Genomic DNA, 47,756 nt, shown 5'->3' with positions numbered 1-47,756 from the left:
CATGATCGACGCGACGGACTTCCTTCTCGCCCGTGGGCGGCAGGGCTACTTCGGTCATGGCTCAGGCCTTGATCTCGCAGATGGTGGCGCCCGAGGTGAGGGAGGCACCGACCTCCGCCTTGAGCCCGGTGATCGTGCCGGAGCGGTGCGCGTTGAGCGGCTGCTCCATCTTCATGGCCTCCAGGACGACGATCAGGTCGCCCTCGTTGACCTGCTGGCCCTCCTCGACCGCGATCTTGACGATCGTGCCCTGCATCGGGGACGCGAGGGTGTCGCCGGAGACGAGCTTGACGTTCTTCTTGTTCCGGCGCTTCGCCTTGGGGCCCGAGCCGCCACCGGCCGGCGCGCCCTTGGCCAGCGCGCCCAGCGACGACGGGAGCGTCACCTCCAGGCGACGGCCGCCGACCTCCACCACCAGCGATTCGCGGCCCGCCTCGTCCTCGGCGTCCTCCGCGGCGCCGGGCGCGTTGAAGGCCTTGATGTCGTTGACGAACTCGGTCTCGATCCAGCGGGTGAAGACGGTGAAGGGGGTGCCGTCGGTGGGGGCGAAGGCGGGGTCGGTGACGACGGCGCGGTGGAAGGGGATGGCGGTGGCCATGCCTTCGATCTCGAACTCGTCCAGGGCGCGGGCGGCGCGCTGGAGGGCCTGTTCGCGGGTGGCGCCGGTGACGATGAGCTTGGCGAGGAGGGAGTCCCAGGCGGGTCCGATGACGGAGCCGGACTCGACGCCGGCGTCGAGGCGGACGCCCGGGCCGGTGGGCGGGCTGAACCTGGTGACGGTGCCGGGGGCGGGGAGGAAGCCGCGGCCGGGGTCTTCGCCGTTGATGCGGAACTCGATGGAGTGGCCGCGCAGGACGGGGTCGCCGTAGCCGAGTTCCTCGCCGTCGGCGATGCGGAACATCTCGCGGACGAGGTCGATTCCGGCGACCTCCTCGGTGACGGGGTGTTCGACCTGGAGGCGGGTGTTGACCTCGAGGAAGGAGATGAGGCCGTCGGCGGAGACGAGGAACTCGACGGTGCCGGCGCCTACGTATCCGGCTTCCTTGAGGATGGCCTTGGAGGCGGCGTAGAGCTCCTCGTTCTGGGCCTGGGTCAGGAAGGGCGCGGGGGCTTCCTCCACCAGTTTCTGGTGGCGGCGCTGGAGGGAGCAGTCGCGGGTGGAGACGACGACGACGTTGCCGTGGCTGTCGGCGAGGCACTGGGTCTCGACGTGGCGGGGCTTGTCGAGGTAGCGCTCGACGAAGCATTCGCCGCGGCCGAAGGCGGCGACGGCTTCGCGGACGGCGGAGTCGTAGAGCTCGGGGACTTCTTCGAGGGTGCGGGCGACCTTGAGGCCGCGGCCGCCGCCGCCGAAGGCTGCCTTGATGGCGATGGGCAGGCCGTGTTCCTTGGCGAAGGCGACGACCTCGTCGGCCCCGGAGACGGGGTCGGGGGTGCCCGCGACGAGGGGTGCGCCGGCCCGCTGGGCGATGTGGCGGGCGGCGACCTTGTCGCCGAGGTCGCGGATGGCCTGCGGGGGCGGGCCGATCCAGGTGAGGCCGGCGTCGAGGACGGCCTGGGCGAAGTCGGCGTTCTCGGACAGGAATCCGTATCCGGGGTGGATGGCGTCGGCTCCGGAGTCGGCCGCTGCCTGGAGGACCTTGCCGATGTCGAGGTAGCTGGCTGCCGGGGTGTCACCGCCCAACGCGAAAGCTTCGTCTGCCGCGCGGACGTGCAGGGCGTCCCGGTCCGGATCGGCGTAGACGGCTACGCTCGCGATCCCGGCATCCCGGCAGGCCCGAGCAACGCGGACAGCGATCTCGCCGCGGTTCGCAATGAGCACCTTACGCACGAACGCTCTCCTCAACTCGGTTGACAGAACCGTTTCTCCGGACCCGGTCCGACCGACGGGATCCAGCCGGATCCTCCGTCGCCACATTCGAACCATCGACGGACAGAACGTAACGCCGGATCCCCGCGAGCGGTCCACCGGCAGGTAATCAGCGGACGAGGACCGCCAGAGAACGCCTGGTGACCGGGCCGTGATCGGGTGGCCCGGCCCTGGGTTTCTCTACGGCTCTTCGTTCGCGTCTCATGGAGGTAAGCGGTCATGACCGATGTGTCCCGTCGGGGTCTCATGAAAGGCGCCGCGCTGACCGGCGGGGCCCTCGCCCTGCCCGCGCTCGGCGTCGCTTCGGCTGCCGGCACCGCCCAGGCGGCCGTCGTCGAAGGCACCGAGGAGGTCGCGGCGGACGCCGCGGCCCGCGCGGTCGCCGCCCCGATCACCGTCACCCCCGCCGACCCCCGCTACAAGGGGCTCATATCGGGCTCCAACCAGCGCTGGGTCGGCACCCCCGACTACGTGCGCATCGTCAGCTCCACCGACCAGGTCGTGCGCGCCGTGCAGGAGGCCGTCGACAAGGGCCTCAAGGTCGTCGTCCGCAGCGGCGGCCACTGCGACGAGGACTTCACCACGAACTCCGAGGTGAAGGTCGTCATCGAGATGTCCGGCCTCAACAACATCGCCTACGACGCCGAGCGCCGCGCCATCTCCGTCGAGCCCGGCGCCCTCCTCGGCACCGTCTACCGCACCCTCTACAAGCGCTGGGGCGTCGTCCTGCCCGGCGGCACCTGCCCCACCGTCGGCGCCGGCGGCCACATCCAGGGCGGCGGCTACGGCGCCCTGTCCCGCTCCCGCGGCCTGACCGTCGACCACCTGTACGCCGTCGAGGTCGTGCACGTCGACCGCGCCGGCCGGGCCCGCAAGGTGGTCGCCACCCGCGAGGCCAACGACCCCAACCGCGACCTGTGGTGGGCCCACACCGGCGCGGGCGGCGGCAACTTCGGCGTCGTCACCCGCTACTGGCTCCGCTCGCCGGGCGCCACCGGCGACGACCCCTCGAAGCTGCTGCCGAAGGCCCCCTCCGAGGTGCTCCTCTCGGACGTCAGCTGGTCCTGGGCCGACCTGAACGAGGCCTCCTTCACCCGCCTCGCCCGCAACTTCACCGCCTGGCACGAGGCCAACTCGGCCCCCGACTCCCCGGGCCGCTTCCTCTACAGCCAGTTCAAGGCCATGCACAAGGCCGCCGGCTACTTCCGGATGAGCACCCAGGTCGACGCCGGCGCCCCGGACCCCGAGGGCCTGCTCGACGGCTTCCTCGCCGCCGTCTCCGAGGGCACCGGCGTCCGCTACACCGTCGGCGACCGCTACCGCGCGCCGTGGATGTACGCCGTCACCGAGTGGTCCGGCTTCGTCGAGGCCGCCGTCCCGCGCTGGAAGTCCAAGGCGGCGTACGTCCGCAGGACCATGCCGCAGGACCAGCTCAGCGCCCTGTACCGGCAGCTGACCCGCGACGACTACGCCGGCCCGTACGGGATGGCCGCCATCGTCAGCTTCGGCGGCAAGATCAACGAGGTGGGCACCTCGGACACCGCCACCGCCCAGCGCGACTCCGTCGCCAAGATGCTCTACTGCGCGCTGTGGACCGACCCGACGCAGGACGAGGCCAACAAGCGCTGGGTCCGCGAGGCCTACGCCGACGTCTACGCCTCCACCGGCGGCGTCCCGCGCACCGGCGGCGTCAACGACGGCTGCTACATCAACTACGCCGACGCCGACATCGCCGACCCGTCCTTCAACACCTCCGGCATCCCCTGGCACCAGCTGTACTTCAAGGGCAACTACCCGCGCCTGCAGCAGGTCAAGTCCCGCTGGGACCCCAGGAACGTCTTCTCGCACCGCCTGAGCATCCAGCTCCCGTAACGGGCGCGCCGCACGGCGCTCAGGACAAGGGGAAAGCCCCGCCGGCCCTTCCGGGCCGGCGGGGCTTTCTCATGGCCGCCCCCGTCACGGGGCCGCCGGGAAGTGGCCTTCCTGGACGAAGAAGCCGACGTACAGCTCGAACAGTTCCTTCGTCAGCACCGGGATCTCGATGCCCGTGCCCTGGAGCGCCGCCGCCGTCTCCGTGGTGTCGATCGGCGGGTAGAAGCCGTCGGTGTCCGACGTCATCATCTCGAAGGCGTCCAGCAGCGGCAGCAGGGCGTTGTCGCCCGCCTTGACCGTGGCGTCCCACGTGTCCCGGTCCACCTCGTCCAGCTCGTAGCCGACGCCGCGCAGGAACTCCGCGCACTGGCTGAGCGAGAGCGAGCTCTGGTTGAAGAGGTGGAAGGTACGTCCGACCGTGTTCGGCCGGCGCGAGATGCCGGTGATGGCCGCGCTGACGTAGTCGACCGGCAGCAGGTGGAAACGGCCCTCGGTGCCCTTGGGCACGCTGCGGGACTGCACCAGCCCCTTGAGGGTCAGCCAGACGAAGTCGCGGGTCTGGCAGGCGCCGTTCACCTGGTCGCCGGAGATCACGTCGACGCGGTACACCGACACCGGCAGACCGCGGTCCCGGGCCAGTCCGATGATCTGCTCCGCGACCCACTTCGAGCGCAGGTAGCCGCTCGGCAGGTTCTCCGCCGGACCCGTCGGGTCCGTCACCTTCAGCGGGACGCCGGGCTCGCGCACCCCGTCGAAGACACCGACGGTCGAGACGTAGTGCACCGGGACCGTACGGTGGCGCGCGGCGAGCCGCAGCACCTCCTCGGTGCCCGTGACGTTCGAGGCCTTGAGGGTCTCGTACGGGTGCAGCCAGTGCACGCGGGCGCCGTTGTGGTAGACCACGTCGACGGTCCGGGCGAGCTGGTCGAAGGCCTCCTCGGTCAGGCCCAGGCGGGGCTCCGCCAGGTCGCCGAGGACGATCGTGAGCCGGTCCTCGTCGATCTCGTCCCACACCCGGTACCACTGGGCGTTGGCCTTCAGCCGCTCCAGCGCGCTCGCCTCGTCCTCACCGCGGACCAGGGTGTGCACCCGGCCCGTGGTCGTGCGCATCAGGTCGCGCAGGAGGAACGCGCCGAGGAAGCCGCTGGCCCCCGTCAGCAGGATCTCCTTCGGGTCGGAGGCCGTCAGGACCACCTCCGCCGCCGGCTGGATGTCGTCCGCGAGGTGGACCTCCGCCGCGAAGTCGGTGCCCTTGCGGCCGGTGGAGGAGCTGGCCACCTCCCCGTGCAGGAACGCGGCGAGCGCGACCGGCGTCGGGTGGTCGAAGACCAGCGTCGGCGGCAGCTTCAGCCCGGTGGCCGTGCCCAGCTGGTTGCGGAGCTCCACCGAGGTCAGCGAGTCGAAGCCGAGGGCCGAGAAGGCCTGGTCGACGACGATCCCCGAGGTGTCCGCGTGTCCGAGGACCGCCGCGACCTGCGCGAGGACGACCTCCAGGACCGCCCGCTCCTGCTCCTCGGGCTCCAGCCCGGCGAGCCGGTCGGCCAGGCTCTCCGTGCTCGCCTCGGTGTTCTGCGCGGCCCTGCGGACCGGCGTACGCACCAGCTTGCTCAGCAGCACCGGCACCTGCACCTGCTCGCGCAGGGTCGACAGGTCCATCGGGGTGGCGACCAGGGCCGCGTGACCGATGGTCAGCGCGATGTCCAGCAGGGCCGGGCCCTGCTCCGACTCGACCGGGCGGAAACCGCTCCGGGCGATGCGCTGCAGGTCCGCCTGGTCGAGGTGGCCGGTCATGCCGCTGGTCTGCGACCACAGGCCCCAGGCGAGCGAGGTCGCCGCCAGGCCGTGGGCCCGGCGGTGCTGGGCCAGACCGTCGAGGTAGTGGTTGGCCGCCGAGTACGTCGACTGGCCGGGGCCGCCGACGACCGCCGCGATCGAGGAGAACAGCACGAAGGCGGACAGGTCCAGGTCCTTCGTCAGCTCGTGCAGGTTCCACGAGGCGTCGACCTTGGGCCGCAGCACCGCCGAGAGCCGCTCCGGGGTCTGCGAGCCGATCAGGCCGTCGTCGAGCACACCGGCGGTGTGCAGGACGCCGGTCAGCGGGTGCTGCTCCGGGATCTCCGCCAGGACGGCGGCGAGCGCCTCCCGGTCGGAGACGTCGCAGGCCGCTATCGTCACCCGCGCACCGAGGGCCGTCAGTTCGGCGGCCAGCTCGCCCGCGCCGTCCGCGGCGAGCCCGCGCCGGCTGGTGAGCAGCAGGTTCCGCACGCCGTGCTCGGCGACCAGGTGCCGGGCGAACAGGCCGCCCAGGCTGCCGGTGCCGCCCGTGATCAGGACGGTGCCCTCCGGGTTCCAGGTCCCGGTCGGCTCCGCGTCCGTGTCGGAGATCCGGCCCAGGCGCGGGATCAGCACCCGCCCCGCCCGTACCGCCGACTGCGGCTCGCCCGAGGCGACGACCTGGGCCAGCACCGCGAACGGGTCGGCGGCCGGGTCGTCCAGGTCGAGGTCGTGGTCGACGAGCATGATCCGGCCCGGGTTCTCCGACTGCGCGGAGCGCAGCAGACCCCAGACGGTGGCCGCGCCCAGGTCGGTGACGTCCTCGTCGGAGACGGCGACGCCGCCCCGGGTGAGGAACACCAGCCGGGTGTCGGTCAGCCGCTCCTCGGCCAGCCAGTTCTGGACGAGCGCCAGGGCGGTGTGCGCCGCCGTGTGCACGTCGGCGGCCGCGTCCCCGGTGTCCGGGGTCTCCTGCCGGGCCAGCACCACGTCCACGCGCTCGCCCGAGCCGACCACCCGCGCGGCCCGCGCCACGTCGGTGAAGCGGCGGTCGCCGAAGCCGTCCTTGCCCAGGGTCGCCCAGTGCGTGGTGTCCCCGGCGGCCACGACCGGGTACGGGGCCCAGTCCACGTGGAAGAGGGAGTCACGGTTGCGGGCCAGGGCGTTGGAGACCTCGCCGACCGCGATCGCGCGGCAGGCCACCGCGCCGACCGTGGCGACGGGCTGCCCCGTCCGGTCGGCCAGCTGCACCTTCAGCGCGCCGTCGGCGTCGACGGACAGCCGCACCCGCAGCTTGGAGGCGCCGGTCGCGTGGAGCCGTACGCCCTTCCAGTCGGTGGAGATCCAGACCGCGCCCTCCGGCACGGTCCCGTAGCTGGCCAGGCAGGACGCCGCGAGGGCGACCTCCAGCAGGGCCGGGTGCAGTCCGAAGCCCGCCGGGCCCGTACGGGAGCCCTCGGGCAGGCTGACCTCCGCGTACACCTCGGAGTCGCCGACGGACCAGACGGCGTCCAGGCCCTTGTAGACCGGGCCGTACACGTAGCCCTGCGTCGCGAGCTTCTCGTACGCGTCCCCGAGCGGGACCTCCTGCGCGCCGGCCGGCGGCCACTCGGTCAGCTCGAACGGCTCCTCGGCGCCCTGGAAGCTGAGGTGGCCGCGGGCGTTGAGGGTCCACGGCACGTCGGCGTTGTCGGGCCGCGAGTAGACGGCGACCTCACGGCGGCCGGAGCCGTCCGGGGAGCCCACGCTGACCTGGACGTGCACGCCGCCCTTCGCGGGCAGCGCGAGCGGGCCCAGGATCGACAGGTCGTCCAGGACGTTCAGGCCCAGCTCGTCGCCGGCCCGGATGGCCATCTCCACCAGGGCGGTGGCCGGCACCAGGGTCTGGTCGAGGACGACGTGGTCGGCGAGCCACGGGTGCGTGCGCACCGACAGCCGGCTGGTGAACAGCACCTGGTCGGCGCCCGCGATGGTGACCGAGGCACCGAGCAGCGGGTGGTCCGCCGACTCCAGGCCCAGGTCGGAGGCGTCCGCGAAGATCCCGGTCTGCTCGACCCAGTAGCGCTCGTGCTGGAAGGCGTACGTGGGCAGGTCGGTGCGGGCGGCGCCCGTACCGGCGTAGAAGGCGTCCCAGCGGACCGCGACGCCCGAGGCGTGCAGCAGGCTGAGCGCGCTCACCAGGGTCTCGGCGTCCGGCCGGCCCCGGCGCAGCAGCGGGACGGCCGCCACATCGGAGAGGGTGTCGCGGACCAGCGTCGACAGGACCGCGTCCGGGCCGATCTCGGTGAAGGTGGTGGCGCCGAAGCCCTCCATGGTGCGCACCGCGTCCGTGAAGCGGACGGCGCCGCGGACCTGGTCGGTCCAGTAGGCCGGGGTGCGCAGGTCGTCGCCGGTGGCGAGCTTGCCGGTGAGGGTGGAGATGACCGGCAGCTGCGGCTTGTTGTAGGTGAGCGTGGCCGCGACCTGCCGGAACTCCTCCAGCATCGGGTTCATGTGGGGGGAGTGGAAGGCGTGCGAGACGGTCAGGCGCTTCGTCTTGCGGCCCAGGTCGGTGATCTTCGCGGCGACGGACAGGGCCGCCTCCTCGTCCCCGGACACGACCACCGAGGTCGGGCCGTTGACCGCGGCGATCGCGAGCCGGTCCTCCAGACCCGCGATGAGGGGGAGGACCTCCTCCTCGGTGGCCTGGAGGGAGATCATCGCGCCGCCCTTGGGCAGCGCCTGCATCAGCTTCGCGCGGGCCGCGACCAGCTTCGCCGTGTCCGCGAGGTCCAGGACGCCCGCGATGTGGGCGGCCGTCAGCTCGCCGATGGAGTGGCCCGCCAGGTGGTCGGGCTTGATGCCCCAGGACTCCACGAGCCGGTACAGCGCCACCTCGACCGCGAACAGCGCGGGCTGGGTGTACGCCGTCTCGTCCAGGCCCTCGCCGGAGGCGATGACCTCACGGATCGGGCGCTCCAGGTGCTTGTCCAGCTCGGCCGCGACCGCGTCGAAGGCCTCCGCGTACACGGGGAAGGCGGCGTACAGCTCCTCGCCCATCCCGGTGCGCTGCGCGCCCTGCCCGGTGAAGACGAAGGCGTTGTGGCCGCCCGCCTTCGTCCCGCGCACGATCCCGGCGGCGGGCTCGCCGGCGGCCAGCGAACGCAGGCCCTCCAGCAGCGCGTCACGGTCCGCGCCGACGACCACCGCGCGCTGCTCCAGCGCCGCGCGGCCGGTGGCCAGCGAGAACGCCACGTCCAGCGGGGAGGTGGACGGCTCGGCCTCGACGCGCTCCAGCAGCCGCGCCGCCTGCCCGGCGAGGGCGTCGGGGGTCTTCGCCGACAGCGCCCAGGGCAGTACGGGCAGCACGTGCGCGGGACCGTCCTCGGCGCCCTCCGGCGCCTCGGCACCCTCCGGGGCCTCCAGGGCCGGCGGCTCCTCGAGGATCACGTGCGCGTTGGTGCCGCTGACGCCGAAGGCGGAGATGCCCGCCCGGCGCGGGTGCCCGTACGAGGGCCACTCGCGGGCCTCGGTGAGCAGCGAGACCGCGCCCGACTCCCAGTCGACCATGGGGGTGGGCTCGTCGATGTTCAGGGTCTTGGGCAGCACCCCGTGCCGCATCGACATGATCATCTTGATCACGCCGCCCGCACCGGCCGCCGCGACGCTGTGCCCGATGTTCGACTTCAGCGAGCCGAGGTACAGCGGCTGGTCGGCCGGACGGTTCTGCCCGTACGTCGCCAGCAGCGCCTGCGCCTCGATCGGGTCGCCGAGCCGGGTGCCGGTGCCGTGCGCCTCGACCACGTCCACGTCGGAGGCGAACAGCTTGGCGCTGGCCAGCGCCTGGTGGATGACCCGCTCCTGGGAGGGGCCGTTGGGGGCGGTCAGGCCGTTGGAGGCGCCGTCCTGGTTGACGGCGCTGCCGCGGATCACCGCGAGCACCTCGTGGCCGTTGCGCCGGGCGTCCGACAGCTTCTCGACGAGGAGCAGGCCCACGCCCTCCGACCAGGCGGTGCCGTCGGCGGCCGCCGCGAAGGACTTGATCCGGCCGTCCTCGGCCAGGCCGTTCTGCCGGGAGAAGTCGACGAAGCCGCTCGGGTGGCCGGAGACCGTCGACCCGCCGGCCAGCGCCATCGAGGACTCGCCCTTGCGGACCGACTGCACGGCCAGGTGCAGCGCCACCAGCGACGAGGAGCACGCCGTGTCCACGGACACGGCCGGGCCCTCGAAACCGAAGGTGTACGAGATGCGGCCGGAGGCCACCGCGCTGAGCTTGCTGGTCATCAGGTAACCCTCGAGCTCCTCCGGGCCCTCCAGGCCCAGGTAGCTCTGCTCCACGACACCCGCGAACACACCGACCGGCGTGCCGCGCAGCGTGGTCGGGTCGATCCCGGCCTGCTCGAAGGTCTCCCAGGCCGTCTCCAGCAGCACTCGCTGCTGCGGGTCCATGGCGAGGGCCTCGCGCGGGGAGATGCCGAAGAAACCGGGGTCGAAGAGGGCCGCGCCCTCCAGGAACCCGCCCTTCTTCGTGTACGACTTGCCGGGCTTGCCGCGCTCGGGGTCGTAGATGGCGTCGATGTCCCAGCCGCGGTCGCCGGGCCACTCGGTGATCCCGTCGGCCTCGTCCGTGACGAGCTTCCACAGGGTCTCGGGCGAGGTCACCCCGCCCGGGAAGCGGCAGGCCATACCGACGATGGCGACCGGCTCGTCGTTGCCGGCCTCCAGCTCCGCCAGCCGCTTGCGCGCCTTCTGCAGGTCGGTGGTGACCCACTTCAGGTACTCGACCATCTTCTGTTCTTTGGACGCGGCCGGATCCGAAGACGCTGCCGGTCCGTTGTGCTGGGTCTCATTGGACATGAGAGATCAACTTCTCCTCAGAGCTGCGTACGTCGGGACCGTCAGTTCGCGGAACGGCCGAGCTGGTTGTCGATGAAGTCGAAGAGGTCGTCCGCAGAGGCGGATTCGATCGTTTCGGCCAGGTCCGGTCCTCCGGCCGGTCCCGCAGCCTCGTTCAGCCGGGACAGGATCGTCTGCAGGCGTACAGAGACGGTGGAGCGCGTCTGACTGTCCTCGGCGAGGGCGGCGAGCGCCGCCTCCAGCCGGTCCAGCTCCGCGAGCGCCGGCTCCTCGGCCGCCGCACCGTCCGGCGCGACCTCGCCGAGCACGTGCTCGGCCAGCGCCGTCGGGTTCGGGTGGTCGAAGACCACGGTCGCGGACAGCCGCACCCCCGTCGCGGCGTTGAGCCGGTTGCGCAGCTCCACCGCCGTCATCGAGTCGAAGCCCATCTCCTGGAAGGCGCGGTCGGCCTGCACCGCGTCCTGCCCGGTGTGGCCCAGGACCGTGGCCACCTCGGCCCGTACGAGGTCCAGCACCGCCTGCTGCTGCTCCAGCGGGGACAGCCCCGCCAGCCGCGTCGCGAGCAGTTCGACGGAACCCCCGCCGGACTGCGCCGCGCGCCGGTTCACCGCCCGCACCAGCGAGCGGAACACCGGCGGCACCAGACCGTGCGCCCGCATCGCGGACAGGTCGACCGGGAGCGCCACGACCGCCGAGGTGCTCATCGCCAGCGCCGAGTCGAAGAGCGCGGTGCCCTCCTGCGGCGAGACCGGCTTGAAGCCCTCGCGGCCGAACCGCTTGAGGTCGTTCTCGTCCAGACCGGCGTTGATCCCGTAGCTCAGGCCCCACAGGCCCCAGGCCAGGGAGGTCGCCGCGAGACCCAGGCCCGCCCGGTGGGCGGCGAGCCCGTCCAGGAAGGCGTTGGCCGCCGCGTAGTTGGACTGCCCGGGGCCGCCGATGACACCGACGCTGGAGGAGAACAGCACGAACGCCGTCAGCTCCAGGTCCTTCGTCAGCTCGTGCAGGTGCCAGGCCGCGTCCGCCTTCGGCCGCAGTACGGCGTCCAGGCTGTCCGGGCTCAGCGCCGCCACCAGACCGTTGTCGAGGACGCCCGCCGTGTGCACCACACCCTTCAGGGGGTGCTCCGCCGGGATCGCCGCCAGGACGGCCGCCAGGGCCTCCCGGTCGGACACGTCCACGGCCGCGAGGGTGACCTCCGCGCCCAGCGCGGTGAGTTCGGCGCGCAGCTCCCCGGCCCCGGGGGCCGCGTCGCCGCGACGCCCGGCCAGCACCAGGTGGCGTACGCCGTGCTCGGCGACCAGGTGCCGGGCGAACAGGCTGCCCAGCGCGCCGGTACCGCCGGTGACCAGCACCGTGCCCTCGGGGTCCCAGACCACGGTCCGCTCGCCCGAGTCGGCCTCGGTGAGCCGGCGCAGCCTCGGCAGCAGCACCTCACCGCCGCGCACCGCCGCCTGCGGCTCACCGGAGGCGAGCACCGCCGACAGGGCCGCGGCCGGGACGGGGCCGTCGCCCGGGTGGTCCAGGTCGACGAGTACGATCCGGTCCGGGGCCTCGGCCTGCGCCGAACGCAGCAGCCCCCACACGGTCGCCGAGGCGGGCTCGGGAACACCGGCCGGACCGGCGTCCACCGCGCCCCGGGTGACGACCACCAGACGGGTGGCCTCCAGCCGGTCGTCGGCCAGCCAGTCCTGGAGCAGGGCCAGCGCTCCGCGCGCGGCGGAGTGGGAGGCGCCCACCACGTCGGCGGCGCCGTCCGTGACGGCCCACACCAGGACGGCGTCCACGGCCGCCCCGGCCTCGGCCGCCTTCCCGACGGCCGCCACGTCCTCGAAGGCCGGGCCGTCGAAGCCGGCGGCGGCGTCACCGAGGACGCCCCAGCGGACCCGCTCGGCGGGCTCGGGCAGCGCGGTGGCCACCCAGTCCACCTGGAACAGCGGCCGGCTGCCGCCCTGCGACACGGTGAACTCGGTGTCCGGCACGTCCCGGAAGACGAGCCGGCCGACCGTGGCGACGGCCTGGTCCTGCGCGTCGGACAGCCGTACGGTCACGGCGCCCTCCGGGTCCCCGTCAAGCGGGGCGATCCGCACCCGCACCGCCGTGGCCCCGCTCGCGTGCAGCCGTACGTCCTGCCACCGCGCCGGGATCCGCGTCGTCCCCGCGGCCCCGGTGCCCCCGGCGGCGGCCACGGCCGCCTCCAGCAGCGCCGGGTGCAGCTCGTACGCGGCGGCGTCGGGCAGCAGTTCCTCCGGCAGCGCGAGCTCGGCGGCCTCACCGCCCAGGACGGCGGGCGCGGTCTGCGCGGTCTGCGCTGTCTGCGTATCGAAGACACCGGCGGCGTGCACCGTCCAGCGGGCCTCCGCCTCGTCGGCGCGGGTGTGCACCGTGAACGGCCGCCGGCCCGCCTCGTCCGCCGGGCCCACGCCCAGCTGGAGCTGGACGGCGCCCTGCTCGGGCAGCACCACGGGCTTGTCGAGGTCCAGCTCGGCGAGCCCGGCCAGACCCAGCTCGTCGGCCGCCCGTACGGCCAGCTCCACCAGGGCGGAGCCGGGCAGTACGGCCGAGTCGAAGACGGCGTGCTCGGCGAGCCACGGGTGGGTGCGCACCGACAGCCGGCTGGTGAAGAGCACCTGGTCGGCGCCCGCGATGGTGACCGCGGCGCCGAGCAGCGGGTGCCCGGTCGGGTTCAGTCCGTACCCGGCGTCCGCGGCGGCGCCCGAGCCCTTCAGCCAGAAGGCCTCGTGCTGGAAGGCGTACGTCGGCAGGGCCACCGGACGGGCGCCCGAACCGGCGAAGTACGCCGCCCAGTCGACGCGCACCCCCCGGCTGTGCAGCCGGCCGACGCCCGCGACGAGCGTCTCGCCCTCGGGCCGGCCCCGGCGCACCAGCGGCACGGCGGCCGCGGCGGACAGGGTGTCCTGGGCGAGGGCCGTCAGGACGGCGTCCGGGCCGACCTCCGCCACGGTGGTGACGCCCAGGGCCTCGAGAGCGGCGACCGCGTCGGCGAACCGGACCGCGCCGCGGACCTGGTCGGCCCAGTACTCCGCGGTGACCAGGTCGTCCCCGGCGGCCGGCCGGCCGGTGAGGGTGGAGACGACCGGGATCTTCGGCTGGTGGTAGGTGAGACCGGCCGCGACCGCCGTGAACTCCTTCAGCATCCCGTCCATGTGGGGAGAGTGGAAGGCGTGCGAGACGGTCAGCCGCTTCGTCTTGCGGCCCTGCGCCTGGAACCGCTCCGCCACGTGCAGCGCGGTGTCCTCGTCGCCGGAGACGACCACCGAGTTGGGGCCGTTGATCGCGGCGATGGCCAGCTCGCCCTCACGCCCGGCCAGCAGCGGGAGGACCTCCTCCTCGGTGGCCTGTACGGCGATCATGGCGCCGCCGGCCGGGAGGGCCTGCATGAGCTTCGCGCGGGCGGCCACGAGCTTGGCGGCGTCGGCGAGGTCGAGGACCCCGGCCACGTGGGCGGCGGCGAGTTCGCCGATGGAGTGTCCGGCGAGCTGGTCGGGCTTGATGCCCCAGGACTCGACGAGCCGGTAGAGGGCGACCTCGACGGCGAACAGCGCGGGCTGGGTGTTGCCCGTGTCGTCGAGGCCCTCACCGGAGGCGATGACCTCGCGGATGGGCCGGTCGAGGTGCTTGTCCAGTTCGGCGGCGACGGCGTCGAAGGCGGTGGCGTAGGCGGGGAAGGCGGCGTACAGCTCCTCGCCCATCCCGGCGCGCTGCGCGCCCTGGCCGGTGAACAGGAACGCCGTCTTCCCGGACGTACGGCTGTCACGGACCGCGTTCGGCGCCGAAGCACCCGAGGCCAGTACCTGCAGACCCGCCAGCAGCGCGTCCCGGTCGCCGCCCGCCACCACCGCACGGTGCTCGAACAGCGAACGGCCCGTGGCCAGCGTCAGACCCAGGTCCCGCGGGTCGGCCTCCGCACCCGACTCCAGCAGCCGCGCGGCCTGCGCCGTCACGGCCTGCGGGGTCTTCCCGGACAGCACCCACGGCACCACCGGCAGCGGCGCAGCCGGCTCCCGCGCCGGCTCGGGCCGGACCGCGGGCGCCTCGATGACCACGTGCGCGTTGGTCCCGCTGATGCCGAAGGAGGACACGCCCGCACGACGCGGACGCCCGTACTCCTCCCAGCCGCGCGCCTCGGTCAGCAGCGAGACGGCGCCCGCCTCCCAGTCGACGTGCCCGGACGGCGCGTCCACGTGCAGGGTCTGCGGCAGCACCTCGTGGCGCATGGCCTCGATCATCTTGATGACGCTGCCCACGCCGGCGGCGGCCTGCGTGTGCCCGATGTTCGACTTCAGCGAGCCCAGCCACAGCGGCCGGTCCGCCGGACGGTTCTGCCCGTACGTCGCCAGCAGCGCCTGCGCCTCGATCGGGTCGCCGAGGGTCGTCCCGGTGCCGTGCGCCTCGACCACGTCCACATCGGCCGGGCTCAGGCCCGCGTTGGCGAGGGCCTGGCGGATGACCCGCTCCTGCGAAGGGCCGTTCGGGGCGGTCAGGCCGTTGGAGGCACCGTCCTGGTTGATGGCCGAACCCCGGATCACGGCGAGCACGTTGTGCCCGTTGCGCTCGGCGTCCGAGAGCCGCTCCACCAGCAGCAGGCCCACACCCTCCGACCAGCCGGTGCCGTCGGAACCGGCGGCGAAGGGCTTGCAGCGGCCGTCGGGCGACAGACCGCGCTGCCGGGAGAACTCCACGAAGGTGGTCGGGCTCGACATCACCGTGACACCGCCCGCCAGCGCCAGGTCGCACTCACCGGAGCGCAGGGCGTTCGCCGCCATGTGCAGGGCGACGAGCGAGGAGGAGCAGGCCGTGTCGACGGTGACCGCCGGGCCCTCCAGACCGAGGGTGTACGAGACCCGGCCCGAGGCCACACTGCCCGCGTTGCCGCTGGCCAGGTAACCCTCCAGGTCCTCGGGGATGGTCGTGAGGGCGGAGCCGTAGTCGTGGTACATCACACCGGCGAACACACCGGTACGGCTGCCGCGCAGCGCCGCCGGGACCAGCCCCGCGTTCTCCACGGTCTCCCAGGCGGTCTCCAGCAGGAGCCGCTGCTGCGGGTCGGTGGCCAGCGCCTCGCGCGGGGACATCCCGAAGAACTCCGGGTCGAACAGGTCCGCGTCGTGCAGGAAGCCGCCGCCCTGGGCGTACGTGGTGCCCGTGTGGTCCGGGTCCGGGTGGTACAGGTTCTCCAGGTCCCAGCCGCGGTTCGACGGGAACGGGGTGATCGCGTCCGTGCCCTCGGAGACCAGCCGCCACAGGTCCGCCGGCGAGGAGACCCCGCCCGGGTAGCGGCAGGCCATGCCGACGATGGCGATCGGCTCCAGCGACGCCGAGTCGGCGGCCACCACCACGGGCGCCGCGCCCTGCTCGGCGCCGAACAGCTCGGACGACAGGTGTGCGGCCAGCGCGGCCGGGTTCGGGTAGTCGAAGACCAGCGTGCTCGGCAGCCGCATGCCCGTCGTGGAGTTGAGCTGGTTGCGCAGCTCCACCGCGGTCAGCGAGTCGAAGCCCAGCTCCTGGAAGGCGCGTTCGGCGTCGATGCTGCTGTGGTCGGAGTGCCCGAGCACCGCCGCCACCTGCGCCCGCACCAGGTCCGTCAGGGCCTGGTCCCGCTCGGCCGGGGACAGCCCGCCCAGCCGGTCGGCCAGCGAGGAGCCGCCGCCCGCCTGGCCGGAGGCCGCCGCCCGGCGCGGGGCGGCCGTGACCAGCCCGCGGAAGAGCAGGTGCGGGCCGTCGGCCTGCTTGCGCAGCGCGGCCGTGTTCAGCCGGGTCGCGGCGAGCACCGCCTCGCCCGTACCGGGAGCCGCGTCGAACAGGTCCATCGCGTCGGCGGAGGACAGCGGCAGCAGGCCGGTGCGCTCGATGCGCTTGAGGTCGGCCTCGTCGAGCTGCCCGCTGATGGTGGAGGCCTGCGCCCACAGGCCCCAGGCCAGCGAGGTGGCCGGCAGGCCACTGGCCTGGCGGTACTGGGCGAGGGCGTCGAGGAAGGTGTTGCCCGCCGCGTAGTTGGCCTGGCCGGCGTTGCCGATGAGGCCCGCGATGGACGAGTAGAGGACGAAGGCCGACAGGTCCAGGTCCTTGGTGAGCTCGTGCAGGTTCCAGGCCGCGTCCACCTTCGGCTGGAGTACCTTCTCCAGCCGCTCCGGGGTCAGCGAGGACAGCAGGCCGTCGTCCAGCACGCCGGCCGTGTGCACGACCGCGCCGAGCGGGCGCTCCGCCGGGATCGCGGCCAGCACCGCGGCGAGGGCCTCCCGGTCGGCGACGTCACAGGCGGCGACGGTGACCTGGGCGCCGAGCCCGGTCAGCTCCGCCTCCAGCTCGGCCGCGCCCGCCGCCTCGATGCCGCGGCGGCTGAGCAGCAGCAGGTGCCTGGCGCCGTGCTCGGTGACCAGGTGCCGGGCGAGTACGCCGCCCAGTGCGCCGGTCGCGCCGGTGATCAGGGTGGTGCCCTGGTCCCAGCGGGCCGTCCGGGCCTCGGGGTCCTGCGCGGTGCGGGCCAGGCGCGGCACCAGCAGCTCGGTGCCGCGCACCGCGACCTGCGGCTCGCCGGAGGCCACGGCGGCGACCGGCGGGGCGCCGTCGCCGTCGGCGTCCAGGTCGACCAGGACGATCCGGCCCGGGTTCTCGCTCTGCGCGACGCGCAGCAGACCCCAGGCGGCGGCGTGCGCCAGGTCGGTGACGGGAGCGCCGACGGTGGTGGCGAGGGCGCCCCGGGTCACCACCACGAGGGTGGAGTCGGCGAACCGGTCGTCCGCCAGCCAGGACTGGGCCGTGCCCAGCAGCTCCCGGACCGCGCCGTGCGTCAGGGCGGGCACCTCGGCGGAGTCCGCCGCACCCGTCGGGGCGAGGGCCAGCAGGACGGTGGCGGGCACGGACGGCGCCGAGGCCACCGCCTCGAGCGAGGCGTAGCCACGGGCGCCCTCGACGGTGAGATCCCCGACGACGGCCCACCCGGAGGTGTCCACCGCGGAGCCCGAAGCGGTCGACGCGTTCCAGGACACCTTGAACAGGCCGTCCCGGGCGGCGGAGTTCGCCTCGCGCAGCGCCTCCTTCGACAGCGGGCGCAGCAGCAGCGACTCCACGGTCGCCACCGGGGCTCCCGTACCGTCCGCCACCGTCAGCGAGGCCACCTCGGGGCCGGTCAGCGTGATCCGGACGCGCAGCGTGGCGGCGCCCGTGGCGTGCACGCTCACCCCGGACCAGGAGAACGGCAGCAGCGCCACCCGGTCGTCGTCGACGACGCCCGGCAGCAGCGGGTGCAGCGCCGAGTCCAGCAGCGCCGGGTGCAGCTGGAACCGGCCGGCGTCGGCGCGCTGGGCGTCGGGCAGGGTCAGTTCGGCGAAGATCTCGCCGTTGCCCTTCCAGGCGCGGCGCAGGCCCTGGAAGGCCGGGCCGTACGCGTAGTCCTGGGCGGCGAGCCGCTCGTAGACCCCGTCGAGGGAGACCTCGGTGGCCCCGGCCGGGGGCCAGACCATCAGGGCCTCACCGGTGGCGGTGTCGGAGGCGGGGGCCAGGACGCCCTTGGCGTTGAGGGTCCACGGGCGGGCCTCGGCGGGCGCGTCGGCCGCGTCCCCGTCGTGGCGCGAGTACACGTCGACGCTGCGCCGGCCCGAGCCGTCGGCGTCCCCGACGACCAGCTGGAGCTGGACGCCGCCCTGCGCGGGCAGCACCAGCGGCGCCGACAGGGTCAGCTCCTCGATCTGCGGGCAGCCCAGCTGTCCGCCCGCGAGGACGGCCAGCTCGACGAAGCCGGTACCGGGCAGCAGGACCGTGCCGAGGACGGCGTGGTCGGCGAGCCAGGGGTGCGAGCGCAGCGACAGCCGGCTGGTGAAGAGGGTCTGGTCGCCGTCGGCGAGGTCCAGGGTGGCGCCGAGGATCGGGTGGTCGGTCGCGCTCAGGCCCAGGCCCGTCGCGTCGGCGGCGGCCTCCGCGACGTCCAGCCAGTACCGCTCGCGCTGGAAGGCATACGTCGGCAGGTCCACGGCGGAGTCCGCCGGGCCGCCGAAGGCCCCGCCCCCGAAATACGCCGCCCAGTCGGCCTTCCCGGTCCGGGCGTGCAGCTGCCCGGCCGCGAGGACGGCCTGCTGCACTTCGGGCCGGCCCGCGCGCAGGGTGGCGAGGGCGGTTCCGGCGCCCTCGACGGAGCCCGCGGCCAGCGCGGTCAGGACGGCGTCCGGGCCGATCTCGGTGAAGGTGCTCGCGCCGAGGGTCTCCAGGGTGCGGACGGCGTGCGTGAAGCGGACGGCGCCGCGGACCTGGTCGGCCCAGTACTTCGCGGTGCGCAGGTCGTCCCCGGTGGCGAGTTCGCCGGTGAGGGTGGAGACGACGGGGATCTTCGGGGCGTGGTAGGTGAGACCGGCCGCGACCTCGGTGAACTCCTTCAGCATCCCGTCCATGTGGGGGGAGTGGAAGGCGTGCGAGACGGTGAGCCGCTTCGTCTTGCGGCCCAGTCCGGCGATCTTCGCGGCGACCTCGAGGGCCGCGTCCTCGTCGCCGGAGACGACGACCGAGTTGGGGCCGTTGATCGCGGCGATGGCCAGGCGGTCCGTCAGCCCGTCGAGGAGCGGGAGGACTTCCTCCTCGGTGGCCTGTACGGCGATCATGGCGCCGCCGGCCGGGAGGGCCTGCATGAGCTTCGCGCGGGCCGCGACGAGCTTGGCGGCGTCGGCGAGGTCGAGGACTCCGGCGACGTGGGCGGCGGCGAGTTCGCCGATGGAGTGTCCGGCGAGCTGGTCGGGCTTGATGCCCCAGGATTCGACGAGCCGGTAGAGGGCGACCTCGACGGCGAACAGCGCGGGCTGGGTGTTGCCCGTGTCGTCGAGGCCCTCACCGGAGGCGATGACCTCGCGGATGGGCCGGTCGAGGTGCTTGTCCAGTTCGGCGGCGACGGCGTCGAAGGCGGTGGCGTAGGCGGGGAAGGCGGCGTACAGCTCCTCGCCCATCCCCGCGCGCTGCGCGCCCTGGCCGGTGAACAGGAACGCCGTCTTCCCGGCGGTCTTCGCCCCCTGGGCCACGGCCGGCGAGGCCTCGCCCGAGGCCAGCGCCCGCAGACCCGCCAGCAGCGCGTCCCGGTCGCCGCCCGCCACCACCGCACGGTGGTCGAACAGCGCCCGCAGGCCGACCAGCGCACGGCCCACCCCGGCCAGGTCGAGGTCCGCACGGTCCTCGGCCCAGGCCAGCAGCCGCGCGGCCTGCGCCGTCACGGCCTCCGGGGTCTTCCCGGACAGCACCCACGGTACGAACGGCACCGCCGCCGGGGCCGGGGCCGCCTCGGCGGCCTCGCCCTCGGGCTCCTCGGCGGCCGGGGCCTGCTCGATGACCACGTGCGCGTTGGTGCCGCCGAAACCGAAGGAGGACACGCCCGCACGGCGCGGCGCCCCCGTCTCGGGCCACTGGCGGGCCTCCTGGAGCAGCGAGACGGCGCCCGCCTCCCAGTCGATCCGCGTCGAGGGCTCCTCGGCGTGCAGGGTCTTCGGCATGAACCCGTGCCGGATCGCCTGCACCATCTTGATGATGCCGCCGACGCCCGCCGCGGCCTGGCTGTGCCCGATGTTCGACTTGAGGGAGCCGAGGTACAGGGGCTGGTCCGCCGGACGGTCCTGGCCGTAGGTCGCCAGCAGGGCCTGCGCCTCGATCGGGTCGCCCAGCGAGGTGCCGGTGCCGTGCGCCTCGACCAGATCCACATCGGCCGTGGTCAGACCGGCGTTGGCGAGCGCCTGGCGGATGACCCGCTCCTGCGAGGGGCCGTTCGGGGCGGTCAGGCCGTTGGAGGCACCGTCCTGGTTGACGGCGGTGCCCCGGATCACCGCGAGGACCTGGTGACCGTTGCGCCGGGCGTCCGAGAGCCGCTCGACCAGCAGCAGGCCCACGCCCTCGGCCCAGCCCGTGCCGTCGGCGTGCTCGGAGAAGGACTTGCAGCGGCCGTCGGCCGACAGGCCGCGCAGCCGGGAGAACTCGATGAAGGCGGTCGGCGTCGACATGACGGCCGCGCCGCCGGCGAGCGCGAGGTCGCACTCACCGGCCCGCAGCGCGTTCGCCGCCATGTGCATGGCCACCAGCGAGGAGGAACAGGCCGTGTCCACGGTCACCGTCGGCCCCTCCAGACCGAAGGTGTACGCGAGACGGCCCGAGGCGATGGAGCCGGCGCTGCCGCTGAACAGGTAGCCCTCGTTGCCCTCGGCGGGCAGGCCCGACCGGGAGCCGTAGTCGTTGTACATCAGACCGGTGAAGACACCCGTACGGCTGCCGCGCAGCGAGGCCGGGTCGATCCCGGCCCGCTCGAAGGCCTCCCACGTGGTCTCCAGCAGCAGTCGCTGCTGGGGGTCCACGGCGAGGGCCTCGCGCGGCGACATCCCGAAGAACTCGGGGTCGAAACGGTCCGCCTCGTGCAGGAAGCCGCCCTCGGCGGTGTACGAGGTGCCCGCCGCGTCGGGGTCGGTGTCGTACAGCCGCTCCAGGTCCCAGCCACGGTTGACGGGGAAGCCGCTGACCGCGTCCACCCCGTCGGTGACCAGCTGCCAGAGGTCTTCGGGGGTGGCGACCCCGCCGGGGTACCGGCACGCCATCCCGACGATCGCGATGGGCTCCTGTGCCTTGTCCTCTACCTCGCGCAGACGCTTCTTCGCGTCCCGGGCATCGGCGATGGCCCGCTTGAGGTACTCCCGGAGTTCTTGCTCGTTCGCCACGTGATCTCAGCTCCCCGACGTGATGTGGCTGGGTATTGATGAATGGAGGGTTCGCACAGGTCAGTCCAGGTCGTCGAGGAGCGCGAACAGCTCCTCGTCGCTCGCCTCTTCCAGGTCGGCGTTGCCGTCCTCGGCCTTGGCACCGCTCGCCGTGTCGGCGATGTCCAGCAGCTCCCGCAGCCGGCCGGTGATCTGGTCGAAGGCCTCCCGGTCCGAAGAGGCCGCCTGGATGGCGGACTTCAGCTTGTCGAGGTCCGACAGGACCGGCGCCGCCGCCGACACGTCCTCCACCGTGATCTGCTGGCGCAGGTACGCGGCGAGCGCGGCCGGGTTCGGGTAGTCGAAGACGAGGGTGCTCGGCAGTCGCAGACCGGTCGCGGCGTTGAGCTGGTTGCGCAGCTCCACGGCGGTCAGCGAGTCGAAGCCCAGCTCCTGGAAGGCACGGTCGGCGTCGATGCCGCTGTGGTCGGCGTGACCGAGCACCGAGGCCACCTGGGCCCGTACGAGGTCCGTCAGCGCCGCGACGCGCTCCTCCTCCGGCAGGGCGCCGAGGCGCTCGGCGAAGGAGGGGCCGTCCGCCCCGGACTGTGCGCCGCCGCCCGCGACCGCCCGGCGCGGACCGGCCGGAGCCAGGTCCCGCAGCAGCGGCAGCAGCCGGTCGCCCTGCTTGCGCAGGGCCTCCACGGCGAGCCGGGTGACGGCCAGGACCGCATCGCCGGTGCCGGGGGCCGCGTCGAAGAGGTCCATCGCGTCGGCCGACGACAGCGGCAGCAGGCCGAGCCGGGCCAGGCGGCGCAGGTCCGCCTCCTCCAGCGAGCCGCTGATGGTGGAGGCCTGCGCCCACAGGCCCCAGGCGAGCGAGGTGGCCGGGAGGCCGTTCGCCTGGCGGTACTGGGCGAGGGCGTCGAGGAAGGTGTTGCCCGCCGCGTAGTTGGCCTGGCCGGCGTTGCCGATCAGACCGGCGATCGAGGAGTAGAGGACGAAGGCCGACAGGTCCAGGTCCTTGGTGAGCTCGTGCAGGTTCCAGGCCGCGTCCACCTTCGGCAGCAGCACCTGCTCCAGGCGCTCCGGCGTCAGGTCCGACAGGACGGTGTCGTCCAGCACACCGGCCGTGTGGACCACCCCGGTCAGCGGCTGCTCCGCGGGGATCGCCGCCAGCACCCCGGCCAGGGACTCCCGGTCCGTCACGTCGCAGGCGGCGACGGTCACGGCCGCGCCGAGCGCCGTGAGCTCCGCACGCAGCTCCTCGGCACCCGGGGCGTCCAGGCCGCGGCGGCTGAGCAGCAGCAGGTGCCTGGCGCCGTGTTCGGTGACCAGGTGCCGGGCGAGTACGCCGCCCAGTGCGCCGGTCGCGCCGGTGATCAGGGTGGTGCCCTGGTCCCAGCGGGCCGTGCGGGCCTCGGGGTCCTGCGCGGTGCGGGCCAGGCGCGGCACCAGCAGCTCGCCGCCGCGCACCGCGAGCTGCGGCTCGCCGGAGGCCAGGACCGAGCCGGGCAGCGTGGCGGCGCCGTCGGCGTCTACGTCGACCAGGACGATCCGGCCCGGGTTCTCCGTCTGCGCCACGCGCAGCAGGCCCCAGACACCGGCGTGCGCCAGGTCGGTGACGGGCTCCCCGCCGGTGGCGATGGCACCCCGGGTCACCACCACGAGGGTGGAGTCCTCGAAGCGCTCGTCGGCCAGCCAGGCCTGCGCCGTCGCGAGGGCCTCGCGCAGCGCCTGCCGCGCGGCCCCGGCGACCTCACCGGTGACGGCGGCCGGAGCCAGCACCACCGTGGCGGGCACGTTCTCCGCCGAGGCCACCTCCTCCAGCGAGGCGTACGCACGGCCGCCCTCAACCGTGACGTCCCCGACGACGGCCCACCCGGAGCCCGCCACAGTCGTACCCGTCACCGAAGAGCCCGTCGGCAGCGCGTTCCAGGCGACCTTGAACAGGCCGTCCCGGGCCGTCGACGCGGCCTCGCGCAGCGCCTCCTTCGACACCGGCCGCAGCAGCAGCGACTCCACGGTCGCCACCGGGGCGCCGCTGCCGTCCGCCACCGTCAGCGCGGCCTGCAGGGTGTCCGAGTCCCGCCCGGACAGCGCGAGCCGCACCCGCAGGACCTGGGCGCCCACCGCGTGGACGCTCACCCCGGACCAGGAGAACGGCAGCCGTGCCAGGCCCGAGTCGAAGGCCACGCCCGGCAGCAGCGGGTGCAGGGCCGCGTCCAGCAGCGCCGGGTGCAGCAGGAAACTGCCCGCCTCGGCGCGCTGGGCGTCGGGCAGCCGCACCTCGGCGAGGATCTCGTCCTCGCCCACCGTCCACAGCCGCGACAGGCCCTGGAAGGCCGGCCCGTAGGAGTAGCCCTGCAGCTCCAGGCGCTCGTACGCCCCGTCCAGGGAGACCTCCGTGGCCCCGGCCGGCGGCCACACCGTCAGCGCCTCACCGGGCTCACCGGCGGGCGAGAGGGAACCGTTCGCGTTCAGGGTCCACGGCCGGTCGGTGGCCACGTCCCCGTCGTCGGGCCGGGAGAACACCTCGACGGTGCGGCGGCCCGCGCCGTCGGCCTCGCCGACGACCACCTGGACCTGGACACCGCCCTGCTCGGGCAGCACCAGCGGCGCCGACAGCATCAGCTCCTCGACCCGCTCCACGCCGAGCTGCTCGCCCGCCCGGGCCGCCAGCTCCACCAGACCGGTACCGGGCACCAGCACCGTGCCGTGCACGGCGTGCTCGGTCAGCCAGGCGTGCGTACGGCGCGACAGGCGGCCCGTGAACAGGTACTCGTCACGGTGCGCCGAACCGACCGCCGCACCCAGCAGCGGGTGACCGGTCGCCGCCAGACCCAGCCCGGCCGCGTCGGCCGGCGTCCGCGGGTCCTCCAGCCAGTACCGCTCGTGCTGGAAGGCGTACGTCGGCAGGGCGACGGTCCGCCCGCCCGGGAACAGCTTGGCGAAGTCCGGCCGGGCACCGCGCATCCGCAGTACGGCCATCGCCCCGGCCACCGTCTCCGCCTCGGGCCGGTCCCGGCGCAGGGCCGGGGCGAGCGCGCCCGCCTCCTGCTCCAGGGAACCCTGGGCGAGGGCGGTGAGGACCCCGTCCGGGCCCAGCTCCAGGAAGTCGGTGACGCCCTGCGCCTCCAGGTAGCGGACCCCGTCGGCGAAGCGCACGGCCTCCCGGATGTGGGTGGCCCAGTACTCCGGCGAGGTCAGCTGCTCCTCGGTGGCCAGGGTGCCGGTGACGTTGGAGACCACCGGGATGCGCGGTGCGCGGAAGTTCAGACCCGAGGCGACCTCGCGGAACTCCTCCAGCACCTCGTCCATGTGCGGGGAGTGGAAGGCGTGCGAGACCGGCAGCCGCTTGGTGCGCGCACCCTTCGCGCGGAAGGCGTCGCACAGCTCGTCCACGACGTCCGCGTCACCCGAGATCACCATGGAGGTGGGGCCGTTGACCCCGGCGATGGCGACCTTGTCGCCGTACGGGGCGAGCGCGGCGCGCACCTCCTCCTCGGTGGCCTGGACCGCGGCCATCGCCCCGCCCTCACGGGCGGCCTGCATCAGCCGGCCGCGCTCGGCGACCAGGCAGCAGGCGTCGCCCAGTTCGAGGACGCCCGCCAGGTAGGCGGCGGTGACCTCGCCGATGGAGTGGCCCAGCAGGTAGTCCGGGGTGAAGCCGTGGTGCTCGAACAGCCGGTACAGGGCCACCTCGATGGCGAACAGCGCGGCCTGCGTGAAGGAGGTCTGGTCGATCAGCGCCGAGTCCGCCGAGTGCTCGGGGGCGAACAGCACCTCCTTGATCGGCCGGGCCAGTTCGGCGTCGAAGCGGGCGCAGATCTCGTCCAGCGCCTTCGCGAACACCGGGTTCGAGGCGTACAGCTCACGGCCCATGCCCAGGCGCTGGCTGCCCTGCCCGGTGAAGAGGAACGCCGTCTTGCCGGGCCGCGCCGAGCGGCCCCGTACGACGTTGCTCGCGGACTCGCCGTGCGCCAGCGACGACAGGCCCCGGATCAGGGACTCCCGGTCGCCGCCGACGACGGCCGCGCTGTGCTCCAGTACCGCGCGGCCCGTCGCCAGCGAGAAGCCGATGTCGGTCGCGGACAGCGCCGGGTTGTCCAGGACGAACCGGTGCAGCCGGGCCGCCTGGGCCTGGACGGCCTTCTCGTCCTTGCCGGACACCAGCCACGGCAGCACCGCACCGGCGGGCTGCGCCTCGGGGGCGGGCTTGCGGGCGGCGGGGGCGGCCGGGGGCTGCTCGAGGATGACGTGGGCGTTGGTGCCGCTGATGCCGAAGGAGGACACGCCCGCACGGCGCGGCCGGCCCTGCTCGGGCCAGGCGGTCTCCTCGGTCAGCAGCGTCAGCGCGCCCGCGTCCCAGTCCACGTGCGGGGACGGCCGGTCCACGTGCAGGGTGCGCGGCAGGGTGCCGTGGCGCATGGCCTCGATCATCTTGATGACGCCGCCGACACCGGCCGCCGCCTGGCTGTGCCCGATGTTCGACTTGAGGGAGCCCAGGTACAGGGGCTGGTCCTCGGGCCGGTCCTGGCCGTAGGTGGCCAGCAGGGCCTGCGCCTCGATGGGGTCGCCGAGGGTGGTGCCGGTGCCGTGCGCCTCGACCGCGTCCACGTCCGCCGGGTTCAGACCGGCGTTGGCCAGGGCCTGGCGGATGACCCGCTCCTGGGCCGGGCCGTTGGGGGCGGTGAGGCCGTTGGAGGCGCCGTCCTGGTTGACGGCGGTGCCCCGGATCACGGCCAGGATCTGGTGGCCGTTGCGCTTGGCGTCGGAGAGCCGCTCCACGAGGAGCAGGCCGACGCCCTCGCTCCAGCCGGTGCCGTCCGCGCTCGCCGAGAAGGACTTGCAGCGGCCGTCGGGGGACAGGCCCCGCTGGCGGGAGAACTCCACGAAGGTGTGCGGGCTGTTCATCACCGTGACACCGCCCGCGAGCGCGAGGTCGCACTCGCCGGAGCGCAGCGCGTTCGCCGCGAGGTGCATGGCCACCAGAGAGGAGGAGCAGGCCGTGTCGACGGTGAGCGACGGGCCCTCCAGGCCGTACGTGTACGACAGCCGGCCGGAGATGACGCTGGACAGGTTGCCCGCGAGCAGGAAGCCCTCGAACTCCTCCGGCGTCGAGCTCAGCCGGGACGCGTAGTCGTCGTACATCGCGCCCGTGAACACACCGGTGTTGGTGCCGCGCACCAGCGCCGGGTCGATGCCCGCGCTCTCGAAGGTCTCCCACGCCGTCTCCAGCAGCAGGCGCTGCTGGGGGTCGGTCGCGGTCGCCTCGCGCGGGGAGATCCCGAAGAACTCCCGGTCGAAGAGGTCCGCCTCGTGCAGGAAGCCGCCCTCACGGACGTACGAGGTGCCCGTGCGCTCCGGGTCCGGGTCGTAGAGGCCGTCCAGGTCCCAGCCGCGGTTGACCGGGAAGCCGGTCACCGCGTCGACCCCGTCGGCGACGAGCCGCCACAGGTCCTGCGGGGAGCTGACCCCGCCCGGGAAGCGGCAGGCCATGCCGACGATGGCGATCGGCTCGTCCGTGGCGCCCTTGGCGCGCGCCTTGACGGCCTTGGCCGGGGCGCCGCCCGCGTCCGCGGAGACCTTCGACAGGACGTACGCCGCCAGCGCGCCCGGGGTCGGGTGGTCGAAGACCGCCGTCGCCGGGAGCCGCAGACCGGTGGCCGCGCCGAGCCGGTTGCGCAGGTCCACGCCGGCCATCGAGTCGAAGCCGATGTCGCTGAAGGCCCGCTGCGGGTCGATGGAGGTGGCGCCCGCGTGGCCGAGCACCGAGGCCACGGTGGAGCGTACGAGGTCCAGTACGGCTTCCCCGCGCTTGTCCTCGGCGAGACCGGCGATCTGCCGGATCCAGCCCGACTCGCCGGCGGCGCCCGCGCCGGCCTGTGCGGCGCGGCGGGTACGGGTACGGACCAGGCCCCGGTAGAGGGCGGGCGGCAGTTCGGCCGCGCCGCGGAACCGGGCGAGGTTCAGCCCCACCGGCACCAGCAGCGGGCGTACGCCCTCCACCGCCGCATCGAACAGGGCCAGGCCCTGCTCCGGGGTGAGCGGGGTCATGCCCGCCCGGTCCCAGCGGGCCAGGTCGGCCTCGGTGAGGCCGGCGCCCATGCCGTGGCTGCTGTCCCACAGGCCCCAGGCCAGCGAGGTCGCCGCCAGGCCGGAGGCGCGGCGGTGGGCCGCGAGGGCGTCCAGGTAGGTGTTGGCGGCCGCGTAGTTGGCCTGTCCGGCGGTGCCGGTGAGACCGGACACCGACGAGAACAGCACGAAGGCCTTCAGCGGCAGCGCACGGGTCAGCTCGTGCAGGTTCCAGGCCGCGTCCACCTTCGGGCGCAGCACCGCGGACACCTGCTCCGGGGTGAGGGACTCCACCGTCGCGTCGTCCAGCACGCCGGCCGTGTGCACCACGGCCGTCAGCGGGTGCGCCGGGTCCACGGCCGCCAGCAGCTCCGCCACCGACGCCCGGTCGGCGGCGTCGGCCGCGACCACGCGGACCTCGGCGCCCAGGGCGGAGAGTTCGGCGGCGAGGGTGTCCGCGCCCGGGGTGGCCGGGCCGCGCCGGCTGGAGAGCAGCAGGTGCCGCACCCCGTGCCGGGTGACCAGGTGGCGGGCGAACAGCGCGCCCAGGCCGCCGGTACCACCGGTGACCAGGACGGTGCCCTCGGAGCCGAGGACCGGCTCCGCCGGGGCGGGTTCCGCGGCCGCGCGGGCGAGCCGGGGGGCGTACAGCTCGCCCGCGCGGACCGCGAGCTGGGGCTCGCCGGAGGCGAGCGCGGCGGCCAGGACCGTGTCGGGCGTCCCGTCCTCGGCGTCGACCAGCACGAGCCGGTCGGGGTGCTCGGACTGCACCGAGCGCACCAGACCCCAGACGGGGGCGGCGTCCAGGTCGGCGACGTCCTCGCCGTCCCGCGCGGCCACCGCGCCGGTGGTGACGAACACCAGCCGGGAGTCGGCGAACCGCTCGTCCGCCAGCCACTCCTTGACCAGGGCCAGCGCCTTCAGGGTCGTCAGGTGCGCACCCTCGACGGTGGAACCGGCCGCACCGGACAGGCGTACGAGGACGTCCTTGCCGGCCTCGGCGGCGGCCAGGTCCCCGGCCGTCTCGGACCAGTCGGCTTCCGCGCCCTCGGCGGCGGCCACGGCCGTCCAGTCCACCGCGTACAGCGAGTCGTGCCCGCCCTCGGCGGCGGAGGCGGAGGTGAGCTGCTCCTTGGCGACGGGGCGCAGGGTCAGCGCCTCGACCTCCGCGACGGGCGCGCCCGCCGCGTCGGCCAGGGTCAGCCGGTAGGTGTCGGTGCCGGTCGGGGAGATCCGTACGCGCAGCTCGGCGGCGCCCGCCGCGTGCAGGGAGATGCCCGCCCAGGCGAACGGCAGCCGGATCCGGTCGCCGTCCGCCGGGTCGGCGGCGTCCAGCACCAGCGGGTGCAGGACGGAGTCGAAGAGCGCGGGGTGCACCCCGAAGCGGGCGGCGCTCTCGCGGTGCTCCTCCGGCAGCCGGACCTCGGCGTACAGGTCGCGGCCGTCGCGCCACAGTGCGCTCAGCCCCTGGAAGGCGGGGCCGTACGCGTACCCGAGCCCGGCGAGGCGCTCGTACACGCCGTCCAGCGGCTCGGCCTCCGCGCCGGCCGGCGGCCAGGCGGTGAGCTCGCCGTCCGCGTCCGGGGCGGTGGCCTCGGCGAGGGCGCCCGTCGCGTGCCGGGTCCACGGCTGCGCCTGGTCCTCGCCGGTGTCGGGGCGGGCGTGGATGGAGAACGGGCGGACACCGGAGGCGTCCGGGGCGCCCACCGCCACCTGCACGCGGACCGGCTCACGGCCCGTCAGGGCGAGCGGGGCCTCCAGGGTCAGCTCCTCGACGCGGGTGGCGCCGAGGTGGTCGCCGGCGGCGACGGCCAGCTCCAGGAAGCCGGTGGCCGGCACCAGCACGGTCGTGCCGATGGTGTGGTCGGTCATCCACGGGTGGGCGCCGACCGAGATCCGGCTGGTGAACAGGGCGTCCTCGCGGTCCGCGAACTCCACGGTGGTGGACAGCAGCGGGTGGTCGGAGGCATCCAGGCCCAGGCTGCGGGCGTCGGTCGGGACGGTCGGCGAGAGCCAGTACAGCTCCCGCTGGAAGGCGTACGTCGGAAGCTCGGCCGGGACGGCGCCCGGGAAGAACGTCGCCGCGTCCAGGGAGGCGCCGGCGGTGTGGGCGCGGGCGAGGCCCGTGGTGAAGGTCTCCGCCTCGGGGCGTCCGGCGCGCAGCAGCGGCACGGCCACGACGGCCGCGTCCTCCAGGGCGCCCTGGGCCAGCGCGGTCAGCACCGCGTCGGGGCCGACCTCGACGAGGACGGTCGCGCCCTGCGCGGCCAGCTCCAGGGTGGCGTCGAGGAAGCGGACGGCGGCCCGGATCTGGCCCGCCCAGTAGTCGGGGGAGGTCAGTTCGGCGTCCGTGGCGATCTTGCCGGTGACGGTGGAGACCACCGGGACCGTGGGCGCCGAGAAGGTCAGCGAGGCCGCGACCTCGCGGAACTCGTCCAGGATCTCCGCCATGTGCGGGGAGTGGAAGGCGTGCGAGACGGTGAGGCGCTTCGTCTTGCGGCCCTGCTCCCGCCAGTGCGCGGCGATCTCCTCGGCGACGGACTCGTCGCCCGAGATCACCACGGAGGCCGGGCCGTTGACGGCCGCGACCGACACCGCGTCCTCGTGGCCGGCGAGGGAGGCGGCGATCTCCGCCTCCGTGCCCTGCACGGCGATCATCGCGCCGCCGGAGCGGGCCGACTGCATCAGCCGGCCGCGCGCGGCCACCAGCCGGGCGGCGTCCTCCAGGGTCAGCACCCCGGCCGCGTGCGCGGCGGACAGCTCGCCGATCGAGTGCCCGGCCAGCAGGTCCGGGGTGACCCCGTGGTGCTCCAGCAGCCGGAAGAGGGCCACCTCGACGGCGAACAGCGCGGGCTGGGTGTACGTGGTCTCGTCCAGCAGGGCCGCCTCGGGGCTGCCCTCCGCGGCGAAGACCACCTCGCGCAGCGGCCGCTCCAGGTGGGCGTCGAGCGCGGCGAACACCGCGTCGAGCGCCTCGGCGAAGACGGGGTGGCGCTCGTACAGCTCACGGCCCATGCCCAGGCGCTGGGCGCCCTGGCCGGTGAAGAGGAACGCGGTGCGCCCGGCTCCCGCGGCGCTGCCGGTGACCACCGACGGCGAGGCGGCACCGGCGGCCAGCGCGTCGAGCCCGGCCAGCAGCGCGGCCCGGTCCTCCGCGAGGACGACGGCCCGCTCCTCGAAGGAGGTACGGGTACGGGCCAGCGCCCGCCCGACGGCGGCCGGGTCGGCGTCCGCGGCCAGCTCCCGCAGCCGCCCGGCCTGGGCGCGCAGCGCCTCGGGGGTACGGGCCGACAGCGGCCAGGGGGCGGGCAGCGCGGGGGCCGCCGGTTCCTCGGCCGGGGCCGGGGCGGCCTGCTCGGGGGCCTGCTCGATGACGACGTGGGCGTTGGTGCCGCTGATCCCGAAGGAGGAGACGGCGGCGCGGCGCGGCCGGCCCGTCTCGGGCCAGGACCGCTCCTCGGTCAGCAGCTCCACGGAGCCCGCCGACCAGTCGATGTGCGGGGACGGCTGCTCGGCGTGCAGGGTGCGGGGCAGCACCCCGTGCCGGATCGCCTCGACCATCTTGATGACACCGCCGACGCCGGCGGCGGCCTGGGCGTGCCCGATGTTCGACTTGAGGGAGCCGAGGAAGACCGGGGAGCCGCCCTCGCGGGCGCTGCCGTAGGTGGCCATGACGGCCTCGGCCTCGATCGGGTCGCCCAGCTTGGTGCCGGTGCCGTGCGCCTCGACCGCGTCGACCTCGGTGGTGTCCAGGCCGGAGTCGGCGAGGGCCTGGCGGATGACGCGCTGCTGGGCGAGGCCGCTGGGGGCGGTCAGGCCGTTGGAGGCGCCGTCCTGGTTGATGGCGGAGCCGCGCAGTACCGCGAGGACCTGGTGGCCGTTGCGCTCGGCGTCGGAGAGCCGCTCCACGAGGAGCAGGCCGACGCCCTCCGCCCAGCCGGTGCCGTCCGCGTCCGCCGAGAAGGACTTGCAGCGGCCGTCGGGGGCGAGCCCGCGCTGACGGGAGAACTCGACGAACATGCCGGGGGAGGACATGACCGTCGCCCCGCCCGCCAGCGCGAGGTTGGTCTCGCCCGACCGCAGCGAGCGGATCGCCAGGTGCAGGGCGACGAGGGACGAGGAGCAGGCCGTGTCGGTGGTCACCGCCGGGCCGAGCAGGCCCAGCTGGTAGGCGATCCGGCCCGACATCACGCTGGTGGTGCTGCCGGTCAGGATCGAGCCCTGGACGCTCTCCGGGGCCTCGTACATGCGCGGCCCGTACTCCAGGGCCGTCGCGCCGACGAACACGCCGGTCCGGGTGCCGTGCAGGTCCCCGGGGCGGATCCCGGAACGCTCGACGGCCTCCCAGGCGGTCTCCAGCAGCAGCCGCTGCTGCGGGTCCATGGCGAGGGCCTCGCGCGGGGAGATCCCGAAGAAGGCGGCGTCGAACTCGCCCGCGTCGTGCAGGAAGCCACCGCGGCGCACGGCGGACTTGCCGGGCCGGTCGGGGTCGGCGTCGTAGAGGTCCTCGGGCCAGCCGCGGTTCTCGGGGAAGCCGGAGACGGCGTCACCGCCCGCCGCGACCAGGTCCCACAGCTCGGCGGGGGAGGAGATGCCGCCCGGGAAGCGACAGGCCATGCCGACGATCGCGATGGGCTCGTCGGCGTCGGCGCCGGGACGCCGGGTGAACTCCTCGGCGTCCTCGGCCGCGCCCAGCAGCTCGGCCTCCACGAACTCGGTCAGCGCCTGCGGGGTCGGGTGGTCGAACAGCAGCCCGCCGGGCAGCCGCAGACCCGTCGCCTCGGCCAGCGCCTTGCGCAGCTCGGTGGTCATCATCGAGCTGAAGCCGAGCTTCTGGAACGGGGTGCGCTGCTCCAGCGCCTCGCCCGGCCCGTACTCCAGGATCGCGGTGACGTGCGAGGTCACCAGTTCCGAGACCACGCGCCGGCGCTCGGCCTGCGACAGGCCCGCCAGACGCCGGCCCAGCTCGCCGCGCGGGGTGGCGGCCGGGGAGTCCGGGGCGTCCACGGAGTCGGCGGCGGCCGCCAGGGCCGGGGCCTCCTTGCGGGCGGCGGCGTCGAACCAGTACCGGCGGCGCTGGAAGGCGTACGTGGGCAGGGTGACGCTCCGTACGCCGGAACCCTCGTGGCCGAGGCCCTGGTACAGGGCGCTCCAGCCGAGGTCGGCGCCCGCCGTGAAGGCGGTGGCGACGGCCGTGAGCAGGCTCTGCACCTCGGGGCGGCCCGCGCGCAGGGCGGGGGTGCCTTCGGTGAGGGCGCTGAGGACGGCGTCGGGGCCGATCTCCAGGAAGACGGTCGCGCCGAGCTCGGCCAGGGACTTCGCGGCGTCGGCGAACCGGACGGCGCCGCGGACCTGGTCGGTCCAGTAGCAGGGGGTGCGCAGTTCGTCCCCGGTGGCGGGCTTGCCCGTGAGGGTGGAGACGACGGGGATGCGCGGCTCGGCGTAGGTCAGCTCCTTGGCGACCTTGTGGAACTCCTTCAGCATCCCGTCCATGTGGGGGGAGTGGAAGGCGTGCGAGACGCTCAGGCGCTTGGTCTTGCGGCCCAGCGCGGCGATCCGCAGCGCCACGTCGACGGCCGCGTCCTCGTCGCCGGAGATGACGACGGAGGTCGGGCCGTTGATCGCGGCGATGGCCAGGCGGTCCGTCAGGCCTTCGAGGAGCGGGAGGACTTCCTCCTCGGTGGCCTGTACGGCGATCATGGCGCCGCCGGTCGGCAGGGCCTGCATCAGCTTCGCCCGGGCCGCCACCAGCCTGGCGGCGTCGGCGAGGCCGAGGATCCCGGCGACGTGGGCGGCGGCCAGCTCACCGATGGAGTGCCCGGCCACGTGGTCCGGGGTGATCCCCCAGGACTCGACCAGCCGGTAGAGGGCGACCTCGACGGCGAACAGGGCGGGCTGCGTGTTGCCCGTGTCGTCCAGGCCCTCGCCCGAGGCGATGACCTCCCACAGCGGGCGCTCCAGCAGCGGGTCCAGCTCGGCGGCGACGGCGTCGAAGGCCTCCGCGAACACCGGGAAGGCGGCGTACAGCTCCTGGCCCATGCCCTGGCGCTGGGCGCCCTGGCCGGTGAACAGGAACGCGGTGGTGCCGGTGGCGGGCTCGCCGCGCACCACACCGGCGCCCGGCCGGCCCTCGGCCAGCGCCCGCAGCCCCTCGACCAGCGCCTCGCGGCCCGAGCCGATCACGACGGCGCGCCGCTCGAAGGCGGTACGGGTGGTCGCCAGCGCGAGGCCGGTGTCGGCCAGGCCCGGGGCGCCCTCCGCCGCGGCGAACTCCGCCAGCCGGGCGGCCTGCGCGCGCAGCGCCTCGTCGGAGCGGGCCGACAGCGCCCAGGGCAGGACGGCGGGCTCCTCCGAAGGCGTGACGGGCGCGGCCGCCGGGGCCTCGGAGACCACGACGTGGGCGTTGGTGCCGCCCATGCCGAAGGAGCTGACGCCCGCGACGAGCGGCCGCTCGGGGTGCGGCCACGCCGAGTGCTCGCTCTGCACAGCCAGACCCAGTTCGGCGAGCGGGATGGCCGGGTTCGGGGTCTCGAAGTTGAGGCTCGCCGGCAGCTCGCGGTGGGAGATCGCCAGCAGGGTCTTGATCAGGCCCGCGATGCCCGCGGCGCCCTCCAGGTGCCCGATGTTCGTCTTGACGGAGCCCACGCGCAGCGGCTCCTCCCCGGCCCGGTCCGCGCCGAGCGCGGCGCCCAGGGCGGCGGCCTCGATGGGGTCGCCGACGGGCGTGCCGGTGCCGTGGAGCTCCACGTACTGGACCCGCTCGGCGGGGCCGAGCGCGGCCCGCTCGTGGGCCAGGCGCAGCACCTGCTCCTGCGCGGCCGGGCTGGGCACGGTCAGGCCGGCGGTGGTGCCGTCGTTGTTGACGGCGCTGGCGCGGATGACGCCGTAGACGCGGTCGCCGTCGGCGAGGGCCCGCTCCAGGGGCTTGAGGACCAGGACTCCGGCGCCCTCACCGGGGACGAAGCCGTTGGCGCGGGCGTCGAAGGTGTAGGTGACGCCGTCCGGGGAGAGCGCGCCGAACCGTTCCTCCGTGGTGGCGTTCTCCGTCAGCAGGTTCAGGTTCACACCCGCCGCGAGGGCCGTCGTCGACTCCCCGTTGCGCAGGCTCTCGCACGCCAGGTGCACCGCGACCAGCGAGGACGACTGCGCCGAGTCCACGGTCAGGCTCGGCCCCGTCAGACCCAGGTAGTACGAGACCCGGTTCGCGATGACACCGCGGTTCACGCCGGTCATCGTGTGCTGGGTGATGGCCTCCGTGCCGTACTGGTACAGCAGGTTGGTCCAGTCGTCGCGCAGCGTGCCGACGAACACCGAGGTCCGGCTGCCGCGCAGGGCCTCCGGGACGATGCCCGCGTCCTCCAGGGCCTCCCAGGCCAGCTCCAGGACCAGGCGCTGCTGCGGGTCCATCGCCGCCGCCTCGCGCGGCGAGATGCCGAAGAAACGGGCGTCGAAGAGGTCGACCCCGTCCAGGAACGCACCGCGCCCCGGGCCGTCGCCCGGGGCCCCGGAGCCGTCCTCCGGCACGCCCCACCGGCCCGGCGGGACCTCGGCGACAGCGCTGGCACCGCTCCGCAGGAGCTCCCAGAACGCGGCCGGGCCATCGGCTCCGGGAAGCCGGCAGGACAGCCCCACGACAGCGATCTGCTCCGCCTTCTCGGTGCGCGCCCCGGCTGCTACAGGATTCTGCTCACTGGTCACCACGCTCGGCTGCCCTTTCCTGGGTTTACTGCGCCTGGGTTTACTGCTGCGCCTGGATTCACTGCGACGATTCACTGCGACTTTCCAGCGGCCCCGGCTCCGTCACCTGCTACGACCGGTCGCGGAGTTCCTTATCAGGCCTCGAAAATCTAGTCCCCCACAGGCTAGTAAAGGCAGGTTCGCAAACAGTCATGGACCGGTAACTCAAGTCGCTGGAACGCCTGATGAGCGGCCCATTGCCGAACAATGAGCGGCCGGTGGAACGCATACGGATACCTTCGTTGCGGGCTTACGCGATTCAAATGGCCGCAGGTACGCCGCATTGGTCTCGCCGAGCTTGAGCCGGGCTGTAGTGATGTGCGAATTCAAGGAGAGCTGATCGCTGTGAGTGCTGCATCTTCCCAAGGGGTCAACCCCGGATCCGCCGGAAACGTGACCGGAGGACGCGCGGTCGTCCTCGGCGGGAGCATCGCCGGCCTCTTCTCGGCCCGTGCCCTCTCCGAGAACTTCGCGGAGGTCGTCGTCGTGGACCGCGACGAGCTGACCGGTCCGGGCGACCTGCGCCGCGGCCTTCCCCAGGGCCACCACCTGCACGGCCTGCTCTCCCGCGGCCAGCAGATCGCCGAGGAGTACTTCCCCGGCCTCACCGAGGAGATGAAGGCCGCCGGCGCCCAGCTCGGCGACGTGGCCGACGACGTCCGCTGGATCATCAACGGAAAGCGGCTCCAGAAGGTCGAGTCCGGGCTCTTCGCCCTCACCTCGAGCCGCCCCTTCCTGGAGCGCCACATCCGCAACCGGGTGCTCGCGCTCCCCCAGGTCAGCTTCCTGGAGCAGTCCGACATCCTGCGCCTGACCACCACCGAGGACCGCCGCGAGGTCACCGGGGTCGTCGTCCGCCGCCAGGACGGCACCGAGGAGACCCTCGCCGCCGACCTCGTCGTCGACGCCACCGGCCGCGGCTCGCGCACCTCCGTGTGGCTCCAGGAGTTCGGCTTCGACGCCGTCGAGGAGGAGAAGCACAAGATCGGCCTCGGCTACACCACCCGCTACTACCGGGTCCCGGACGAGGCCTTCGAGGGCAACATCTCCATCAACACCGTCGCCTCCGCCGGCATACCGCGCGGCGCGATCTGCCAGAAGATCGACGGCGGCCGCTCCATCGTCACCGCCTACGGCATCCTCGGCGACCACCCGGCCACCACCCCCGACGGCTTCCTCGACTTCATCAAGTCGCTCGCCGCCCCGGACATCTACGAGGTCCTCCAGGCCTCCGAGCCGCTCGACGAGCCGGTCGCCTACAAGTTCCCGACCAACCTGCGCCGCCACTACCAGCGCCTGACGGACTTCCCGGCCGGCCTGCTCGTCATCGGCGACGCCGTCTGCTCCTTCAACCCGAGCTACGCCCAGGGCATGACCGTCTCCGCCCTCGGCTCCCTCGTCCTGCGCCGCCACACCGCCGAGTCGCAGCGCCCCGACCCGATCGCCTACTTCAAGGACCTCGCCGCCGACGCGGTCGACGGCTGCTGGGAGATGGCCGTCGGCGCCGACCTCAGCTTCCCCGAGGTCGAGGGCGAGCGCACCCCCGAGGTCCAGGCCGCCCACGCCTTCATCGCACAGGTCCAGCACGCCGCCTCGCGCGACGCCGCCGTCTCCCGCGCCTACTCGCGCGTCATCGGCCTCGTCGACTCGCCGGCCGTCCTGCACGACCCGGAGATCGAGGCCGCCCTCGCCGCGGCGTCGCAGGAGTAGTCATGGACATCACCCTCGGCGACCTGGTCTTCGACGTGGACGTCAGCGGCCCGGCCGACGGCGCCCCGGTCCTGCTCCTGCACGGATTCCCCCACAACAAGGAGTCCTGGACCGAGACCAAGCCCCTCCTCCACACGGCCGGACTGCGCACCATCGCCCCCGACCAGCGCGGCTACTCCGACGGCGCCCGTCCGGACGGGGTCGAGGCGTACCGCATCCAGCACCTCGCGGCCGACGCGCTCGGGATCCTCGACGCCCTGGGCATCACCACCGCCCACGTCGTCGGCCACGACTGGGGCGCCGCGGTGGCCTGGTACCTGGCGGCCCACCACCCCGACCGGGTGCGCACGCTGACCGCCCTGGCCATCCCGCACCTCGCCGCGTACCAGTACGCCTACCGCGTGGACGAGGAGCAGCAGCACAGCTCCCAGTACGTGGAGTTCCTCGTCTCCGAGGGCGCGGCCGCGCACTTCCTCGCCGACGACGGCGCGCAGCTGCACGCCTGGTTCACCCAGGTCGGCGAGGGCGTCCTGACCGACGCCCAGATCGCCCGCTACGTCACCACCCACACCAGGCCGGGCGTGCTCGACGCGGCGCTCAACTGGTACCGGGCCAACAACCTCCTCGGCGACGACCTCGGCTTCGGCCCGGTCACCGTCCCGACGACGTTCGTCTACAGCCGCACCGACACGGCGGTCAGCGAACTGGCCGTCGAGAAGACCGCCGATCACGTCACCGGCCCCTACCGGCTCGTGACGCTGGAGAAGACCTCCCACTGGCAGCCGCAGCAGGACCCCGACACGGTCGCCGCGGAGATCCTCCGGCTGGTCCGCACGGCCCCCTAGCGAGACCAACAGAACATAGATGAAGGGATAACCATGTCTTCGAACACCGCCGCCCCCGCGGTGGAGTTGCGGGCCGGGCCGCGGGAGTGGTTCGGACTCCTCGTCCTGCTGCTGCCGGTGACTCTGATGACGGCCGACCTCGGAGTGCTGTGGCTGGCCACCCCGTACGTCACGGCCGACCTGCGGCCCACCAGCTCGCAGCTGCTGTGGACCACGGACATCTACGGGTTCCTCACCTGCGGCTTCCTGGTCGTCATGGGAACCCTCGGGGACCGGATCGGGCGCCGCAAGCTCCTGATCCTGGGCTCCGTCGGCGTGATCGTCTCCTCGCTGCTCGCCGCGTACTCCACCAGCCCGGAGATGCTCATCTTCGCGCGCGCCCTGCTGGGCGTGGCCGGCGCGGCGGTACTGCCGTCGACGCTCTCGCTGATCATCCACATGTTCAAGGACGCCCGGCAGCGGGCGACCGCCATCGCCACCTGGGTCACCGCCCTGTCCGTCGGCATCGCCATCGGCCCCGTCATCGGCGGCGTGCTCCTCGACCAGTGGTGGTGGGGCTCCGTCTTCCTGATGGGCGTCCCGGTCATGCTGGTGCCGCTGGTGCTCTCGCCCGTCCTGCTGCCCGAGTACAAGGACCCGAACGCCGGCAAGATCGACCTGGCCAGCGTGGTGCTCTTCCTCGCCGCGATCCTGCCGATCGTCTACGCCGTCAAGAAGTTCGCCGAGACCGGCTTCACCGTCGTCAACCTCGCCGCGCTGCTCATCGGCGCCGTCTTCACCATCGTGTTCGTCCGCCGGCAGAACTCCCTGGACACCCCGCTGCTCGACATGCGGCTGTTCAAGACCCGCGCCTTCACCGGCGCGCTGCTGACCCTGCTGTTCGGCATGATGGCGCTCAACGGCGTCGAGTACCTGGTCCCGCAGTTCCTGCTGGTCGCCGGCGGGCTCAGCCCGCTCGCCGCCGGCCTGTGGCTGCTGCCCGGAGCCGCCGGCCTGATCCTGGGCTCGCAGCTCACCCCCGTGTTCGCCAAGCGGATCCGCCCGGCCTTCGTCATCACCGCGGGCCTGGTCGTCACCCTGATCGGCTTCTGGCTGACCGGGATCGCCGAGCACAACGAGGACGGCATCCTGCCCGCCGCCATCGGCCTCGCCGTCATCATGTTCGGCGTCGCCCCGATCAGCGTCCTCGGCACCTCCCTGGCGGCCGGCGCCGCCCCGCCGGAGAAGGCGGGCAGCGCCGCCGCCACCGGCCAGACCGCCTACGACCTCGGCCTCGCCCTGGGCATCGCCGTGACGGGCTCCATCGCCGTCGCCGTCTACCGCGGCCAGGTCGACGACAACCTCCCGGCCGGCGTCCCCGCCGACGCCGCGGAAGCCGCCCGGGACACCGTCGGCGGCGCCACCGACGCCGCCGCCTCCCTCCCGGCGGACCTCGGCACCCAGCTGGTGAGCGTCGCCCGCGACGCCTTCACCTCCGGGTTCCAGGCGACCGCCTGGGTCAGCGCCGGCCTCGCCGTCGTCACCGGTGTCATCGTCCTGTCGCTGCTGCGCCACATCCCCGCGATCGGCGCCGCCGAGGCTCCGGCGGAGGAGGCCCCGGCCCCCGAGCAGGCCCCCGCCGCCACCCGCGAAGAGTCCACCACCAGCGCCTGAAGGGACTGACATGACGACCGAACCCACCACGGTTGGAACCGAGTTCGCCGAGCCGTTCCTGCTGGGCGTGCTCGCCTCCGGCGGGCTCGACGCCGAGTACGTGCGCGGCGAGGGCAACACCCTCTACCGCCGCGCCGAGGACGGCACCGAGATCCCGGTCCTCGACTACGTCGGCGGCTACGGCTCCCTGATGCTCGGGCACAACAACCCCGAGATCAACGCCTACGCCAAGGAGCTGCTGGACGGGCAGACCCCCGTCCACGCGCAGTTCTCGCGACACCCGTACGCCAACGACGTCGCCGAGGTCCTCAACCGGATCCTCCAGCGCGAGCGCGGCGACGACGAGCAGTACTACGCCATCTTCGCCAACAGCGGGGCGGAGGCCGTCGAGGCCGCCGTCAAGCACGCCGAACTCGACCGCGGCCTGCGCCTGAAGGCGCTCGCCGACGAGATCGCCGCGCACGTCGAGGACGTCCTCACCGAGGTCACCTCCGGCCGGGCCACCGTCCCGGCCGCCGTCGCCGAGTCGATCGAGGACCTCGTCACCGAGGTCGTCGCCCGCAACGAGGCGCAGGCCGCGCGCTCGCCGCTGTTCCTCGTCCCCGAGGGCGGCTTCCACGGCAAGCTCGCCGGCAGCGTGCAGCTCACCCACAACGAGGGCTACCGGCTGCCCTTCAAGGCCCTGGCCGCGCAGTCCCGCTTCGTCCCGCGCGACCAGCCGGGCGCCCTGCGCAAGATCATCGACGAGGAGCGGGCGCAGCTGCTCGACCTCGTCGTCGAGGGCGGCGAGGTCCAGGTCGTGGAGCGGGCCTTCCCGCTCTTCGTGGCCTTCGTCCTGGAGCCCGTCCTGGGCGAGGGCGGCATCCACGAGCTGACCCGCGAGTTCGCCCGCGAGATCCAGGACGTCTGCGCCGAGGCCTCGATCCCCGTCGTGATCGACGAGGTGCAGACCGGCATGGGCCGCACCGGCGACTTCCTCGCGGCCACCCGGCTCGGCCTGCGCGGTGACTACTACACGCTGGCCAAGAGCCTGGGCGGCGGCATCGCCAAGGCCGCGGTGATGCTCGTGCGCAAGCCGCTCTACCACGGGCAGTTCGAGCTGGCGCACAGCTCGACCTTCGCCAAGGACAGCTTCTCCTGTCTCATCGCCCTCAAGGTCCTGGAGATCATGGAGCGCGGCGACGGCGAGGTCTACCGGCGCGCGGCCGAGCGCGGCGAGAAGCTGCTCGGCATGCTCCGCTCGGTCCAGGCCGACTTCCCGGAGACGGTCAAGGAGGTGCGCGGCCGGGGCCTGATGCTGGGCCTGGAGTTCCACGACCAGTCGGGCTCCGAGCACGAGCCGCTGCGGGCCGTCGCCCAGAGCGGGTTCTTCGGGTACTTCGTCTCGGGGCACATCCTGCGGGCGCACCGGGTCCGTACCTTCCCGACCTCCAGCGCGGTGAACACGCTGCGCTTCGAGCCCTCGGTGTACCTCACCGACGCGGAGGCCGACCAGCTGGAGGCGGCGCTGCGGGACGTCTGCGCGATCATCCGGGACACCGACGGCGCGAGCCTGGCGCCGGTCGCCTGACCCGTGCGTGGTACACACAAACCAAACCGGTCGTGCTGTTTGAGGGCCCCTCAAGGTCGGTTTTCGGCCTCGAAACCCCCATCCAGCTTGTGACCTAACCCACAGTGAAGCGGCCTCCCCCCTGGCCGCAACACCACCAGAGGGCCCGGGATCCCCCCTTCCCGGGCCCTCTGGCCTGTGCTTTTACAGAAATCGCCGGTCCGCCGGCCGGACTCCCTGGCTCAGGTCAACAGAAGATACCTAGCAACACTTTTGACAAACCGGAGTGTTGGTTTGTAATCTTCCGAGCGAGTGAGCATGACGTATCAGCCGCAGGACCGGGGGAGTTATGCGCTTTCGGATGTTGGGTCCGCTGGAAGTGATGTCCGCTGACCAGCCCGTACCGCTCGGCGGAACCAAGCCGCGTGCCACGCTGGGATATCTGCTCTTACAGGCGAATCAGGTCGTCCCCACCAGCCAGCTGCTCACCGCGCTCTGGAGCGCGGACAACGCGCCGGTCACGGCGCGCAAGATCCTGCAGAACGCGGTGTGGGGACTGCGCGGCATGCTGAACCAGTGCGCGCCCGGCGGCGACGGGGCGCCGGCCGAGCTCGTCACCCGCGCGCCGGGCTACATGATCCGCGTCGATCCCGACCACGTGGACCTGCACCTCTTCCGCCAGCGCGTGCGCCAGGGCCGCGCCCAGCTCGCCGCCGGCGCCCCGCACGAGGCGGCGTCCCTGTTCTGCGAGGCCCTCGAGCTCTGGCGGGGACCGGTCCTGTCGGACCTGGTGGAGACCGGCACGATGTGGCCCGAACTCACCGCCGTGCAGAACACCCGCCTCGACGTCCTCGAGGACTACTTCGAGGCGAAGCTGCGCTGCGGCCAGCACTACGCCGTGCTCGGCGAGCTGGAGACCACCGTCGAGGCCGAGCCGCTGCGCGAGCGTTCCTCCGGCCAGCTGATGCTCGCCCTGTACCGCTGCGGGCGCCAGGCCGACGCGCTCAGCGTCTACAACCGGATCCGCGCCACGCTGGTGGAGGACCTCGGCCTGGAGCCGGGCCACGAACTGCGCAGGCTCCAGCAGGCGATCCTCGCCCACGACCCGGCCCTGAACCTCGCCCCCGCCGCGGTGATCCTCGGCGGCCCGGCCCCGGTCGGCGTCCCGGGCGGCCAGGTGCGCCGCCGCGAGGACGGCGGCGCCGCGCACACCGCGGCGCACCCCGCCACCCGCCCCGCAGCGCCGGAGTCCGCACCGGAAAGCGACCGGTACGCGGCGGAGCGCTACGCCGACCGCCCCGCCGAGCGGGCCGTCGACCTCTACGCCGCCGAACGCGCGGCGGACCGGGCCGCCGACCGGGCGGCCGACCGCGCCGCCGACCGGCCCGCCGAGCGCTACGAGGACCCGCGCGAGGAACGCCCCGAGGACCGGCGCCGCATGCTGGCCGCCGTACCCACCCACCCCGGCCTGCTCCTGGCCGACCGGCCCGCCCAGCCCAGGGGAGCGCCGGTGCGCCGGCAGCCCGCGCCCCGGCCGGTGGTCACCGAGCGCCAGCGCATCAGTGTGCTCCTCGTCCAGACCCGGATCACCCCGGACCTGGCCGGAGCCGCACCCGACTTCCTCGACGAGATGTTCGAGAGCGTCAACGCCATCGCCCGCCGGCGGATCGAGCGGTTCGGCGGCGACGCCGTCACCTCCATCGGAGCCGTCTCACTGGGCCTGTTCCGGGCCGGCGGGGACGAGAACACGGCCGAACGGGCCGTGCGCGCCGCCGCGGCGATCCGCGACCGGCTCACCGACCCGGCGGCCGACGCCGCCCTGAACCCCTCCCCCTGGCAGGGCCTGACCCTGCACGCCGCCGTGGCCACGGGGAACGCCTTGGTCCGTTTTCGGCCGGACGACCCCTCCGCCGCGCCGACCGTCAACGGCGCCCTGCTCGACACCTGCCAGTGCCTGCTGGAACTCTCGCCCGCCGGTGAGATCCAGCTCTGCGACGCCACCCGTGAGGCCCTGCGTCCGGCCGTCCCGCACGATCCGCTCGCAGGATCGCCGCTGGCCGGGGTATGGGCCGTCTGAGCTGCACTTCTAGCCGCTCTTTTCCAGATCTCTTCGCCTTCACAAGCGGAATTGGTGGGGGATTACTCCACGGTGGAATCTGGCCGATAATTTGTGGTTTCACAGGGACTGACGGCCATTGATTCCACCCCGCCTCCACCAGGTGTGCGGCGTGATGTCGAGTTCCGCACTCGAGAACCAATTCCTCGTGGAGGTACACCGAATGACCGGAGTTTCCCGCCGCGTGTTCATGAGACACACTGCGGCCGCCGGCGGCGCAGCCCTCGCACTGCCCGCGCTGGGCGGCTGGGCGGGTGAGGCGTTCGCAGCCGAGCCGACGGCCGCCGCCGGCATCGCCGCGGCCGAGCTGGTCACGGTACTGCCGTCCGACCCGCGCTACGCGAGCCTGGTGGCCGGTGCCAACGGCCGCTGGGTCGGCACGCCCAACTACGTGCTCGTGGCGAGCACGGCCGACCAGGTGGTCCAGGCCGTGCAGGAGACCCTCAACAAGGGACTCCGGTTCACCGTCCGCAGTGGTGGCCACTGCTACGAGGACTTCACGAGCAACGCCAACATCCGCGTCCTCATCGACATCTCGGCCATGACCGGGATCTCGTACGACTCCGCCCGCCGGGCCATCGCGGTCGACGCCGGCGCCCAGCTCGGCAGCGTCTACGAGACCCTCTACAACAACTGGGGCGTCACCATCCCCGGCGGCACCTGCCCGACCGTCTCGGTCGGCGGCCACATACCCGGCGGCGGCTACGGTCCGCTGGCCCGCTCGCACGGCGTCACCACCGACCACCTGTACGCCGTCGAGGTCGTGCACGTGGACGCGGGCGGCGTGGCCCGCAAGGTCGTCGCCACCCGCGAGAGCACCGACCCCAACCGCGAACTGTGGTGGGCGCACACCGGCGCGGGCGGCGGCAGCTACGGCATCGTCACCCGCTACTGGTTCCGCAGCCCGGGCGCGACCGGCAACGACCCGGCCCTGCTGCTCCAGAAGGCCCCCACCCAGCTGATCATCTCCGAGGTCGCCTTCTCCTGGAACGGGCTGACCGAGGCCGCCTTCACCCGGCTGCTGCACAACTTCACGGCCTGGCACGAGGCCAACTCCTCCGCCACCTCGCCGTACGCGAAGCTCTTCAGCGCCATCAAGCCCCGCCACAAGCTGGCCGGCGAGTTCCTGATGAGCTCCCAGATCGACGCGGCCGCGCCCAACGCCGAGCAGCTCCTGGACACCTACCTCGCCGCGATCGTCGCCGGCACGGGTCTGACCTACCGGGTCGACACCCGTCAGCGCGTCGACTGGCTGTACAACGTCCTGCACTGGCCGGGTCTCGGCGGCTCCGGGTTCGAGGGCAAGGGCCGCTTCAAGGCCAAGTCCGCCTACCTGCGCCGGACCATGCCGGACGCGCAGATCAAGGCGTTCTGGAAGCACCTGACGCGCACCGACTACACCAACTCGGCGGCCCTCGTCGAGATCGCCGGCTACGGCGGCGCGGCGAACCTGCCCGCCTCCAACGCCACCGCCACCGCGCAGCGCGACTCGATCATCAAGATGCTGTTCGTCAACCTGTGGGCGACCCCCCAGGAGGACGCGGCGAACCTCGCGTGGATCCGCGAGTTCTACCGGGACGTCTTCGCCGCCACCGGCGGCGTGCCGCGCCCCGGCGGCGTCAACGACGGCGCGTTCATCAACTACGCCGACGCCGACCTCGCCGACCCGGCGCTGAACACCTCGGGCATCGCCTGGAACCACCTGTACTTCAAGGACGGCTACTGCCGACTCCAGGCGGCCAAGAACACCTGGGACCCGAAGAACGTCTTCCGCCACACCCTCTCGATCCGCAACACCTGACCGGACCTGCGGTGACGGGCCCCCGGCCCGAGGGCGACCCCCTCGGGCCGGGGGCTTCGGCGTACCCAGGACCGCAGGGCCGACATGCGGGCGCGCGGGCGCGGGCACGACGAAGGCCGCCGCCTCCCCGTGCGGGGGGAGACGGCGGCCTCGGGGTTCGTCCGTGTGCGGACGGGCGAGAGCCCTGCGTCAGATGCCGAGGCCGGAGCCGCCGCTGACGTCGATGTTCTGGCCGGTCACCCAGCGGGCGTCGTCCGAGGCCAGGAAGGACACCACGTCGGCGACGTCGGCCGGCTGGCCCACGCGGTTGAAGACGGAGAACGCGGCGGCCTGGGCCTTGGCCTCCGGGATCGACATCCACGGGTGGATGTCGGTCTCGATGGTGCCGGGGGAGACCGCGTTGACCGTGATCTGACGCGAGCCCAGGGTCTGGGCGAGGGTCAGGGTGAGCACCTCGACGGCGCCCTTGCTCGCGGCGTAGGAGGTCATGCCGGGGAAGGCGACCTTGGTGACGCCGGAGGAGATGTTGATGATGCGGCCGCCGTCGCGCAGGCGCTCCAGGCCCTTCTGGATGATGAAGAAGGGCGCCTTGGCGTTGATCGCGAAGACCTTGTCGTAGTCCTCCTCCGTCACCTCGTGGATGAGGCCCGGACCGGCGATGCCCGCGTTGTTCACGAGGATGTCCAGGCCCGCGGTGTCGGAGTGCTGACCGATCTGCGCGTCGAAGGCCTGCCACAGGGCCTCGGCGTCACCCGCGACACCCAGCGCGGAGCGGAAGGCGAAGGCGCGGCCGCCCGCGGCCTGGATCGCGTCCACGGTCTCCTTGGCGGAGGCCTCGTCGCTGGAGTACGTCAGGGCGACGAGGGCGCCCTCCTTGCCCAGGCGCTGGGCGATGGCGCGGCCGATGCCCCGGCTGCCACCGGTGACCAGAGCAGTCTTGTTCGTGAGGGCAGTCATTCAGGTAGCTCCCAATTCTTTTGTCCAGAACGCGGCCGCTGCGGATGGGGTCGCAAGTGTGATGGTGCCCGCGGCCCCCCACCGGACGGTCACCGGCGACTCATCGCCGGGTATTTCGCACGAATTCATTCCTTACCATCGGCGGCATGAACGAGAATCCAGTACTTGTCATCGGCGGCACCGGAAAGACCGGCCGCCGGGTCGTGCGCCAGCTCACGGAGCGTGGAATTCCGGTCAGGTCCGCCTCCCGGAAGGGCGAGACCCGCTTCGACTGGCTCGACGAGACCACCTGGGGCCCGGCCCTCGAAGGCGTCACCGGCGTCTACATCGTCCAGAACGACACCGCCCCCCGCACCCGCGAGCTCGCCGAGCACGCCGCCCGCGCCGGCGTCCAGCGTCTGGTCCTGCTCTCGGCGCGCGGCGTCGAGACCCCCGGCTACTACGGCGAGGACTCCTCCACCAGCGACGCCTTCCTCGCCGGCGAGGCCGCCGTCCGCGAGTCCGGCCTCGCCTGGACGGTGCTGCGCCCGGGCTGGTTCGCACAGAACTTCGACGAGGGCTTCTTCAACGAGGGCGTCCTCGCGGGCGAGCTGCGCCTGCCCGCCGGCGACGGCGCGGCCACCTGGATCGACGTGGAGGACATCGCGGCCGTCGCGGTCGCCGCGCTGACCGAGGACGGCCACGACGGGCAGACCTACGAGCTCTCCGGCCCCCGCCCGGTCCCGCTGGCCGAGGTGCTCTCCCTCATCGAGGCGGAAACCGGCCGCAAGGCCACCTACACCGCCCTGTCCACCCCCGAGTTCGTCGCCGAACTCGGCGCCCAGGGCGTCCCCGCCCCCGACGCCGCCCTGTGGGCGGCCGCGCTCCACCCGGTCGCCCGCGGCTTCGAGGCCAAGGTCTCCGACGGCGTCCCGCGCGCCCTGGGCCGCGAGGCCCGCGACTTCGCCGACTTCGTGAAGTCCGCCGCCGCAGCCGGGGCCTGGCGCGCCTGAGCGTTCCTGGAGAAGGTCCCCTCCTCCAGAGCGGTTCGAGGGGACCTTCAGCGGAACTGGCCAGGATGTGGTGGTCTGCCGCGTTCCGTGCGCGACGGGGGAAGTTCTCTTCGAAAGGACAAGCATGAGCATCGTCGAGGAAGCGCCGCTCGGACCTCCGGCTGCCGCGACCATGGCGTCGAGGGTGGCGGAGCTCTCGCAGCTGCGCGAGGCGGTCGAGGCCGGACCCAGTGAGCAGGCGACGCAGGCCCAGAAGAAGAAGGGCAAGCTGACCGTCCGCGAGCGCGTCGAGCTGCTCTTCGACAAGGGCACCTTCACCGAGGTCGAGGCCTTCCGCCGGCACCGCGCCACCGGCTTCGGCCTGGAGGCCAAGAAGCCGCACAGCGACGGTGTCATCACCGGCTGGGGCCAGGTCAACGGCCGTCCGGTCTTCGCGTACGCCCACGACTTCCGCATCTTCGGCGGCGCCCTCGGCGAGGCGCACGCCCAGAAGATCCACAAGCTGATGGACCTCGCCGAGAAGGCCGGCGCCCCCATCGTCGGGCTCTGCGACGGCGCGGGCGCCCGTATCCAGGAGGGCGTCACCGCCCTCGCCGGCTACGGCGGCATCTTCCAGCGCAACGTCCGCAACTCCGGCGTCATCCCGCAGATCAGCGTGATCATGGGCCCGTGCGCGGGCGGCGCGGCCTACTCGCCGGCGCTCACCGACTTCGTCTTCATGGTCCGCGACACCTCGCAGATGTTCATCACCGGCCCCGACGTGGTCGCCGCCGTCACCGGCGAGCAGATCACCCAGGACGGCCTCGGCGGCGCCGACGTGCACGCCTCGGTCTCCGGCGTCGCGCACTTCGCGTACGACGACGAGGAGCACTGCCTGGAGGAGGTCCGGCACCTGCTGTCGTACCTGCCCTCCAACAACCGCGAGCTGCCCCCGGCCGAGGCCGACGACGACCCGAAGGACCGGCGCACCGAGGCCCTGCTCGACCTGGTGCCGGCCGACCCCAACCGGGCGTACGACATGCACAAGGTCATCGAGGAGATCTCCGACCACGGGGAGTTCTTCGAGGTCCACGAGCGGTGGGCGCCGAACATCATCTGCGCGCTGACCCGGCTCGGCGGCCAGGTCGTCGGCATCGTCGCCAACCAGCCGCAGAACATGGCCGGCGTCCTCGACATCCAGTCCTCCGAGAAGGCCGCGCGCTTCGTGCAGATGTGCGACGCCTTCAACATCCCGCTGGTCAGCCTGGTCGACGTGCCCGGCTTCCTGCCCGGCGTCGACCAGGAGCACAATGGTGTG

14 protein-coding genes (1 of these 14 only partly in view) are annotated in these 47,756 nt (G+C 73.5%); 9 read left to right on the top strand and 5 right to left on the bottom strand.

Annotated features, from left to right (window positions below; genetic code table 11):
* Positions 1-61: 61 nt before the first annotated feature.
* On the bottom strand, positions 62-1,831 hold the full coding sequence (locus tag OOK31_RS37985) for a biotin carboxylase N-terminal domain-containing protein (protein ID WP_267090885.1): 1,770 nt from the start codon (positions 1,829-1,831) through the stop codon (positions 62-64).
* A gap of 258 nt (positions 1,832-2,089) precedes the next feature.
* On the opposite strand from OOK31_RS37985, the gene OOK31_RS37980 reads away from it, so the two are divergent.
* Positions 2,090-3,742: an FAD-binding oxidoreductase gene (locus OOK31_RS37980; RefSeq protein ID WP_267090884.1), complete on the top strand. Its 1,653-nt coding sequence runs from the start codon at positions 2,090-2,092 to the stop codon at positions 3,740-3,742.
* Between the two features lie 84 nt (positions 3,743-3,826).
* Here OOK31_RS37980 and OOK31_RS37975 read toward each other — a convergent pair whose 3' ends face one another.
* The 3 genes from OOK31_RS37975 to OOK31_RS37965 are packed head-to-tail and all read right to left on the bottom strand — an operon-like array spanning position 3,827 to position 34,797.
* Positions 3,827-10,351: a type I polyketide synthase gene (locus OOK31_RS37975; RefSeq protein ID WP_267090883.1), complete on the bottom strand. Its 6,525-nt coding sequence runs from the start codon at positions 10,349-10,351 to the stop codon at positions 3,827-3,829.
* 41 nt (positions 10,352-10,392) lie between these two features.
* On the bottom strand, positions 10,393-21,042 hold the full coding sequence (locus OOK31_RS37970) for a type I polyketide synthase (protein ID WP_267090882.1): 10,650 nt from the start codon (positions 21,040-21,042) through the stop codon (positions 10,393-10,395).
* A gap of 60 nt (positions 21,043-21,102) precedes the next feature.
* The gene (locus OOK31_RS37965) at positions 21,103-34,797 is read right to left on the bottom strand and encodes an SDR family NAD(P)-dependent oxidoreductase (RefSeq protein WP_323188304.1); all 13,695 of its coding nucleotides are present in this window, start codon (positions 34,795-34,797) and stop codon (positions 21,103-21,105) included.
* A 432-nt stretch (positions 34,798-35,229) separates the two neighbouring features.
* On the opposite strand from OOK31_RS37965, the gene OOK31_RS37960 reads away from it, so the two are divergent.
* From OOK31_RS37960 to OOK31_RS37935, 6 genes are all read left to right on the top strand, one after another.
* Positions 35,230-36,546: an NAD(P)/FAD-dependent oxidoreductase gene (locus tag OOK31_RS37960; protein WP_267092014.1), complete on the top strand. Its 1,317-nt coding sequence runs from the start codon at positions 35,230-35,232 to the stop codon at positions 36,544-36,546.
* A gap of 2 nt (positions 36,547-36,548) precedes the next feature.
* Entirely contained in the window at positions 36,549-37,391 is an 843-nt protein-coding gene (locus OOK31_RS37955; protein ID WP_267092013.1) for an alpha/beta fold hydrolase, read from the top strand.
* 33 nt (positions 37,392-37,424) lie between these two features.
* On the top strand, positions 37,425-39,044 hold the full coding sequence (locus OOK31_RS37950; RefSeq protein WP_267092012.1) for an MFS transporter: 1,620 nt from the start codon (positions 37,425-37,427) through the stop codon (positions 39,042-39,044).
* 10 nt (positions 39,045-39,054) lie between these two features.
* The gene (locus OOK31_RS37945) at positions 39,055-40,614 is read left to right on the top strand and encodes an aspartate aminotransferase family protein (RefSeq protein ID WP_267092011.1); all 1,560 of its coding nucleotides are present in this window, start codon (positions 39,055-39,057) and stop codon (positions 40,612-40,614) included.
* Positions 40,615-40,975: 361 nt separating this feature from the next.
* Entirely contained in the window at positions 40,976-42,670 is a 1,695-nt protein-coding gene (locus OOK31_RS37940) for an AfsR/SARP family transcriptional regulator (RefSeq protein WP_267092010.1), read from the top strand.
* 202 nt (positions 42,671-42,872) lie between these two features.
* Positions 42,873-44,510 carry an FAD-binding oxidoreductase gene (locus OOK31_RS37935; RefSeq protein ID WP_267092009.1) on the top strand — a complete coding sequence of 546 codons (1,638 nt, stop codon included), beginning with the start codon at positions 42,873-42,875 and terminating at the stop codon, positions 44,508-44,510.
* A 189-nt stretch (positions 44,511-44,699) separates the two neighbouring features.
* On the opposite strand, the gene OOK31_RS37930 is transcribed toward OOK31_RS37935, so the two are convergent.
* A complete protein-coding gene (locus OOK31_RS37930; protein ID WP_267092008.1) occupies positions 44,700-45,467 on the bottom strand; it encodes an SDR family oxidoreductase in 768 nt (255 codons plus the stop codon).
* A gap of 146 nt (positions 45,468-45,613) precedes the next feature.
* On the opposite strand from OOK31_RS37930, the gene OOK31_RS37925 reads away from it, so the two are divergent.
* Both OOK31_RS37925 and OOK31_RS37920 read left to right on the top strand, forming a co-directional pair.
* Entirely contained in the window at positions 45,614-46,459 is an 846-nt protein-coding gene (locus OOK31_RS37925; RefSeq protein ID WP_267092007.1) for an NAD(P)H-binding protein, read from the top strand.
* A gap of 124 nt (positions 46,460-46,583) precedes the next feature.
* A protein-coding gene (locus OOK31_RS37920) for an acyl-CoA carboxylase subunit beta (RefSeq protein WP_267092006.1) crosses the window boundary here: on the top strand, positions 46,584-47,756 show its 5' portion. 420 nt of this gene lie beyond the right edge of the window; 1,173 of the gene's 1,593 nt are visible here — the first part of the coding sequence; its start codon is at positions 46,584-46,586; the stop codon falls past the right edge of the window.

Source organism: Streptomyces sp. NBC_00249 (genome assembly GCF_026342355.1).
In the GTDB taxonomy this organism is placed as follows: Bacteria; Actinomycetota; Actinomycetes; order Streptomycetales; family Streptomycetaceae; genus Streptomyces.
Note: the sequence above shows the minus strand (reverse complement) of the source record. Positions and strands in the feature narration are given on the sequence as shown.

Excerpts from the sequence above, each read along its gene's own strand:
- OOK31_RS37925 (WP_267092007.1), top strand. The coding sequence starts at position 45,614 with ATGAACGAGAATCCAGTACTTGTCATCGGCGGCACCGGAAAGACCGGC.
- OOK31_RS37950 (WP_267092012.1), top strand. The coding sequence starts at position 37,425 with ATGTCTTCGAACACCGCCGCCCCCGCGGTGGAGTTGCGGGCCGGGCCG.
- OOK31_RS37980 (WP_267090884.1), top strand. The coding sequence starts at position 2,090 with ATGACCGATGTGTCCCGTCGGGGTCTCATGAAAGGCGCCGCGCTGACC.
- OOK31_RS37930 (WP_267092008.1), bottom strand. The coding sequence starts at position 45,467 with ATGACTGCCCTCACGAACAAGACTGCTCTGGTCACCGGTGGCAGCCGG.
- OOK31_RS37940 (WP_267092010.1), top strand. The coding sequence starts at position 40,976 with ATGTCCGCTGACCAGCCCGTACCGCTCGGCGGAACCAAGCCGCGTGCC.
- OOK31_RS37945 (WP_267092011.1), top strand. The coding sequence starts at position 39,055 with ATGACGACCGAACCCACCACGGTTGGAACCGAGTTCGCCGAGCCGTTC.
- OOK31_RS37975 (WP_267090883.1), bottom strand. The coding sequence starts at position 10,351 with ATGTCCAATGAGACCCAGCACAACGGACCGGCAGCGTCTTCGGATCCG.
- OOK31_RS37955 (WP_267092013.1), top strand. The coding sequence starts at position 36,549 with ATGGACATCACCCTCGGCGACCTGGTCTTCGACGTGGACGTCAGCGGC.
- OOK31_RS37935 (WP_267092009.1), top strand. The coding sequence starts at position 42,873 with ATGACCGGAGTTTCCCGCCGCGTGTTCATGAGACACACTGCGGCCGCC.